Genomic DNA, 56,002 nt, shown 5'->3' on the forward strand with positions numbered 1-56,002 from the left:
ACAGCAAGCGGCCTTCCAGCACATGAATGAGCGCCCATACGCCGGCCTTCGTGCGGTGCTCGCGGCGAAGCCCGGCCGGCAGACTGTCCTGATCGAAGACCGGCGTCCGCTTGTAGGCCACGAGCCCATCCGGCAATTTTCCCGGCACTAGACGGGCTTCCGAATGCCGGTGCGGTCTGCCTGCTTCGATTTGCGATGGCCGGCCAACTCGTCGGCAAAGCCGTGATTGACGTCGCGATGGTTTGCCTCGTCGGCGCGCACGGCGATCACCACATCCCGGAGCCGGGCGTCGTCCGGCAGATGCCAGTAGCGAATTGCGATTGCAGGCGCCGGCACGTCTGCATGCCGTCCGGCTTCGATCTCGGCGAGATACTGGGTGTAGCTGATGATCGCCTCTTCCTCGAAATATCCGACGACCCGGTGAGCGGTTTTCGGCGAAATCAGATAGAGCAGAAAGAAGGCATTGTAGAAAATTCCCTGCACGATCATGACGAGCAGGCGTTCGAAAGCATTGGGTTTTGCGATCTCGATAAAGGTCATCAGATGCATGCGCTCGTTCTCGGCTTCATCGAGCAATGTGCGGATCCAGCCCTCGTCGTCGCACATCCGTCGCAGGCTTCTGAGGTGGATGAGCGTTGCGCCCACCATGCCCGGCACGGCCGCCACCGTCTCGAGAACGATGGCCCGGTGGCCGTAGCGCTTGGCGAAGAATGTATCGGCGAAAAAGCGCAGCAGTTTGACGAAGCCGAGAGCGATGCGGTCCGACGGACCGCGCGCTTCGTGGTGCATATTCAGGTCAACAGTGCCGTGGTCTGACATGGAGCCATCCTTTCTGTCGACGAAGCGAACACAACCACCGCTCCGCCGCAGTTACAGATACGCGGACCTTTCTGCCTGCACATGCCAACTCACCTGCATCAGGCGAGCGACAGGCAACGTCGAAATAGATGTAGGCCGCAATAATATGTATTTCAAATACATATTTTGTGGGGCGACAATGCGCCTCACATCGCTCACGGGACGTGGCTTGCCGGTTCTGAAGCGGTACCGATTGCCGGCCCTGTGCGCGAGATCGTGAAGCGGCCGTGCCGGAGCCGCGCATATGCAGGCGGGGAACAATAGATGGAGAATTCGGGTTGTCTGGCTGGGGCGGGAGGACTCGAACCTCCGAATGGCGGAATCAAAATCCGCTGCCTTACCACTTGGCTACGCCCCAGCAGGCTCGGGAAGCCTACAGGGTTGGCCTCGCGCAATGTGGCGGAACATACCGGCATCGGCGGGGCCCCGCAACCGGCGCGCCGGGGCCCGGTTGCGGCCGGGAATCGCCCTTGCGGGGCCCGGTTTTGGCGGCTATAACGCCGCCTCGAATTGGAAACGGAGTGTGGCGCAGCCTGGTAGCGCACCTCGTTCGGGACGAGGGGGTCGGAGGTTCGAATCCTCTCACTCCGACCAATGCGAAAAGATGACAGCTCCCTGTGGCCTGCGCCGGGCCGGGAGTCGTGTCTTTTTCAGACCTGCCGCGCGCGAAAATGCAGCTGAGACTGTCGGCCGTCACCTTCAGACGAGAGAGCCGACATCGTTTCATGGCGAGACATTCCCTGTTTCAGATGCTTACTATGCGGCTCCGGTTTTCGCTGTCGCGAGCGCGGGGAAGGTTGCCGGCAATAGACAATCCGCACCCGGAGACGCGAAAACCACCGCAACAAGGCTTCTATTGAGGAAACGACATGTCCGTGGTCCTTTACGACTTCACCCTCGCACCGAGCCCGCGCCGCGCGCGCATTCTTCTCGCCGAGAAGGACATCGCGCATGAGACCGTGCAGATCGACCTGATGAAGGCCGAGCAGCTTGGCGACGCCTACAGGGCGATCAATCCATCCTGCACGGTGCCGGCGCTGAAGCTCGAAAGCGGAACCGTGCTGACCGAGAATATCGGCATCGCGGCCTGGGCCGATGCGGTGAAGCCCGAGCCGGCACTGCTCGGCTCGACGCCCGAGGAAAAGGGCCTCGTGCTGTCGTGGAACGCGCGCATCGAATTCGAAGGCTTCATGCCGATCGCCGAGGTGCTGCGCAACACATCGAAGGGCATGGTCGGCCGCGCCCTGCCCGGCCCGCTCGACCTGCCGCAAATCCCCGAACTTGCAGAACGCGGCGCGCTGCGCCTGACGCGCTTCTTCGACATGCTGAACGCGCGTCTCAAGGGCCGCGACTTCATCGCCATCGACCGCTATTCCTTCGCCGACATCACGGCGCTGGTCTGCGTCGATTTCGCCAAATGGGTCAAACACGAACCGAAGCCGGAACATGCCGATCTGTTGCGCTGGCATGCCGCAGCGTCGGCGCGGCCCAGCGCCAAGGCTTGAGCCCATGCTGAAACGGCCGGTTTGACTTCACTCTTTCCCGTCTTATGATGCGCCCGCTCGATGGTTCCGAGCGTTCGTCCTTTGTGGCGGATGCGAGGAGGCAAGAGGGAACAGGGTGAGGCTTCGCCTGAAGCCGATGCCTTGGCTGCCCCCGCAACTGTAAGCGGCGAGGCCGCGTTCCACCTATGTCACTGGCGCAGCGCTCTTTCGGGAGTGACGGCCGGGAAGACGGAACGAGGCCGACGACCCGCGAGCCAGGAGACCTGCCACCGGGTTCGTCATCTGCCGAGGGCCGGGGTGCGCCAGCGGGACGGTTGTGTCCTGCCGCATCCTCGCTTGCGTCCGGACTTTTCCGTTTCCTGTTTCTCCCCTTCTCCCGGCGCCATGCGGCCGGGGTTGGCCGCGCCAGAGACAGGGCACTCATCCAATGAAACTCGCAAGCCGGGCGGCGATAGCCGCTCTCGTTCTACCGGTTTTCGCTGCAAGCGCGGCGCATGCCGACGACACGCCCGTTGCACCCGAAGTGCTGGTGACAGCCGGCGTCGAACCGCTGCCGACCAAGCAGGTTGCAAGTTCCTTCACGATCATCACGGCGGCGGACATCGAGACCTTTCAGTATCGCGACGTCGTCGATGCGTTGAAATCCGTTCCGGGCCTGCATGTCGTGCAGTCCGGTTCGCGCGGTTCACAGACGTCGATCTTCACGCGCGGCGCCAGCTCCAACCAGACGCTGGTGATGGTCAACGGGCTGCCGGTCAACGATCCGGCTTCGCCGGGCGGAGCCGCCAATCTCGCCAATATCCCGCTCGACAATGTCGAGCGCATCGAAGTGGTGCGCGGGCCGCAATCGGCGCTTTACGGCAGCCAGGCGATGGGCGGCGTCGTCAACATCATCACCAGGACGGGCGGCGAAAAGCCGGTCACGACGTTGCGCGTCGAAGGCGGAACGCTCGGGACGCTCAACACACATGCGAGCACCGGCGGCGCTACCGGCAATGTCGACTATTTCCTCTCGCTCTCGCGCGAAGCAACCAACGGTTCGGACGTGACGCCCGCCCGCCTTCGCGACGCGCGCGGCAAGGAGAAGGACGGCAACGAAGTCGTTTCGGCTTCCGGCCGCATCGGCGCAAAGCTCAACGAACATCTCAGCGTCTCTGCCTTCGTCCAGTACACGGATTCCGACACCGATATCGACGATGACGGCGCGACGGCAGGCTTCGTGCCTGTGTTCCAGAATTTCGACAGCACCTACCGATCGAAGCGGCTGCTCGTTTCGGGCGACGTCGCCGGCAGCTTCCTCGACAACAAATGGCGCCCCAAATTCTCGGTCGGTGTGACACAGTACAAGTCGCAACTCGACGACAACCCCGATCCCGGCGGATCGATCTATCTCGCCGATGTCGAATACAAAGGGCAGACGGTCGTCGCGCGCTTCGAGAACGCGCTCGACATTCACCCGCAGCACCTTCTGACATTCGGCGGCAGCTATATGCGGGACGACTATTCGTCGAATGGATTGCGCGACTTCGGCGGTTTCGTCGTCACATCGACGTCGGATGCCGATGCCGACGCCTTTGCAGTCTATGCGGCCGATCACATGAATTTCGGCGAGCGCTTCTTCGCCACGGTCAGCCTGCATCACGACATGCCGGACGATTTGAAGAACCACACCTCGTACACTGTCGCGCCGGGCTACTATCATCCGGAAACGGATACGCGCCTGACTGCGAGCTACGGCACCGGCTTCAAGACGCCGTCTCTCTATCAGCGCTACGGCAACGAGTTCAGCGCCTTTCTCGGCTTCCCTGCCGGGCAGTATACCGGCAACCCGAACCTCAAGCCCGAGACGAGCCGGGGCTGGGAAGTCGGGATCGAACAGGGACTTGCCGGCGGCAAGGCGCGCGCCGGCGCGACCTGGTTTGAAAGCCGGGTCAAGGACGCCATCGAAATCATCTTCGATCCGTTCACGGGCGATTCCACCGCCGCCAATCTCCGGCGTTTCGACGTCAAGGGGTTCGAAAGCTTCATCGAGATAACGCCGATCGAGCGGCTCACCGCGCGCATCGACTACACATGGATGTCGCTCGACACCAACACGGCGGCGGTCGTCGGCGCGCTCACCCGCCGGCCCCGCCACGAGATCGGCTTCACCGCGAGCTGGCAGCCCCGGGATGGCACGGTTTTCGCGACCAATGTGCAATGGGTCGACCCCGACCGCGACATTCCGCGCGACGGCTTCGGCTTCTATGTCTACCCCGCGTCCTACACAATCGTGAACGTCGCGGCCTCGCATCGGTTGACGGAGAGCATCCAGTTGACGGCGCGGATCAACAACCTGCTCGACAAGACCTATGAACCGGCGCACGGCCTCGAAGCACCGGGTATCGAGGCGCTTGCCGGCATCGCGTTCTCGTTCTGAACGGCGCACAAACGGGAAAGGCGCGGGAGATATCCCGCGCCTTTTTCATTCGATAATACGCTTCAGCGCCCGGTGAAATTCGCCGTGCGTTTTTCGACGAAATGCGCGACGCCTTCCTTGAAGTCCTCGCTCGAAAAGCTCTTCTGCATTTCGCTGTCGCCGATGGCGAGCGCATCGTTGAAATTCTGGAACAGCGCCTTCCAGATCTGCGCCTTCATCACCGCCATCGAGCGTGGCGAGACCGTCGCCGCCAGCATCTTCGCGTAGTCCATGACGTTGGCCATGAAGTTTTCCTGCGGGAAAACCTTGTTGACGAGGCCCATCTCGGCGGCATCCGCAGCCGAGACCTTGCGTGCCGACAGCAGCAGGTCAAGCGCATTCGCAGGGCCGACCAGATGCGGCAAGAGCCACGATACGCCGTGCTCGGCGATCAGGCCGCGGCTGGCAAAGGCGGTGGTGAATTTCGCTTCCGAGCCCGCAAAACGCATATCGGCATAGAGCGCGACGACGAGGCCGAGACCAGCGGCCGGACCGTTGATCGCGGCGATGATGGGCTTCTTCACCTGCATCAGATAGCCGAAACGGCCGCCGTAATGGGGGCTGACGTCCGGGCCAAGGCCACTATTGAAGTCGAATGTCTCCTCGCGCGCGGCGGTCGCCAGTTCGCGGTCTTCCCAATTTCCGGGTTTGATCGACTGCAGCAAGTTCATGTCGGCGCCGGCGCAGAAGCCGCGGCCAGCACCCGTGATCACGATAACGCGCACCTCTTCGTCGGCGACCGCAGCGGCCATGGCGCGTTTCAGGCTTTTCTCCATTGCCGCCGTCCAGGCGTTGAGACGGTCCGGACGGTTCAGCGTCATCAACGCGACGCGATCCTTCACTTCATATGTCAGGTCTTCGTAGCCGCTCATTCTTTCCTCCCTCGATTTCGGCGTTTGTCTTTCATGGCGATGCCGTTTGGGCCAGTATAGGCTGAAGCGCGCCGGGTTTTCGAGATGCGCAGCGGGAGGAAACCGGATGGCCGAATTCAGCGAGATTCTCTTCGAAACGCCCGAGCCGCATATCGCGCGGGTGACGCTTAACCGTCCGGCCCAGATGAACGCCTATACGACGCGGCTCTGCGAGGAGCTTGTCGAGGCGATTGAAATCTATCTGCGCGACGACGAATTGCGCTGCCTGATCCTGACCGGTGCGGGCCGCGGCTTCTGTTCGGGCGGCGACATCAGCGGTGCCGACGACCATCATGCCGAGTTGATGGCCTTGCAACTTTCACATGGCCGCGAAATGCGCGACGGTATGCATCGCGTGATCCTGGCGCTTTCCCGCCTCGACAAGCCAACCATCGCGATGGTCAACGGACCGGCCGTCGCTGGCGGCCTGACGCTGGCGCTCGCCTGCGATCTCAGGATCGCCGCCGACACGGCCAAGCTCGGCGATACCTCCGGACGCTTCGGCCTGTTGCCGGACGAAGGCGGCGCCTGGCTCTTCCCGCGCTTCATGGGGCTCGACCTGGCGCTCAAGATGACCATGTTGGCCGAGGTCTACAGCGCGCTCGAGGCGGAAGATCTGGGCCTCGTCACCGAAGTCGTGCCCGCCGCCGGGCTCGAGGCCCGTGTGATGGAGCTTGCCCGCGAGTTTGCGCTCAGGGCGCCGCTCGCCGTCCGGCTCGCCAAGTCGATGATGATGCGCGGCCAGGGCATGACCCTCGAACAATCGCTGGGCGATGCAGCCCTGTCGGTGATGATTGCCAATCCGAGCGCCGATGTACGAGAAGGCGTGAAGGCCTTTTTCGACAAGCGAATGCCCAAATTCAAGGGCAAGTAGGACCAATCCTGCGACAAGATGTACGAAAACCGTCCTTGGCGCGGCCGTGGCGGCGGCGGTAGACTGCGGCTTATGGGGATTTCGGGAACATATATAGAGCGGGGCGCGGGCCGGATTGGCGTTGCGCATATGCTCGCTTTCCTCGCCCTCATCGCCCATATCGCCCTGCCGACGGCGCTGCAGATCGCAGGCCCGACGACGCAGGGCTTGTTCGAGACGGTCATCTGCGCCGGCGGTGAAAACAAGACCGTCTATATGGACGCCGAGGGCAACCCGGTCGAGCCGGCGCCTGCCGGCACATCGCATGATTGCAATTCCTGCCTGCATCATTGCGGCGCGATGATTGCGTCGACATTTGCCTATGCCGCGCCGGGTTGGACACTGCCGACGATCGCCGCACCGATCGCCTATCTTGCCGCAAGCGTCGCTGCGAGATCCGTTCAGCCTCGCGCACCACCTGCCGCCTGATCCCGCGGAATTCTCACTCGATTTTAGATCATGCGCACCCCCTGCCTTCTCGCAGCGGCGCGCATCAGTGCTGGCTGGGTTCACGTCCTTCTCATCCACGCTTTCCCGCGGCGGCGCGGCGCTTGCCGTTCTTGCCGCCGTCCCTCCCGCTCTTGCCGACGGATTTGATCCCGCCACCGGCATTTTCTTCGACGGCGATCCGGTCTATGGCTCCAACAAACTTGCCGGCATGCCGCCCCACGTCTATGCGGCGGCCTTGCGCTACCGCTCGGTTGCCGGCTGGGACATCGCACCGAAGCTCGAATGGGTGCCCGACGGCGGTTACGTCGATTACGCCAACCGATTGAAGGCGCCGGGCTACGCGACGCTCGGTTTGGATGGCGGCGTCGATATCGCGCCGGGTGTCCGTGCGTTCTTCGACGCGCGCAACCTGACCGACAAGCGCTACGTCTCGACCTACAGCACCATCACCGATGCTGCGCTCGTTCCCACCAATGTCTTCTATCCGGGTGAGGGGCGCAGCTTCTTCGCCGGACTGAAGATCTCTTTCTAGGAGAAACGAACATGAGAAGAGCCGCATTGGCATTCGGGCTGGCGGTATCGTTTGCCGCCCCCGCCTCCGCTCACGTCACGCTCGACAAGAGCGAGGCGGCTGCCGGGAGCTACTACAAGGCCAACTTCCGCGTGCCACATGGCTGCGACGGGGCGGCGACGACGCGCATTTCTATCCGCATTCCCGAAGGCGTCATCGCCATCAAGCCGCAGCCGAAGCCCGGCTGGGTCGAGACGACGCGCAAGGCCAAATATGCGCGGGCTTACGAGAACCACGGCAAGGCGGTTACCGAAGGTGTCGTCGAGGTGACATGGGAGGGGGGACCGTTGGCCGACGACCGCTTCGACGAGTTCGCGTTTCTTGCCAAACTGCCCGGCGACCCCGAAATCATGGCGCTGTTTTTCCCGGTCGCGCAGGGTTGCACCGAAGGGACCATTGTCTGGGACCAGTTCCCGGTGCCCGGCGCCGATCCCCACAGCCTTCCTTACCCGGCGCCGTCGCTGAAGCTCAACCACGGCGCAAGTGGCCACGCACATCATTGATGCCGCCGCCGTACGATCTGCTAATCTTCCTCGCTCAACCGAGGGGAGAAGACGGATGGGCACGACGATGCCGGAAAAAGGCACGGACTGGGCGGCGCTGAAAGCCGAGATGACGGACCGCGCGCAGGGCGACGTCAAATGGCGCGACGGCAAGACCGCCGTCTATGTCTTCAATGCCGGGCCCGACGTCGCCGAGGTGCAGAAGGAAGCCTATACGATGTTCATGTCCGAGAACGGGCTTGGACCGCTGGCCTTTCCGAGCCTGAAACGGATGGAAGACGAGGTCGTGGCAATGGGCCTCTCGCTTCTCCATGCGCCCGAAGGCGGCGCCGGCAACATTACCTCGGGCGGCACGGATTCGATCACCATGGCGGTCAAGACCGCGCGCGACTATGCGCGCAAGGAAAAGGGCGTCGCCGGGCCCTGCAACATCGTCGCGCCGTGGTCGGCGCATCCGGCTTTCGACAAGGCGGCGAAGATGATGGAGATCGAAATCCGGCGCGTCCCTTGCGCCGATCTCGTGGCCGATGTCGCGGCGATGGAGCAGGCGGCCGACGCCAACACCATCATGCTGGTCGGCTCGGCGCCCTGCTTTCCCTACGGGTTGATCGATCCGATCGAAGCGCTCGGCACAATGGCGGCGCGCAAGAAGCTCTGGCTTCATGTCGATGCCTGTGTCGGCGGTTATATCGCGCCCTTCGTGCGCATGAACGGCGCCGACATTCCGCCTTTCGACTTCGAGGTGCCGGCCGTGCATTCGATGTCGGCCGATCTGCACAAATACGGCTATTGCGCCAAGGGCGCTTCGACGGTTCTGTTCCGCTCGGAATCGTTGCGTGCCCACATGATCTTCGACTGCGCCGACTGGCCGGGCGGACGGATGGTGACGCCGACGCTGGCCGGCACGCGGCCCGGCGGGGCGATTGCGGCGGCCTGGGCGGTGATGAATTTCCTCGGCGTCGAAGGCTACCGCGCCAAGCACAAGCTGGTCACCGATGCGCGGGCGGCGATCGAGGCCGGCGTCACGAAGCTCGGCTTCCGCATTCTCGGGCGACCGCAGCTTGGCCTGATCGCCTTTACCCATGACGAGGTCGACCCCTTCGCCGTCTGGGGCAAGCTGTTCGAGCGCGGCTGGTTTACGAGCCTGACGACGGAGCCGAAGGGTCTGCATCTGATGTTGTCGCCCTTTCATGCGCAGGTGACGGATACCTATCTCGCCGATCTCGAATGGGCGCTCGGCGAGGTGAAGGCCGGCAATGCCGGCAAGAAGCGCGAGGCGCGGTATAGCTGACGCAACGTCAACCCCGGCGAACCCCATGACAGGGCCGCCAGCGCTGCTACACTCCGGCCAACGAAAAATGTCATCCGGGGAGGCGACGATGAGTGGAGCGGTGGTGCGGTCGGGCGCGCGTGTGGTCGATCATGCGACGCTCGCCTTGCGGGCGGCGCGGGCAGCGGGCGGCTTCAGGAGCCTTGGCATCGGGGCGGGCGATGTTGTCGCCGTCTGTCTCCGCAATGATTTTCCGTTCTTCGAGGCCTCGGTCGCGGCCGGTCTGGTCGGCGCCTATTCGACGCCGGTCAACTGGCACAATTCGCCAGACGAGGCGCGCTACATTTTCGAGAATTCAGGCGCCAAGGCCATTGTCATCCATGCCGATCTCTATCGCGGCATCGCCAATGCGATCCCGAAAGGCGTGCCCGTTTTTGCCGTCGAGACGCCGCCGGAAATCATGTCCGCCTACGGCATATCGGCGGAGGCGGCGGCCTTGCCATCCGGCATCGAGGACTGGAGCCACTGGCTCGAAAAATTCGATCCCATCGACGCCGGCCCCGCCGAAGCGCCCGGCACGATGATCTATACGTCGGGCACGACCGGCCACCCGAAGGGCGTGCGCCGCGCGCCGCCGACCGCCGACCAGGCCGCCGCCACGCTGCAGATCATCAGCAAGGTCATGGGGTTCACGCCCGAACACGGAAACCCGAGCGAGATGGTGACCGTTGTCACCGGGCCGATGTATCACTCGGCGCCCAATGCCTATGGGCTTTTCGGTTTCCGCGTCGGCGCCAACCTCATCCTCGAGCCGCGCTTCGACCCGGAAGAACTGCTCCGGATGATCGAGGAACACAAGGTCACGCATCTCCACATGGTGCCGACGATGTTCGTGCGGCTGCTGAAGCTGCCCGACGACGTGAAGAAGAAGTACGATCTCTCCTCGCTGCGCTTCGTCGTGCATGCGGCGGCGCCCTGCCCGGTCCATATCAAGCAGGCGATGATCGAATGGTGGGGGCCGGTGATCTTCGAATATTACGGCGGCACCGAAACCGGCGCTGTCGTCTTCTGCAACTCGGCTGAATATCTCGCGCATCCGGGCACTGTCGGCAAAGCCGTCGGCGGCGCGAAAATTCTGGTGCTCGGCGAGAATGGCGAGGAATTGTCGAAGGGCGCCACCGGCGAGATCGTCTGCCGCGTGCCGTCGATCGCCGACTTCACCTATCACGGCGACGACGAGAAGCGCCGCCGCGCCGAAAAGGCCGGCCTGATCTCGCTCGGCGATATCGGCTATCTCGACGAAGACGGCTTTCTCTATCTCTGCGACCGCGCCAAGGACATGGTGATCTCGGGCGGCGTCAACATCTACCCGGCCGAGATCGAAGCCGAGCTGCACAAGATGCCGGGCGTCGGCGACTGCGCGGTGTTCGGCATCCCGGACGACGAGTTCGGCGAGGCGCTCTGCGCCGTCGTCCAGCCGCAGCCCGGCGTCGCGCTGAAGGAGGCCGATGTGAAGGCCTTCCTGCGCGAGCGCATCGCCGGCTACAAGGTGCCGCGTCTGGTCGAGTTCCAGAGCGAGTTGCCGCGCGAGGATTCCGGCAAGATCTTCAAGCGCAAGCTGCGCGAACCCTATTGGGAGAAGGCCGGGCGACAGATCTGAGCGCCGCCGGCCGCCGGAAACCGCCAAAGCCCCGCTTTCAGGCGCAATTTGTGTTGCGTCGCAGCAACATATGCCTTGCATCGCAAAAAATTCATATCTGACATCTTGTCAGTTTGTGCAATGCAACATATTGTCTTGGCAACAATAAGGGACGCTGATCAAGACGTCCTCCCCCAAGGAAACGGCCGGGCCGAGCTCTCGTATCATCTTTGTGAGAGGCAAGTCCCATGACCACCGCGCAGCACCCGATCTCCCCCATCGCCACCGAGGCCCGCCCCCTGGGCGCCGGCCTCAGCGCCCGCGCAAGCCGCTTCTGGACGGCCGCCAAGGTCCAGGCGGCGCGCACCTGTGCCGAATTCAATCTCTCGGATGCCACGGCCGCCGCCGGCTACACCCTGCTCTGGGTCTATTCGGCCGGTCTGATCGTCTATATCGCCGGCCTCTACTGATCCGCCCGCCGGGCGTCCGGGGCCATCCCGGATGCCCGGCGGCCCAAAGCGGCCCTTGCGCTGCGTCAGGCCGGCCCGATATGATAAGCCATGCTTATTAGCGGTCAGGCCCTTAGACAGCCGTGCATGGTATCGCAATGCCAGAACTGAAAATCGACCGCGGCGCCGGCCTCCCCACCGATGCCGCCGGACACCAGGCGACAGGCGCCGGTTCCGACCAGAACCCCGAACGCGCCACCGGCTTCCTGATGCGCGACAATTCGCGGCTGATGCGGGTTGCCTTCACCGAGCGCGTCAGCGGCCTGACGCAGGCGCAATGGGGGGCACTCGCCCATCTCTCGCGCCATCAGGGTTTGAACCAGGTCGGGCTTGCCGATCTGCTCGAAGTACAGCCGATCACGGTGGCGCGGTTGGTCGACAAGCTCGCCGCCCTCGGCCTGGTCGAGCGCCGTCCCGATCCGCGCGACCGGCGCGCCCAGCAACTTTTCCTCACCGGCAAGGCGCAGCCGCTGCTCGACCAGATGTGGGACGCGGGCGATGAAATTCTCGATGCAGCCTTTTCGGGCTTCAGCGAAGACGAGCGGCAGGATTTCATCGAGATGATGGTCCGCATGCGGGCCAACCTGTCGCGCTTGGCGCAAGGCGGCGGTGTCGACCGCCGCGCGCTCCGCCATCGCATGGGTTGAAGCGCGCCGCCGGACAGTCCATTCTCCGGCCCGCAACCGGGAGGAGTGTCCCATGTCCGTCCAGATCCCTTACGTCCGCGACATCAGCTTCGATTACGGCGCTTGCGACGAGGTTTCGCCGCTGATCCGCCGCGTCGTCGCCAACAATCCTTCCGCCTTCACCTACAAGGGCACCGGCACCTACATCATCGGCCATGGCGACGTCGCGGTCGTCGATCCGGGTCCGCTGCTGATGCCGCATGTCGAGGCGCTGCTGGCCGCGCTTGAGGGCGAGACGGTCTCCCACATCCTGATCACCCACACCCATTCCGATCACTCGCCGGCCGCAAAGCCGCTGAAATCGCTGACCGGCGCACCGACCTATGCCTTCGGGCCGCATGGCGCGGGCATGGAAGGCGCCGGCGGCGGCGGCGACGATGTGAAAGTCGAGGAAGACGGCGACATGGCGTTCAAGCCGGATGTCGAGGTTCGGCATGGCGATGTCCTCGAGGGCGACGGCTGGAGCGTTGAATGTGTCTACACGCCCGGCCACACCTCGAACCATATGTGTTTTGCGCTGCGCGAGGAGAAGGCGCTCTTCACCGGCGATCATGTGATGGGCTGGTCGACCAGCGTCGTCAGCCCGCCTGATGGCAACATGAAGCGCTACATGGAATCGCTGAAGCTGCTGCTGACCCGCGACGATGAAGTCTACTGGCCGACGCACGGGCCGGCGATCACGGATCCGAAGCCCTTCGTGCGCGCCTTCATTGCCCATCGCGAGGAACGCGAGCAGCAGATCCTCAAGCAGCTCGCCGCCGGCCGGACGCGGATCGCCGACATGGTGCCGGTCGTCTATGCCGCGGTCGACAAGCGGCTCCATCCGGCCGCCGCGCGGTCGATGCTGGCCCATATCGAATATCTGGTCGAGCGCGGCATTGTGGCGGCCGACGGCAAGCCGAATCTCGGCGCGACCTACCGTCTGGTCGCCTAACCCGCCGCCAGTTTCTTTTTCAGCGCGTCGCGGAAGGTTCGGATGCGGTTGGCATTGGCGCCGAGATCGCTGATGCCGACGCGCGACACCGAACGGATGTCGACCGCCGCGCCGCCGTCGCGTTCGGTGACGCGGATTGCGACATCGTCCCGGAAATTCATCACCCGTGTCGTCGCCGTCGCTTCGATCAGGCCCGTTTCGGGGTTCGTCGAGACGATCGCCCAGCCCAGATCGCGGGCGGTTTCAAGCGCCGCCTCGAAAACCCGGCCCGGCTGCGCGTCGATCTCGATCGTCGTCAGGTCGGGATAGGCCTTTGTCTGCAACTCGGCGAGGTCGGCCGGTTCGGCGCGGTCGAGCGGATTGGTGCCCGCGCCGCGCAAGGCGACGACGGCGTCGAAGGCCGGCGGATTGTCGAGATCGGTCGTGATGTCGTGAATGCCGGGCACCTGCGAACCGGCGATGATCGCCTGTACCACCGGCGCGGCGACCAGAAGACCGACGACAATCCCGGCAATGGCGAGGCGGGCGCCGCTGCGGTTCGAGGTCAGCGTGCGGATGATGCCCGCCGCCGAGACGAAGACGGCCACAAGGCCGATCGCGGCCGCCAGCGCCAGGCCGCGCACGGCGATACCGAAATGGATCAGCTCGAAGCGATTGCCGATGACGCAAGCCACCAGCACGAGCAGCGCCAGAATGGCGAGCCTCAGTCCCCACGTCGCCAGGCGCGATTGCTGCCGTTCCATGATGCCGTTCCCCTGATATCGTTCGGGCGGGCCCATCGCGGACCCGCCCGTCTTGTCCGTCTTACTCGGCCGCCGTCGCCGTCGGCAGCTTGTAATCCTTGAACTGTTCGCGCAGCGCCAGCTTCTGGATCTTGCCGGTCGCCGTATGTGGGATTTCCGTCACGAACACCACATCGTCCGGCATCCACCATTTGGCGATCTTGCCATCCATGTAGCGCAGGATTTCTTCCTTGGTCGGCTTCTCGCCTTCCTTCGGAATGACGATCAGCAGCGGACGCTCGTCCCATTTGGGATGAACGATGCCGATGACGGCGGCCTCGGTGACTTTCGGATGGCCGACGGCGAGGTTTTCGATCTCGATCGAGGAAATCCATTCGCCGCCCGACTTGATGACGTCCTTGGCGCGGTCGGTGATCTGCATGTAGCCACCCGGATCGATGGTGGCGACGTCGCCGGTGTCGAACCAGCCGTCCTTGTCGAGAATGTTGCCGCCCTCGCCTTTGAGGTAGGAACCGGAAACCGCCGGACCGCGCACCATCAGATGGCCAAAAGCCTTGCCGTCGGACGGCAACTCGTTGCCGTCATCGTCGGTGATCTTCATTTCGACCGTGTAGATGGCGCGGCCCTGCTTGACCTTGACGTCGATCTGCTTTTCGAGCGGTAGATCTTCCATGCCGGCCTTCAAGGCGCCCAGCGTTCCCATCGGCGACATTTCGGTCATGCCCCAGGCGTGGAACACCTTGACGTCGTAATTCTTCTCGAAGACCTCGATCATCGAGCGCGGCGCCGCCGAGCCGCCAATGACGACGCGGTTCAAGGCCGGCAATTGCGCGCCGGTCTTTTCGAGATATTGCAGCAGCATCAGCCAGACGGTCGGCACGGCCGCCGTCACCGACACTTTTTCGCTGTCGAGCAGTTCATAAATGCTGGCGCCGTCCATATTGGCGCCGGGCATGACGATCTTGGCGCCGACGGCGGGAGCGGCAAAGGCGATGCCCCAGGCATTGGCGTGGAACATCGGCACCACCGGCAGGATCGCATCGGTCGATTTCATGCCGAGCGCGTCGCCCATATTGGCGGCCATCGAATGCAGCACGTTGGAGCGGTGCGAATAGAGCACGCCCTTCGGATTGCCGGTCGTGCCCGAGGTGTAGCAGAGGCCGCAGGCGGCGTTCTCGTCGACTTCGGCCCATTTGAAGTTGCCGTCTTCCGCTTCGACGATTTCCTCGAAGCAAAGCGCATTGGCAAGCTTGGTCGCCGGCATATGCGCCTTGTCGGTCATGATCACATAGGCCTTCACCTTCGGCAGCTGGTCGGCAATGCCTTCCAGGATCGGCACGAAGGTGAGGTCGAGGAAGATGATTTTGTCTTCGGCGTGATTGATGATGTAGACGAGCTGCTCGGCGAAGAGGCGCGGATTGAGCGTGTGGCAGACCGCGCCCATCCCCATGATCCCGTACCAGGCTTCGAGGTGGCGGGCGGTGTTCCAGGCCATGGTGGCGACGATGTCGCCTTCCTTGACGCCGAGCTTCGTCAGCGCCTGCGCCGTCTTGCGGGCGCGCAGATGAATGTCCTTGTAGGTGGTGCGCGTGATCGGTCCCTCGATCGAACGCGTCACGATCTCGCGGTCGCCGTGAAAGCGCGCCGCATGGTCGATGATCGTCGACACGCGCAGCGGCCAGTCCTGCATCAATCCCTTCATGGATCCCGTCCCTCTATCCTGTTTGGCGTCCCCGCCGGGGCAAGCCCGGCATCGGCCCCGTTCGGGGCCTGTTTGGCGGGCAGTCTAGTGGCGTTTCCCTCGGCTCACAACGGTCCGCCGCAGCGTTTGCCTTGCTTTCGGGCCGCCCCGCCCGTTCTAATGGGGCAACAAAACAACAGGATTTCAGGGGGCTTTACCGATGACCGATCTTCATTTCCGCTCGGCAAGCGCGCTTGGCCGCATGATCCGCCGCCGCGAGGTCAGTTCGGCGGAGCTGACCGAACATTTCATCGCCCGGATCGAAAAGCACGATCCGAAGATCAACGCCGTGGTGGCGCGGGATTTCGACGGCGCGCGCAAGGTGGCGAAGGCCGCCGACGACGCCCTGGCGCGCGGCGAATTGCAGGGCCCGCTGCATGGCCTGCCCTTCACGATCAAGGATGCGTACGAGGTCGCGGGCCTTGTTTCGACCGGCGGCAATCCGGTCTGGAAGGATCATGTACCGGCGCAAAGCGCCACCGCCGTCGAGCGCCTGCAAGGCGCCGGCGCCATCGTCTTCGGCAAGACCAATGTGCCCTATCTGTCGGGCGACCTGCAGAGCTTCAACGAGATCTACGGCACCACCAACAACCCCTACGCGCTCGATTGCGGACCCGGCGGCTCGTCGGGTGGGTCGGCCGCCTCGCTCGCGGCCGGTTTCACGGCGGCGGAGTTCGGCTCCGACATCGGCGGCTCCATCCGCACCCCTGCCCATCTCTGCGGCGTCTTCGGCCACAAGCCGACCTTCGACATCGTACCGAAGCGCGGCCATCTCGGCCCCGCCCCCGGCAATCTCCATGAGAGCGACCTGTCGGTTGCCGGGCCGCTCGCCCGCAGCGCCGAAGACCTCAGCCTGCTGCTCGACATCGCCGCCGGGCCCGGCTGGGCCGATGCGGCCGGCTGGAAGCTCGACCTGCCGCAGCCCCGCGCGAAAAGCCCGAAGGAACTCCGCGTTGCGGTCTGGATCGAGGATGAATTCTGCGACATCGACCGCGAAAGCGCCGCGCTGCTGACCAATGCCGCGAAGGCGCTCGAGAATGCGGGCGCCAATCTCGACTGGCAGGCGCGTCCCGATTTCACGCTGGCCGAAATCACCGAGACCTATCTGGTGCTGCTGCATTCGCAGACAGGCGCCGGCATGCCTGACAGCGTGCGCGCGCGCTGGGCCGAGATCCGCAAGAACGCTGCGCCGGGCGACAAGAGCCATCAGGTGCTGCAGGCCATCGGCGGCACGATGACGGTCGCCGAACAATTCGTCTGGAAGGAACGTCAGGCGCAGTTGCGCCGCAAATGGCAGGACTTCTTCAAATCATATGACGTCGTGCTGGCGCCGGTGATGATGCGCCCGGCCTTCGAGCACGACCACCAGTCGAACTGGCACAAGCGCGTGCTCGATGTGAACGGCATCCAGCGGCATTACATGGATGTGCTGATCTGGGCCGGCCCCGCCGTCGTCTCCTATCTCCCGGCCTCGGTCGCGCCGGTCGGCCTCACCAGCGCCGGCAAACCCGTCGGCATCCAGATCATCGGCCCGCATCTTGAGGACAAGACCACCATCGCGGTCGCCGGTATGTTCGAGGAGATACTGGGCGGGTTCAAGCCGCCGAAGGGTTTCTGATCGCCCCGATACGTCATTGCGAGGAGCGTAGCGACGAAGCAACCCAGAAGGCGGCGGAGACTGAGTTTGACGCTTTCTGGGTTGCTTCGCTTCGCTCGCAATGACGAAGAAAAGCAAAGGGCGCCCGTACCCCTTTGACACGTCGCGCCTCTAGATGTCGGCTTCCAGCTTCATCGCCGCAAGGATCGCCGCCTGAACCGACACGTCCTGCGCCCTGACGGCGGCGGTCAGCGACAGCAGTTTCTGCCTTGTATCGTAGAGCTGATCGACCAGCGACATCACGACCGGCAGCATCGCCGCCTCGATATCGAGTTCGTAGCGGAGCGTACAGATCAGGCGGACGCGCGCGCATTCCGTCTCGGAAAAGACCAGCGTCCCGGCTTCTTCCCGCGCCGGCACCACAAGCTCTTCGTCGATCCAAGCATCGAGATCGCTGCGTTGCAGGGCATCGATCATCGCGATCAACTCGTCTGCGCCGGTCATGCCAACATCTCCCTGCGTGGATTCTGTTCGGCCTTCGGCTGCCAGCTTTCCAGAAAGGCAACCAGTTCGGGTTCTTCGGCCGCGGGCAGAACGACGCTCAAGGTGACCAGCTGATGGCCGCGCTGTCCGGTCTTGCGGTCGCGCACGCCCTTTTCGCGCAGCCGTAGTGTGGTGCCGCTGTTGGCCCCCTTCGGCACCGTCATCGCCACCGGTCCGCCGATCGTCGGCACCTCGATCCGCGCGCCCAGCACCGCCTCCTTCAACGTGACGGGCAGGTCCACATGGATGTTGTTGTCCTTGCGGCGAAAGAAGCGATGCGGCTCGACATGCAGTTCGACATAGGCATCCCCGGCCGGGCCGCCGCCGAAACCCGGCATGCCCTGCCCCTTCAGCCGCAGCATCTGCCGGTCCTCGGCCCCTTCGGGGATCGTCACCTGCAGCACCTTGCCGTCAGGCAGCGTGATGGTGCGCGTGGCGCCATTGACCGCCTCGAGGAAACCCACCGGCAGCGCATAACTCACATCCTGGCCGCGCGCCCGGAACGTGCCGCGGGCGCGCTGTCCGCCGCCGCCAAAGGCCTGCGCCAGAAATTCCTCCAGATCCTCGTTGCCGGCAAATCCGTCCTGCGCCGCATGCGAGGCATAGGCGGGCCCGTCGGCGAAATCGCGATAGAACCGCTGCGACGGTCGCTCCGCGCCGCTGGCGTCAATCTCGCCCGCATCGAAGCGCCGCCGCTTTTCCTTGTCCTTGAGCAGGTCGTTGGCGGCCGAGATGTCCTTGAACCTTGCTTCCGCTTCCTTGTCGCCCGGATGGAGATCGGGATGGTGCTTGCGCGCAAGTTTCTTGAACGCCTCCTTGATCTCCTTGTCGGTCGCCGATCGAGCCACGCCGAGGGTTTCGTAAGGGTCCTTCATGCACCTGATCCTGTCTATGCGCCGCCACAGTCAACCGCGCATCGTCACCCGGGGTCAACCGCCAGGGCCGCCCCCTTTGACACCCCGCCTCGCCCCTCCCATTATGCCCGCCAAGCCGCAATAAAATGACCCGAGGAGCTCGCCCATGAGCCTGTCCAACGCCGCCGTTCGCGACATCGAGACGGTGATCCATCCCTACACCAATCTCGACACGTTCCGCACCACGGGGCCGATGATCATCGAGCGCGGCGAAGGCGTCTATGTCTATGACAATGGCGGCAACAAATATATCGAGGGCCTTGCCGGTCTCTGGTGCACGTCGCTCGGCTATAACGAGCAGGAGCTGATCGACGCCGCCACCGAACAGATGCGCCAGATCCCCTTCACGCATGTCTTCGGCGGCAAGAGCCATGAGCGCGCGGCGGAGCTGGCCGAACGCCTGAAGGCGATCGCGCCGCATGCGGCCTCGAAAGTGCTCTTCTGCGGCTCGGGCTCGGAAGCCAACGACCAGCAGATGAAGCTCGTCTGGTATTACAACAATGCGCTGGGGCGGCCGAAAAAGAAGAAATTCATTTCGCGCACACGCGGCTATCACGGCGTCACGGTGGCGTCCGCCTCGCTGACCGGCCTGCCCGGCAATCACCGCGATTTCGACCTGCCGATTTCGGGCGTCCTCCACACCGACTGCCCGCATTACTACCGCTATGCCGAGCCCGGCGAAACGGAAGACGAATTTACGACGCGGCTGGCAAAGAACCTCGAAGAGATGATCATCCGCGAGGACCCGGACACGGTCGCCGCCTTCATTGCCGAACCGATCATGGGGGCGGGCGGCGTCGTCATTCCGCCCGCCGGCTATTTCGAGAAGATCCAGGCGGTGCTGCAGAAATACGACATCTATTTCATCGCCGATGAAGTCATTTGCGGCTTCGGCCGCACCGGCAACATGTTCGGCTCGCAGACCTTCAACATGAAGGTCGATTCCATTTCGGTCGCCAAGGCCCTGTCGTCGGCCTATTTCCCGATCGCCGCCGTCACGGTGGGCGAGGACATGTACCAGGCGATGATCGACGAGAGCAAAAAGATCGGCATGTTCGGCCACGGCTTCACCTATACCGCGCATCCCGTGGGCGCGGCGGTTGCGGCCAAGACGCTGGAGATTTACGAAAAGCGCAACATTGTCGGCCATGTGCGCGACGTCGCACCGCGTTTCGCGGCGCATTTCGCGCGTCTCGCCGATCATCCGCTGGTCGGCCATGCGCGCTCATGCGGTCTCATCGGGGCGCTCGAACTTGTCGCCGACAAGAAGACGAAAAAGAGTTTCGATCCGAGCCTCGGCATCGCCGCCGCCGTCGTCGGTGCGGCGCAGAAGCACGGATTGATCGTCCGGCCGCTTGCCGGCGACATCGTCGCCTTCTGCCCGCCGCTGATCATCAATGCCGAACAGATCGACGCGATTTTCGCCGCCATCGAAAAGGCCCTCGACGATGTGGAGGCGCGGGTGACGAAGGAAGGCCTGCGCGCGGCCTGAACCTCATGCCGGAGCTTCGCTATCAACTGACTTTTGCGGGCAAGGTCGCGCCGGGCGACGACATGGGCACGCAAATGACGATCGAGGCGACGGCGCCGATCCCGGCCGGCGTCGACGATGTGCTGCGCCAGAACGGCTCGTCGGCCTCCATGAGCGCCACGGTCGAAACGGATGAATATGGCGGCTTCACCGAAAGCGGCGAAATCGCCTTCGGCGCCGGCACCATCCTCTATTCGACGCGCGGCGAAGGCTTCATCGAGGAAACGGTCGAGCCCGACATCCAGCAGGGCTGCATCATCCGCCAGATCGACGGCGGCAGCGGCATCTTCGAAGACGCCACCGGTTACATCGTCTCGACATTCACCGTCGACGAAGACGCCAATTTCCGCGACAGCCAGAGCGCGGTGATTTTCACGCTGTGATTGCTCTGCTCGTCCTTCGCTCATTTCCCACCCTCCCCCTGAGGGTGGAAAGGAAACAGACCGTTGGCAAAGGCTAAAAAAGCAGAAGCACCACGTCTCTAAACGTGCTGGCCGCCATTGATCTGGATTTCGGCGCCGTTGACATAGCTCGACTGATCCGTGCACAGAAAATAGATCGTCTTGGCCACTTCCTCGGGCGTCCCCAGACGCCGCATCGGGATTTCGGCGACGATCTTGTCGGTGCCGGGCGAGAGGATCGCGGTGTCGATCTCGCCCGGCGAGATCGCATTGACGCGGATGCCGAGGCGGCCGAACTCGGCTGCCATTTCGCGCGTCAGCGCCGCCAGCGCCGCCTTCGAGGTGCCATAGGCGGTGCCGGCAAAGGGATGCACGCGCTCGCCGGCGATCGAGGTGACGTTGACCACCGAGCCCTGCGCGGCTTTCAATTCCTCCACGAGGCCCCGCGCCAGCATGGCGGAGGCGAAGAAATTGACCTGGAAAACCTGGGTCCAGACATCGAGCCCGGTTTCGAAGACGCCGAGCCGCGAGCCGCCCGGGCCCTTGGGCGAGATCGCCGCATTGTTGACCAGCGCATGGAGCCGGCTGCCCTGATCCTTCAGCCGCTCGCGCATTTCGGCGATGGCGGCTTCGGTGTTTTTCGGGTCGGCGAGATCGACCTGGATATGATCCTCCGGCCCCGCTTCCCACGGGCAGTCTTCCGGGAAGGGATGGCGCGAACAGGTAATGACGCGCCAGCCGGCGCTCGAAAAGCGCTTCACGGTCGCGTGGCCTATCCCCCGGCTTGCACCGGTCAGGATCAGCGTTCGGCGTTCGACGTTCTCAATCTGGGTCATGGGCGCAATCTAGAGGAAGGCGCGCGCCGCCGCCAGCGGCGGAAGCGCCTTCAAACAGCCAACCTGCGGCTGACGCTCGCGGCCTCGAAATGCCGGCGCCGCGCCTCGGCATTGAGACGCGCGGCGGCAAGCGCCGTTTCGATCAAGCCCTCGTCCACCGCCACATTCTTCTGTCCGCGCAGCCATGAAAGAACATCGTGGAGATGCCATATGTCCGGCGCGCCGCTATGGACGGGCGAGGGAAAAGCGGTCTTTCCCGGATTGGCCGCATATTTCTGCATATTCTGCCGCGTATAGCCCAGAATCTCGGCGATCTCGCTGAGGTTGACGAGATCGGGCTTCGCTTCGATCAATTCCGCACCCGGCACCGCCTTGCACACCTGTTCGCGGCCCGAGATCATGGCCCATTCGGCATTCGCCGCCTCACGCGAGAAGCCGAGCGCAATACGGCCGCGCTTGCCAATACCGGCGACGGCGTCATCGCAGCCCGCTTCGAAAAGCGCATTGACGATATCGTCGTCACTCCCGACGGCTTCGGGCAGCGAGAAGATCAGCTCGAATTCGTAGAGCTTCACAGGTTTCTCCATTCACGTGCCAGTGTCGGCCTGCCTGTACTTGCAATGATCGACAAGCCGCCTGATTTGTCTTGCGTGGTTCTCGGGCGAGCGCGGCGTACTCCAGATCGAGAACTGGCAGAATTCACCACAGCGGCATGTCTCATCGTTCCAGGGACAGCGGAGATAACCGAAACAATGTCCCCGGCCCTCGCTGAAACCCCACCCGGCTTCTTCCGCATACCGAACAGCCTGCTCGATCTCCTTGCTGGGATGACGCGGGCGGCCCGCCATGTTGCCTCATCAATCTAGGAGAATGAGATGTGGTTGTCAAGTGACAACCATCTACAAACGGCGACGCAACATCTGCCCAGTCTTCTACGGCCGTTGTTTGCTGTCGATAGAGCTCCATGCCGCGGCCAGCGCCTCCTCCGGCGTCCCCGAGGCATCGAGCTTCGTCCAGCTCATCTCGCCGAGATCGTAGCCAAGCTGCCGCCGCAACACCGCCACGCCCGCATCCGAAGGGTCGCGTCCCTCTTTCTCCCGAGCGGCGACACGCGCCTCAAGCACCGCCGCCGGCGCCTCGAGCCAGAGCCCGTCGAAAGAAACGCCGAGATCGGCGGCAAGCCGGGCGGCCGCCTGACGCTCTTCGGCCCGCGCAAAGACCGCATCGACCACAACGCCCTGCCCCGCCATCAGCGCGATCCGCGCCAGCCGCAGGACCTCGTCATAGACGCGCGTTCCCACACCCGGCGCATAGGCTTCGTCCGGCAATCGCTCCAGGGCGCCGACGCCGAAGAGGCGCTTGCGGATGATGTCGGTGCGCAGATGGACCGCGCCCGTCGCGCCGCCGAGCGACGGCGCCAATGCCTTCGCCAGGGTCGATTTGCCGGTGCCCGACAAGCCGCCCACCGCGACAAGGCGCGGCGGCTTGTCGTCGAGCAGGCGCTGGGCGAAATCCAGATAGGCGCGCGCCAGCTTCCGCTTGCCCTCCGTCGCCTCTCCCTTCGCCTGCACCGCCGTCACTTTGGCGCGCACGACGGCGCGCGTCGCCATGAAGAGCGGCAGCAGCGCGAGGCCCCTGCATGCGGCCTCGATATCCGGCTGCGCCAGGTGATCGAGATAGACATTGAGCGCCCGGTTGGCATGCGCGCGCAGCCCTTCGTCCGTCGCCGCGCGAAAACCGAGGTCCATCAGCAGAAAGGCCAGATCGTAGAGCACGTCGATCCGCGCAATGCGGTCGCTGAATTCGATGCAGTCGAAAATGACCGGATGGCCGTCGATCTCGGTCACATTGCCGAGATGGAGGTCGCCATGGCAATGGCGCACGAAGCCCGCGGCGCGGCGCGCATCGAGCAGGGCCCGGTTGCGCTCGACAAGGGTGCGGCAGGCGCGGTCGACCTCACGCACGGTCTCCCGGTCGAATATGGGTCCGACCTCCGGTTCCATGTCGGCCAGATTGTCTTCGACGATCTTCCGAAAGCTTTCGGCGCCGCCGGCGTCGCGGCAGATTTCGGCCGTGGCGTGAAAGCGCGCGATGGCGGCCGCCAGCTCCTCGATCAACGTCAGCTTCAACCGGCCCTCATCGGCCATGGTCGCCAGCAGTCCCTCGGCCGCGAAGCGTTTCATCTCGACCAGCCAGTCGGCAACCTCTCCTTCGTCGCCGCCGAGCCGCAAGCCGGCGCGCGTCCGGCGCACCGGCACGGTGCCGAGATAGATCTCGGGTGCGGTGCGGCGGTTGAGCGTCACTTCCGTCTCGCAGGCCGCGCGGCGCTTCCCGACATCGGAGAAATCGAGAAAGGTGAAGCGCACCGGCTTTTTCAGTTTGAAGGCGCGATCTCCGGCCAGAAACACATGCGAGATATGGGTTTCGACATGCGCGACCGGCGTCTCCGGCGTGAGGCCGTAGGTCTCGGGCCGCGACAGGAAGGTGATCAGCGCCTTGTCGGTGGTGTCGGCCAAGGTCACATCCGTTCGAGGCGTGTCGGCGTTTCAAGCCCGGCCGGGTCCTGATGCACGATCACCTCCGAGCCCGGAAATTCCGCCATCACCTCGCGCTCGACTTCGTCGGCGATACGATGCGCCTCGACCAGCCGCATCGCGCCGTCCATTTCGAGATGGAACTGGATGAAGGTGTGAACGCCCGAGGCGCGCGTGCGCAAATCGTGCAGGCTGACGACCTCCGGATGCGCGATGGCAATTTCCTTGATCCGTTCGCGCTCTTCTTCGGACAATTCGCGGTCCATCAGCTGGTTGAGCGCCGCCAGGACGATCTTCGCCGCACTCCAGGCGATCAACGCCGCAATGACGATGCCAAAGAGCGGGTCGGCACGGTGGAAGCCGAACATGCCGGAGAGCACCAGCGCGGCGATCACCGACAGGTTCATCAGGAGATCGCCACGGTAGTGGATCGAATCCGCCTCAATGGCGAGAGACTGCGTGCGGGCGACGACGTGGCGCTGATAGGCGACGAGCGCCAGCGTGACGACAATGGCCACAACCGTGACGGCAATACCCACCAGCGAATTTTCGATGGGCGTCGGGTTCAGCAGCCGCATGACCGCCGCGACCGCAATGTAGCCGGCCGATGCAAAAATGAAAAACGACTGCCCGAGCCCGGCCAGCGCCTCCGCCTTGCCGTGTCCGAAGCGATGCTCCTTGTCGGCCGGTGTCAGCGCATGACGCACCGCAAAGAGGTTCAGAAGCGAGGCGGCGCCGTCGAGCAGCGAGTCGAACAGCGTGCCGAGCATCGCGATCGAGCCGGTCATCCAGAAGGCGACTGCCTTGACCGCGACCAGCGTGATGGCGACTGCGACTGCCGCGTAGGTCGCGCGGCGCATCAGCCGTCCATTATGGTCGGCGGAACCGGGGATAAGTTTTTTTGTCGGGCCGTCCGCGTTCATCGAAGAATACCGCTCAATCCGATTTGTGACAGTTTTGTGACAGTTCCGTGACAGAGGGGGGGTAATCAGGGAAAAAGCCGTGCCGTGCGCCATGCTGCGCCGTCGATTTCGCGTTCGAAAACCAGCCGGTCATGCAGGCGAAACGGCCGGTCGCGCCAGAATTCGATCCGTGTCGGGACGATCCTGAATCCCGACCAGTGCGGCGGCCGCGGCACCTTTCCGAGGCCGAATTTCATTGCAAATTTTGCAACTTCGCGTTCGAGCGCGAAACGGGTTTCGAGCGGGCGCGATTGCCGCGACGCCCAGGCGCCGATCTGGCTGTCGCGCGCACGCGTCGCGAAATAGGCATCAGCCTCTTCCTCGCTCACCGCGCTGACCTGCCCGCGTACGCGCACCTGCCGTCGCAAACTCTTCCAGTGAAAACAAAGTGCGGCCTGCGGATTCTCGGCAAGCTCGCGCCCCTTGTCGCTTTCGAGATTGGTGTAGAAAACAAAGCCGCGCGCATCGACATCTTTCAGCAGCACCATGCGCACGTCGGGCAGACCCGATCTGTCGGCGGTTGCGAGCGCAACGGCATTGGCGTCTTCCGGCTCCTTTGCCCACGCAAGCTCCATCCATTCGTCAAACAGCGCGATGGGATCCTCAGACGTAAAGACTTCGGTCTCGTCGGCCGGTGTTGTCGTGTCGCTCATCAAAACGTCCTGTTTCGTCACCAACGATCCGGAATGGCCGATTTCAGCCCAATCCGGCGGTGGCGTTGCTCTAATCTCGCCACAATCGCTGTCCTATATAGCGCAGTTCTTATATGGTTCCGGAAAGGGATTTTTCTGCCCCGCCTGGAAATATTGAGGTGCGTTCGCAAACAACAGGATGGAGCCCATGAAACTCGTCAAAGGAATTGCCATCGGCGCTGTCGCGCTGGCGCTTGCCGCCTGCACCCAAAGCCCCTATGGCGGCAGCGGGATCAACAAGCAAACCATCGGCACTGTCGGTGGCGCCGTCGCCGGTGGCCTTCTCGGTTCGCAGGTTGGCGGCGGCACGGGCCGGCTCTGGGCCACTGGTGCCGGCGTGTTGCTCGGCGGGTTACTCGGCAGCGAGATCGGCAAATCGCTCGACCGCGCCGACCAGGCCTATTTGGGGCAGACCACCTACAATGCCCTCGAGACCGGCCGCACGGGTCAACCTGTTCAGTGGCGCAATCCGGACTCGGGCAACTACGGTACGGTGACACCCCAGGCAGCGCAGCAATATAGCGGCCTGACCTGCCGGGAATATTCGCAAACGATCTATGTCGAAGGCCGGAGCCAGACGGCCTATGGCACGGCGTGCCGCCAGCCCGACGGATCGTGGCAAATCCGGAACTGATTTTTCGGCGGGTGGGTCTGAATAGATGAAACGATTTCGGCTCACCCGCTTCTGTTCTTGCGTCGTCTTGATGGCGGCCCTTGCATGGCCGCAATTCGCGCTGGCGCAAGGTCCGGGCACAACAGTGCGTGACCGGATCGAGCAGAGCGCCGCGATGGCCCACCCCGATGGCGCCCATTTCGATGAGGCTGTCGCCGCCTATGACGCAGGCGACTACAAAAAAGCTTTCGATATCTGGCTGCCTCTGGCGCAGCGCGACGATCTCGCCGCGATGCGCAATGTCGCGTTGATGCTACGGCAAGGCAAAGGCGTCGGACGCGATCCGGACCGTGCCCTTTATTTCTACGAACGTTCCGGCCGTGCCGGTCTGGTCGCCGCGCAAGTCAATTCCGCCTTCATGCATCTCGACGGCGACGGCATCCCGCAGGACTACAAGAAGGCCTCTTTCTGGTTTCACGCGGCCGCCATGGCGGGCGTTCCGGTCGCGCGATACAATCTCGGCGTGATGTATGAGCGCGGGCTTGGTGTCGAGGCGGATCCTGCCCGGGCGCTTGCCTGGTATGCGCTGGCGGCGCGCGCCGGCCATGCGCAGGCGCTTGATCGTCTTACGGTCCTGGTGCCGTACCTGCCGGGCCCGATGCCACCCACCGATGCCGATGCAGCCCTCGTCGTGACAGCGCCAGCGCCGCCCGAGGCGCAGCTCGACCGTCTCGACGTCGGCACCGCGCCTTAACCAATTCGTATCGCGGCGGCGGCTAATCTTCGGGTTTCACTTGGGCGGAGAATCGGGCGCCGTGCGCGATCCTTACGAAATTCTGGGACTTAAGCCGGACGCGGGTAACGCCGAGGTCAAGGCGGCCTATCGCCGGCTTGCCAAGCGTTTGCATCCCGACGCCATGAGCGAAGGCAATGCGGCGCGCCAGCAGGCCCGATTCCAGGAAGTGACGGCCGCCTATAATCAGCTCAAGGACGACGCCGCCCGTCGGCGCTATGAGGCCGAGCGGCGTGCCGCGGCCGGTGTCGCGCGGGCCTCCGCCTTCGAGGAAACCATGCGGGGCGGGGCGACTGAACATCCGGTGTCGGAAGATATTTTCTCGGAACTCTTCGAGGGTATTCGCAGCGCCGGCAAACGTGTCTTTCGCGCCCGCGGCGACGACCAGACCTACCATCTGACCGTGAGCTTTCTCGACGCCGCCAACGGCGCCCGTAAAAGAGTGCGCCTCGCCGCCGGCAAGATGCTTGATGTCAATGTCCCCGCCGGCATCGACGACGGCAATCAGATCAGATTGCGCGGACAGGGCGGCGCCGGGCATGGCGGTGCCGAGGCCGGAGATGCGCTCGTCACCGTCGCCATCGACCCGCATCCCCATTTCCGCCGCGAGGGCCGCGACATTCACCTCACCGTGCCGGTGAGCCTTCCGGAGGCGGTGCTTGGCGCGCGGGTCGACGTACCCACCATTTCGGGGCCGGTATCGCTTTCGGTGCCGGCGGGGTCGAATTCCGGCACCCGGCTGCGCCTGAAGGGCCGCGGAATCGCCGCCGAAGGTGGCACGCCGGGCGACCAGTATGTGACGCTGACGCTGGTTCTTCCCGAGCCCCCCGATGAGGCCTTGCAGGACTTTGCGGCGACCTGGACGGCAGGCGCTAAGCACAATCCGCGCAAGGATTTTTCGGATTCCTGAACCGACATGAACGGACATGATTCGTGAACCGGCCGAACGGCCGGAATCCGGGCCTTTTTTGTTCGACCGCTATAGGCTTTTGTGTAGGATGCGCGACGATTTTCGGCCAGCGAACAAGACAGGGACGCAATGAACAAAGCCACCAGCATCGAGGGCGCGGCCCTTAAGGGCAGCCTGATGGCCGGCAAGCGCGGGCTCATCATGGGCGTCGCGAACAATCGGTCGATCGCCTGGGGAATCGCCAAGGCCTGCGCCGATCAGGGTGCGGAGCTGGCCTTCACCTTCCAGGGTGAAGCGCTGCAGAAGCGCGTCATGCCGCTGGCTGAATCGGTGGGTTCGAACCTTGTCATGCCCTGCGACGTTACCGATGCGGCCAGCATGGACGCCGTGTTCGAACGTCTGTCGAAGGAATGGGGAAAGCTCGATTTCCTCGTTCACGCGATTGCCTATGCCAACAAGGATGAGCTCGACGGCCGCTATGTCGACACCTCGCTCGAAAACTTCACGGCGAGCCTGGCCATTTCCTGCTATTCGTTCACCGCGCTTTGCCGCCGCGCCGAGCCGCTGATGACCGATGGCGGCTCGCTTGTCACGCTCACCTATTACGGCGCCGAAAAGGTCATCCCGCATTACAACGTGATGGGTGTCGCCAAGGCGGCGCTGGAGGCGAGCGTGCGCTATCTGGCGGTCGATCTCGGGCGCAACAATATCCGCGTCAATGCGATTTCGGCCGGGCCGATCAAGACGCTGGCGGCCTCGGGCATCGGCGACTTCCGGTACATCCTGAAGTGGAACGAGCTCAACGCGCCGATGAAGCGGACGGTGACGATCGAGGAAGTGGGCAAGACCGGTCTCTATCTCCTCTCCGATCTGGGTTCGGGCGTAACCGGCGGGGTCCATCACGTCGATGCCGGCTACAATGTCATCGGCATGAAGGCCGAGGACGCGCCGGATATGAGCATCGTCTGAACTTCTCCTGTATGGTTTGCTTCCGAGACCTGCCCGGATTCGCCGGGCGCGCGTCGTAACATTTTTGCAAGGACGGCCTCGCTGGCGGCCGTGTTTCAGGGCCATGTCGCACAACACGTTCGGCCATCTCTTCCGCGTGACGACCTGGGGTGAAAGCCACGGGCCGGCGCTCGGCTGCGTGGTCGACGGCACGCCGCCGCGCCTCGCGCTGAAAGCGGAAGACATCCAGCACTGGCTCGATCGCCGCAGGCCCGGCCAATCGCGCTTCACGACGCAGCGACGCGAGCCGGACGCGGTCAAAATCCTTTCTGGAACTTTCGTCGAGGATGGGCTTGAACTCACGACCGGCACGCCAATTTCGCTGATGATCGAGAATGTCGATCAGCGCTCGAAGGACTATGGCGACATCGCCAGTAAATTCCGGCCGGGCCATGCCGATTTTACCTATCTGTCAAAATACGGCATCCGTGACTATCGCGGCGGCGGCCGCTCCTCGGCGCGCGAAACGGCGGCGCGGGTGGCGGCGGGTGCCGTCGCGCGCGCGGTCTTGCCGGGCGTTTCGATCCGCGGCGCACTGGTTCAGATGGGCCCGCACAAGATCGACCGCGCCAACTGGGATTGGGACGAGACGGAGCGCAATCCGTTCTGGTGTCCGGATGCACGGTCTGCGGCGCAGTGGGAAGACTATCTTGACGGTGTGCGCAAGCAGGGCTCGTCCTGCGGCGCCGTGATCGAAATCGTTGCCACAGGCGTGCCTGTCGGCCTCGGCGCGCCGGTTTACGGCAAGCTCGACGCCGATCTTGCAGCCGCGATGATGAGCATCAATGCGGTCAAAGGCGTCGAGATCGGCGATGGCTTCTCCGCCGCTGCTCTTTCTGGCGAGGAGAACGCCGACGAGATGCGCGCGGGCAATAGCGGCCCATTGTTCACATCCAATCATGCGGGCGGCATTCTTGGCGGCATTTCAACCGGACAGGATGTCGTCGTTCGCTTTGCGGTGAAGCCGACCTCGTCGATCCTCAGCCCGCGCAAAACGGTTACGCCCGGCGGCGAGGAGACAGAGATCGTCACCAAGGGCCGCCACGACCCCTGCGTCGGCATCCGCGCCGTGCCGGTCGGCGAGGCAATGATGGCTTGCATATTGGCGGATCATTGGCTGAGGAACAGGGGGCAGAACGGTGAGTGACGCAGAACGGACGATGGCCGCACCGTCGGCGCCGCTGACGGTCCATTATGCCAAGGAGAAGGGTGAGGGCATCGTCTATGGCGGCATCCTGATTGCCGGGGTGCTGCTGCTTCACGCCATCACGCGGGCACCGACGATTGCGACGTTGGGCGCATTGATTGTGCTTTATGGGGCGCTCTATCACTGGCCCTATGTCAGGCGCGACCGCCGCGCGATCGAGATTTCGCCGTCGGGCCTCACCCTCGATCGGCTCGGACTGCTGCCGTGGAACGCCATCGCAGGCACGGAGATTGTCGACCGCTATCTGCGCACGATCCGCAATTCCGAACTGCGTGTCGAATTGCGCCGCTCCATCGAAACGGCTGTGGAGAACCCGGTGCAGGTGCATCCGCTGCGACGCCTGATGTATCGCTGCTGGCGCATGACCGGTCCGCAGCAGATTACCGTCAAGCTCAACACCCTCGATGCAAAGCCCGAGGTGATCCAGGCGGCAATCGGACAATATACGGGCCGCGTCCACTGATCCGGCTCAGGCCGGTTTCCCGAACCACATGACCTTTGAGAGAAAGGCCGGCGTTTGGCCCAAACGCTCAAGCCCCGCGCGCGCGAAGATCGCGGTCAGATCTTCCTTGAGATAGGAAGAAAAATAGGGCTCGTGAAAACCAATCGGGAAAAACTCCAGAAGGCCGTCGAAGTCAGGTCTGTCGCCGGTCTGCAACGCGTCGACCAGTATCAGGACGCCGCCCGGCTTTAACACCCGCGCCATTTCGGCAGCGATGACCTTGCGTATCTTTGGCGGCAGTTCGTGGAAGAGAAAGATGCAGGTCACAACGTCCTGCGTCGATTCTCCGACCGGCAGAGTCTCGGCATTGGCTTCCACCAGCGTTACGTTGCGCCGGCGCGCGAGCCGTGTCCGGGCTTCGGCGATATAAGGCGGCGACAGGTCGATGCCGGTCATGTTCAGCCGTGGATAATTTCCGGATACCGTTTCCAGAAAGCGGCCGGTCCCGCAGGCAACATCGAGCAAATGCAGCTTGCGCTGGTCGCGCCCTTGCAACGCCTCGGCCAACGGGACCAGCGCCTGACGGCGCATGGCATCGGCTGTGCCGGTGAACAACACTTCGACCTGCGTGTCGTAGAGTCGCGCCGATTTTTCCGAGAGCCAGCCATCGGTCTGGTAGTGGAAATTCTGCAAATAGTATCTGGGAAACCTGCCGCGCAACGCCGGCGTCAGCACTTCGGAGTGGCGCCGCGCCAACCGGCGCTCGTCGACGGCGCGGGCGTCGCGGAAGAACGCCATGCTGCGCTCGACCGCAGCGGCCGGATCGGCTGGCAAATCGGCGGGTAGGCGATAAATCCCGGACTCGATGTTCTTCCAGTCGCGCTCGAAGAGCTCGCGCATGGCGGCAACAAGGCCCTGCCAGCCGGGACGGGCGCCTTTGATTGCCACCGGGGCCTCACCCGGCGGCGTCAATGGACCATGCATCCGGCGCAGCGCCAGATAGTGACCCATGAACCAGGCGACCCGCGCGCCCTGTGCCGCACCATATCCAAGACGTGCCAGCGGTCCTGCCATTGGCGTTCTCAGTCCCTTGTGAAAATACCGACCACTTCAATATGGGGCGACCAGAGAAATTGGTCCACCGGTGTCAGACGCTTCAGGCCGTAGCCACCATCGATCAATGTCCGGGCGTCGCGGGCGAATGTGGCCGGATTGCAGGACACGCCGACGACAACGGGCACGATCGACTTTGCGAGTTCCGCCGCTTGCGCCGCAGCCCCGGCGCGCGGCGGGTCGAACACCACCGCGTCGAAGGGCTTCAATTCACTCGCGAGCATCGGCCGGCGCACCAGATCGCGGGTTTCGGGGGTCACCGGTTTGAAGCGGAGCATCGGCCCCTGCTCGCGCACCGCACGAGAAAGGGCTGCAAGCGATGCTGCTTCGCTCTCGACCACATGAACGGCGGCCTGGGGCGCCAGTGCGGCGGCAAAGGTGCCGCAGCCCGCGAAAAGATCGGCGATCCGACCGGCGCCCCCGACACCGTCGCGCACCAGACGCACCAGAGCCGCTTCGCCATCGATCGTCGGCTGCAGAAAGGCACCGGGTGGCGGGGTCAGGCCGAGTCCGGACAGATCAACAAACGGTGCGCGCCGCTCGGCAACGATCTCGCCGTCCCATGACAGCCGTGCGAGATCGGCAATCTCTGTCTGCTTTGCCAACTCGGCACGCAGCGGCCCATCCAGGGTCTTTCCGCCGCTTACCGCCACGTCGAGACCGCTCGCCGTCGCAGTCACCAGCAACGACGCATGCGCGTTGCGCGCGAGCCCGTGGCCAACCAACACGCCGAGCGCCGGCAGCGCGCGCTCGATCTCCGGCACGACCAGCGGACATTCCACTATGGGAATAATCGTATGGCTTGCCTTCGCGTGATAGCCGAGCGTCAGCGTTTTCCGGCTGCGCGTCGCAGAGAAGGTGGCGCGGCGCCGGCTTCGCGGCTGCGCCGGCTGGAGCGCATCGATGCTGGCGACGATACCGCGCGGGCGCAATGCTGCCTCCACCTGCGCATGCTTCCATGCGGCATAGGCTTGCGGCGCCATATGCTGGAGCGCGCAGCCGCCGCAAACCGTGAAATGCGGGCATGGCGGCTCCACGCGGTCGGGCGATGCCTCGAGAATCGCGACCAGGGCCGCCCGTCCCTCGCCTTCCGGGCGTATGCGCACACGCTCACCCGGCAGGACATAAGGCACGAAAAGCAGGCCCGCCGTCGTTTCGGCAATACCGTCGCCCTGCGCGCCGAGCGAGCCGATCTCGACCTCGATTTCAGCGGTCATGACAAGCGGCCAGCAGGAATTCCCGATTGCCGTCACCGCCTTCGATCGGGCTCGGGACAATACCGATGACGCGCCAGTTCATTTCCTCATCCATCCAGTGCGAAACCTCGTCACAGACCTTCGCATGCAAATCGACGTCGCGGACGATGCCGCCCTTGCCGACATTTTCCGGTCCAACCTCGAATTGCGGCTTGATCAGCGCAACGAAGTGGGCGCCAGGTGCGGCCAATGCCAGCGCGGGCGGCAGCGCTTTTGCAAGACCGATGAAACTCAGATCAGCGACGATGAATTCGATGCGTTCGGGCACGCGCTCGCGCGTCAGGTCTTTCACATTCAATCCTTCAATGGCGCGAACGCGGGCGTCGCCCGCAATTTCCGGCGCAAGTTGGCCGTGGCCGACATCGACCGCAACCACGCCGGCCGCGCCGCGTTCCAGCAGCACCTGGGTAAAGCCGCCGGTTGAGGCGCCAACGTCGAGGCAGATCATACCCGATGGGTCGAGTGCGAAATGATCGAGCGCATGTCGCAGTTTCAATGCACCTCGCGACACATAAGGATGCTCGGGCGCCGTCACTTCGATCTCATCGCCATCGTCAACCAGGTCGGCAGGCTTCGCCGCCGGCCGGCCGCCGACACGTACATGGCCGGATCGGATCGCCCCTTGTGCGCGCGCCCGCGTCCGAACCAGCCCACGCTCGACCAGTGCAAGATCGAGGCGGCGCTTTTTGCCCGACATCGGCGCTCTCAGACGAGTTTGGGTAGAGACTGCGGCGCGATTGCGGCGATGTCGGTGATTTGCCGCTCAAGTCCGAGCGCCATCAACGCAGTTTCGACGATCTGCGCCGCATTGAGATGCGCGAGATCGTACATCTTTTCGGGCTTGTCATGGTCGATGAAGAAATCCGGCAGCGTCATCGGCCGGACCTTGAGGCCGTGATCGAGCGCGCCGGAACGGGCCAGAAAATCAAGTACATGGCTGCCAAAACCGCCGACAGATCCTTCTTCGACGGTAATCAACACTTCATGTTCGCGCGCAAGACGCGCCACCAGTTCCTCATCGAGCGGCTTGGCGAAGCGCGCGTCGGCGACCGTTGACGAGAGCCCCAGCGCTGCAAGCTGGTCGGCGGCCTTCAGCGCCTCCTGAAGCCGCGTCCCGAAAGACAGGATCGCCACTTTTGTGCCTTCGCGCAGAATACGGCCCCGACCGATCTCGAGCGGCGTGCCGATTTCCGGCAGATCAAGACCAATGCCCTCGCCGCGCGGGTAGCGGAAGGCCGAGGGCCGGTCGTCTATGGCGGCCGCCGTTGCCACCATATGCATCAGTTCCAGTTCGTCGGCCGCCGCCATGACGACAAAGCCCGGCAGGCAGGCCAGATAGGCGACGTCGAAGGCGCCGGCATGGGTCGGGCCGTCGGCACCGACCAATCCGGCGCGGTCGATGGCGAAACGTACCGGCAGGCGCTGGATCGCCACGTCGTGCACGACCTGGTCATAGCCGCGCTGCAGAAATGTCGAATAAATGGCCGCAAACGGCTTGAGGCCTTCGGTCGCGAGGCCTGCGGCAAAGGTAACCGCGTGCTGCTCTGCGATGCCGACATCGAAAGTCCGTGTCGGAAAGCGGTCGCCGAAGAGATCGAGACCTGTGCCGGATGGCATGGCCGCCGTGATCGCAACGATCTTGTCGTCGCGTTCGGCATGCGCGATCAGGCTTTGGGCGAAAATCTTGGTGTAGCTCGGCGCATTGGCCGGCGCTTTTGCCTGTGCACCGGTGATGACGTCGAATTTCGAAACGCCGTGATATTTGTCGTCGGCGGCCTCGGCCGGTGCGTAGCCTTTGCCCTTCTGCGTCACGACATGGACGAGGATCGGGCCTTCGCCGGCGTCGCGTACATTCTTCAGTACTGGCAGCAGGTGGTCGAAATTGTGTCCGTCGATCGGGCCGACATAATAGCAGCCGAGTTCCTCGAAAAGCGTCCCGCCCATGGCCATGCCGCGCGCATATTCCTCGGCGCGGCGGGCGCTTTCCTCCAGCCGTTTCGGCAGAAGTTGCGCCAGTTGCTTGGCCAGATGCCGCATCGAACGATAGGCCCCGCCCGACAGAAGGCGTGCCAGATAAGCGCTCATGGCGCCGACCGGCGGGGCGATCGACATGTCGTTGTCGTTGAGAATGATGATCAGGCGGCTGTCCATCGAGCCGGCATTGTTCATCGCTTCATAGGCCATGCCGGCCGACATCGCGCCGTCGCCGATGACGGCAACAACATTGTTGGTGCCGCCCTTGAGATCGCGCGCGACCGCCATGCCGAGACCGGCCGAAATCGATGTCGACGAATGCGCCGCGCCGAAGGGATCGAATTCGCTTTCGGCGCGCTTCGTGAAACCCGACAGGCCGCCGCCCTGGCGCAGCGTGCGGATGCGGTCGCGGCGGCCGGTCAGAATCTTGTGCGGATAGGCCTGATGGCCGACATCCCAGACAATGCGGTCTTCCGGCGTGTTGAACACGTGATGAAGCGCGACGGTGAGTTCGACCACGCCGAGACCCGCACCCAGATGGCCGCCGGTTACCGAGACGGCGTCGATCATTTCGGCGCGCAATTCATCGGCAATCTGGCGCAGATCGCTTTCGGGAAAGGCGCGCAAATCCGCCGGGCTATTCACCCGGTCAAGCAATGGGGTCGCAGGTTTGCTGCTCAAACACTCACCTCGGCCGGCGCGGTGACCGGATAGGGGCCCGACAAGGGCCCGGGGCCAACCGAAAACCGGCGGACCTCAGTTGCGGCGCGTTATAACGAAATGCGCGGCCTGACGCAAAAGGTCGGCTCTTTCGTCAAACAAATCAAGATGTTGGACAGCCTGTTCGGCCAGCATCCGGGCCTGGGCGCGGGCACGGTCCGTCCCCAGAATCGAGACGAAAGTGGCTTTTCCGGCGGCGGCGTCCTTGCCGGCTCTCTTGCCCATGAGGTCCGTATCCCCCTCGGCATCAAGCAGGTCGTCGGCAATCTGGTAGGCAAGCCCCATGTCATGGGCATAGGCATGGAGCGCATGCTCGGCCTCAACCGAGGCGCGGCCGAGCACCGCGCCGGCCTCGCAGGAAAACGCAATCAGCGCGCCCGTTTTCAGGAGCTGGAGGCGCGTAATGCCGCCAATATCGAGCGGCGCGCCTTCGCTCTTCAGGTCGATCATCTGGCCGCCGACCATGCCGCGCGCGCCGGCTGCGGCGGCCAGGCGGCGCACCAGTTCGATCCGGACGCGGGCGCGCTCATGGGTCGCAGGATCGGCGATGATCTCGAAGGCCAGCGTCAACAAGGCATCGCCGGCCAGCATCGCCGTTGCCTCGTCGAAAGCCTTGTGGACGGCCGGTTTTCCATGGCGCAGATCGTCGTCGTCCATGCAGGGCATGTCGTCATGCACCAGCGAATAGATATGAACGCATTCGGCCGCAGCGGCGGCGCGCAGTGCCGATTCGGAATTCACCGCGAAGAGCCGGGCGCTTTGTGCCACCAGAAAGGGGCGGAAACGCTTGCCGCCACCCAGCGCCGCATAGCGCATGGCTTCCGCAAGACGGCTTTCCGGCCCCTCAACGCGCGGCAGCAGCCGGTCGAGCGCTTTTTCGATGTCGCTCGCATGTTCGGACAATGCAGCTTCGAAGAGGGAACCGGCCATCGGCGCGACGTTCAGTCGATGTCGAGCGGCGAGGTGCCGGCCGGCTCGCCACTCGCCGAAAGCGTGATTTTTTCGACTTTTGCCTCTGCGGCCTTCAGTCGCGCCTCGCAATGGGCCTTCAGCGCGGTACCGCGCTCATAAAGTTCGATCGATGTTTCAAGCGGCGCCTCACCCGATTCGAGCTGGCCGACGATCTTTTCGAGCTGGGCAAGCGCCTCCTCGAAGCTCAGCTTCTCGATGTCCTTGTTTGCGTCGACCTTGGCAGCGGACATGGGCTTGTTCCTTCCGGATTTTCAGGCGGCCAGCATCAGGGCCCGGACATGCGCGCGGGTGCTCGCGGCCAGCGCCTCCAAGTCATAACCGCCCTCAAGCGCCGAGACAACGCGACCGCCGCAGAGCTTGCCGGCAAGCTTGACCAGTTCGCCGGTCACCCAGCCGAAGTCTTCGTCGGTCAGGCGCAGATTTGCGAGCGGGTCTGCCATATGCGCATCGAAACCGGCCGAAATGAAGATGAAATCGGGGCGAAAATTCGCCAGCGAGGGCAGGATGGCGCCGCCGACCGCGTCGCGGAATTCGGCCGAACCGGCACCCGGCTGAAGCGTGCGATTGTAGATGTTGCCAAGACCATGCTCACCGGCCCGCCCCGTTCCCGGATAGAGCGGCCATTGATGCGTCGAGGCATAGAAAAGCGACGGGTCCGTCTCGAAGGCCGCCTGCGTGCCGTTTCCGTGATGGACATCGAAATCGACCACCGCCACGCGGGCGCAGCCATGCACGGCGCGGGCATGCTGGGCGCCGATGGCAATGTTGTTGAAGAGGCAGAAGCCCATCGCGGTTTCGGGCTCGGCATGGTGGCCGGGCGGGCGAACGGCGCAGAAGGCGTTGCGGACACGGCCCGCCATCACCTCGTCAACCGCATGGACGACGGCGCCGGCGGCGCGGAAGGCCGCTTCGGCCGATCCCGGCGACATGGCCGTGTCGGCATCGATGCGGCGAAAACCCTCGGCCGGGGCACCATTTTCGATGCGTTCGATATGGGCAGCCGGGTGGACGCGGGCGATCTGTTCATGCGCGGCACGCGGCGCCTCGTCGCGCGCCAGCAGCGCGAATTCCTCGGCTTCCAGCGCGCCCAGCACCGCACGTAGGCGGTCGGCGCATTCGGGATGGCCCGGCGGCGTTTCATGTTCGAGACAGGCGGAATGGGTGACGAGAAGCGTGGTCATTGGCGGCAACTATAGCATGCAGGCGCGTCAGGCCCGACGGTACCAATTGACGCCCCTGTCGTCGCGGGCGACGGTCGCAAGGCCGCGGCCGAGCAGGCAGTTCAGATGGGCGAGGCTTTCGCCGGTCGCCATGAAGAAGACTTCCGCGCCGATCTTGCGCTTGAAGAGCGCCGAAAATACATCGATGGCGCGCTTCGGTTCGGCAAGCATGTCGAGAAGCTTCGCCAAACCTTCCTCATGACCGTCGATCAGCTGCGTCAGGCGCGTGTGCAGCCCGTAAAACGGTTCGTTATGAGCCGGCAGCACCAGCAGGTCGTCGGGGAGGTTTCGGCGCAGGCGCTTGCAGCTTTCGATCCAGTCTTCCAGCGGGTTTTCATAGGCCTCGGTCGGATGGACGCTGACATTCGATGAGATGCGCGGCAGCACCTGATCTCCGGAAATCAGGATCTTCGCTTCCTCGCAATAGAGACAGACATGCTCCGGCGCATGGCCCGAACCGATGACGACGCGCCATGTGCGGCCGCCGATCGTCAATTCATCGTCCTCGCGCAGGCGGCGGAAAATATCGGGCATGCGCGAGACGTGCCTGCCGAAACCGCCGAAACGCGACGCATAGCTGTCGATGCCGCGCTGGCTGAAGCCGGCCGCGCGGTAGAAATCCAGCGCCTCCTTCGGCGCTTCACGGCCGGTGTCGAGGACCAGCGTCTTGCACATCAGGAAATCGGTGCGCGACATCTGCAGTTCGACGCTCCATTTGCGCGTGAACCAGCCGGCGAGGCCGACATGATCGGGATGGAGATGGGTGACGATGAGACCGGTCACGGGCTTGCCCTTGAGACCGGTCTGAAAGACCTGACGCCACAAGGCTTTGACCTCATCGGTCGCAACGCCGGTGTCGACCACGGTCCAGCCGTCGTCGCCCTCGATCAGCCAGAGATTGATGTGATCGAGCTGGAAGGGCAGCGGCATGCGCACCCATGAGATTCCCGGCGCGACCTCGATCACTTCGGCGGGCTGCGGCACCCGTCGCTCGAAGGGATAGCGAAGATCGGTGCTTTCAATGGTCGCCTGGGAGATATCGGACATTCAGGACTCTCGTACTGCGCCGCCGCCGAGGGGCCGGCGCGACCCTTCCCGTGATAGGCGCAGGGGCGCATGAGGTCAAACCATGGGCCCGCCCGGCACGGCCGACGCTGCGGCAGGGTCAGCCGAGTTCGTCGGCGGTCAGCGCATAGAGGGTTTCGGCGCCGGCCGTGGCCGGCCCGAGCAGACCGTGAACACCGGGCAGGATGTTGAGGGCGTAGAAACCGGCCAGCGCCAGACGCGCGCTTTCCGCGGTTTTCAGCGCCGCTTGCGCGAGAAAGTGGCCGCCGGCGACGGTGCCGAAGAGGCGCAGATAAGGCGAGGCACCGGCGAGGCTGTCATTGGGTGCGGATTTGAGGCTTGCCAGCATGTAGGCCGTGGCCTTGTCGAGCGTGTCGAGGGCGTCATCGAGGGCGGCGCCGACGGCGCTGAGCGTCTTCGCGTTCGAGCGGCGCGCGGCTTCGGCGGTTTCGCGCATTTCAGCGATAAAGCCTTGCGCCACCGAACCGTTTCCGAGGGATAACTTGCGGGATACGAGGTCGATTGCCTGGATGCCGTTGGTGCCTTCGTAGATCGGCAGGATGCGCGCGTCGCGCAGAAATTGCGCGGCGCCGGTTTCCTCGATGAAGCCCATGCCGCCATGGATCTGCACACCGAGCGAGGCGACCTCGCAGCCGATGTCGGTGGAGAAGCTCTTGGCAATCGGCGTCAGCAGATCGGCGCGGGCCTGCGCGGCGGCGCGGATTTCCGCCGTTTCACCGGCATGGGCGGTGTCGATGGCAACGCCGGTTGCGTAGCAGATGGCGCGGGCGGCGGCGGTCGAGGATTTCATCGTCAGCAACATGCGGCGGATGTCGGGATGTTCGATGATCGGCGCCATGTCGCCGGGCGCCAGCGTCGAGCCTAAAGGCCTGCCCTGCCTACGTTCTTTCGCATAGGCCAGTGCATGCTGGTAGGCCGCTTCGGCAATTGCCACGCCTTGCGTGCCGACCAGCAGGCGGGCGTTGTTCATCATCGTGAACATGCAGGCGAGGCCGCGATTTTCCTCGCCGATCAGCGTGCCGATGGCGCCGGTATTTTCGCCGAAGGACATGACGCAGGTGGGGCTGCCATGAATGCCGAGCTTTTCTTCGAGGCCGATGCAGTGCGCGTCATTGCGCGCGCCCAGCGAACCATCGGGTTTCACAAGGAATTTCGGCACGAGGAAGAGAGAGATGCCCTTCGTTCCCGCCGGTGCATCGGGCAGGCGCGCGAGCACGAGATGGACGATGTTGTCCGTCATGTCGTGATCGCCATAGGTGATGTAGATCTTGGTGCCGGTGATCCTGTAGGTGCCGTCGCCTTGCGGAACGGCTTTTGTTTTCAAGGCGTTGAGATCGGAACCTGCCTGCGGCTCGGTGAGGTTCATGGTGCCGGTCCACTCACCCGAAACGAGCTTGGCGAGATAGAGCTTCTTCTGTTCTTCAGTACCATGCGCGGTCAGCGCTTCGATGGCGCCTTGGCTGAGGATCGGACAGAGGCCGAAAGACATGCAGGCAGCGTTCCACATCTCCTGCATGGCGACGGCGAGCGACACCGGCAGGCCCTGACCGCCGTAGTCCGGCGTCGCGGCGAGGCTGCCCCAGCCGCCTTCGACCCATTGGCGATAGGCGGCGGCGAAGCCGGAAGGCACTGTGGCGCCTGACTTTTCGAGCTTCGCGCCCTCGGCGTCACCCGAACGATTGAGCGGCGCCAGCACCTCGGCGGCGAGCTTCGCGCCCTCTTCCATCACCGCGTCGACCAGTTCCGGCGAGAGATCGGCAAAGGGGCCCTTGCCCGCCAGCGCCGACAGACCGGCAATCTCGTTGAGGGCGAATGCCATGTCGCGGACGGGCGGGCGGTATGTCATGGGGATCCTTCAGACGCGGAAAGGGACGGAATGGCGTGGCTTTGCGGGTTTTTACTGTATTCTCTGCCGCCACGGTAGCATTCAGACAGGTAGTTCCATGGCCGACTGCGTCGAGGCGAACGCAGCGAATATTGCGCTTGCGGGCGAAGCGATCCGGGACGGGCGGCTGGTCGCCTTTCCGACCGAGACGGTCTACGGGCTCGGAGCGGATGCAACCGACGACAAGGCGGTGGCGCGCATCTTCGAAGCCAAGGGTCGGCCGCGCTTCAACCCCCTGATTGTGCATGTGGCGAGCCTGCAAGTTGCTGAAAAACATGCGGTTTTCACCGACGAGGCGCGGAAGCTCGCAGCCGGTTTCTGGCCGGGCGGGCTGACGCTGGTGCTGCCTCGGCGGCCGGAGACGCCGCTGTCGCTGCTGGTGAGCGCGGGGCTCGACACGGTGGCGCTGAGGGTGCCGGCGCATGAGATCGCACAGGCGCTGCTGAGAGCGGCGGAGAGGCCCGTTGCGGCGCCTTCGGCCAACCGTTCGGGGCGGGTCAGCCCGACGCGGGCCGAGCATGTGATGAGCGAGCTGGGCGCGGCCGAAACGCTCGCCATGGTGCTTGATGGCGGGCCCTGCCGGCTGGGGCTCGAGTCGACAGTGATCGGATTTCCTCAAGGAATTCCGACACTTCTGCGGCCGGGCGCGGTGGCGCGGGAGGCGATCGAGAAGGTGTTGGGACACAGGCTGGCGGAGGCCGATGCAGGCTCGGGCGAGGAAGGACGCGCCTCGCCGGGGCAGCTTGAGAGCCATTACGCGCCGGGGTCGCCGCTGCGGCTCAACGCCCGCGATGTGGGCGCCGACGAGGTGCTGCTGGCTTTCGGGCCGGACGCGCCGAAGGCGAAAACATCAATGAATCTATCGACTTCGGGCGACCTCACCGAGGCGGCGGCCAACCTTTTTGCGATGCTCCGGGCGCTCGACGCGGAGGCGCGCGGGCGGGTCATCGCGGTGATGCCGATCCCCGATGAGGGGCTTGGCGAGGCGATCAACGACCGGCTGAAAAGAGCTGCCGCGCCAAGGGGTTAGCGTTCGGATATCAGCAGCGTCGGGACGCCGTTGGTCGGCTTGCGGATGGTCGCGACCTCGGTGCCGGGCTTGCGGCCCTTGCGGACTTCGGAGACGTCGAGACCGGCGGCGGCGAGCCGCGCGACGGCCGCGGCGATGTCCGGCACCTTCCAGGCAACACCCCAGAATCGTTCGGTTTTCGGCGCCTTTTCCTTGTCGAGCGGCTCGACCACTTCGACGGTCATGCTCCCTGTACGGAAGAATAGCTGGCGCACGCCCCATTCGGGTTTCGACTGATCAAGGGCGAGACGGATGCCGAGTTGCGTGCCGAAAAGCGCTTTGCAGGCCTCCGCATCGGGCGTCATCACCACGACATGATCGCAGGCGGCGACCGCGCCGGCTTCCGCCACGCCGGTACCGAGCGGCGCGGGCGGCAGCGCGTCGGGCTCGCTAAGATGTTGAATTCCCAACAGGAAAAGGCCGCGCGTTTCGCTGGCCGGCATGGCGATGGTGCGCCATTTGCGGGTCGCGCCGGTGATGCCGTCACGGCCCGAACCGTCGACCGGGGCGCCCGATTTCAGCCCGCGCGCGTTGAAGGCTTCGGTGGCGGCGGCGGCGTCGGCGACGCCGAAGACGACGCCGTAAAGGCCCTCGCCAACCTCGTCGAGGCGCTTTTTCAAGGCGTCGGCATTGGCGCCTTCGGCCACCGGCGCGTAGAGCTCCACATAGGTATTTGCGAGGCGGTACAAGACGTTACCGGTACCGACGCCGGGATGGGTGCCGCGCCAGGAGGGCCCGCGGCCGAAGATGGCGGTGTAGGTTTTCTCGGCTTCCACAAGATCGCGGACCGCGATGATCAGGTGGTCGACGCCGGTTACTTCGCTCGTATGCGCGCTCATTTGTGACAGTCCTCTGGCCGCTAAATCGCCGCGCACTCTAGTGGTTCCCGAAAAGCGCCGCCAGCGGCGCAAAACGCATCGCGTTTTGCAGCAATCGACAGCAGCGGAAGGCAGCGCTACCCCCCCTCTGTCACAAATCTGTCAAAAAACTGTCACAAACCGAGTTATCCCCGGGGGAAATTTTTGTTCGTGTACGGAATATCAAGAAAGTTATCCCCGGTTTCGGATGGCGGCGGATTTGCGGTGGCGATTCGGGGTCTGGTTGCAACGGCGTGAAAAAACTTATCCCCGGTTTTGGGGAACGCCGGAAGGGGACTCACGCGGAGACGCGGAGAAAGGAAGGAAGAAGGGATTCACGCAGAGGCGCAGAGACGCAGAGAAGTGGAAGCAATCAGCATTCATTTATGTGCGGCGATGCCGGGTGTTGTTGGCGGCTTCGCCGCCGGAAGTGCCTTTCGCGCGAAGGCGCAATCAAACCTTCTCTGCGTCTCTGCGTCTCTGCGCCTCTGCGTGAACAAGCCCTTCCCTCACACCACCTTGCCAGGATTGAGGATGCCTTTGGGGTCGAGGGATTTTTTCAGGGTGCGCATCAGTTCGATTTCGACCGGCGATTTGGTTGCGGCGATTTCGTCGCGCTTCAACCGGCCGACGCCGTGTTCGGCGCTGATCGAACCGCCCATTTCGCGCACGAGCCCATGGACCAGCGCGTTCATTTCGTTCCAGCGGGCGAGGAAGGCCGGTTTGTCCGCGCCAAGGGGCTGGCTCAGATTGAAATGCACATTGCCGTCGCCGATGTGACCGAAGGCGACGGTGCGGACGCCCGGCATCGCCGCTTCGACGGCCGCCGTCGCCGTGGCGATGAAATCGCCCATGCGCGAGACCGGCACCGAGACATCGTGCTTGATGCTGCCGCCTTCGAGGCGCTGCACGTCGGAGAGCGTTTCGCGCAGGCGCCAGAAATCGGCGCGCTGTTTTTCGGAGCGCGCCAGCGCCGCGTCGGTGACGAGGCGCTGCTCGAGGCCTTCGGCCAGCACCGCCTCGAGCGTCGCATCAAGGCCGGCCGTGGCGCTGCCGGCGCTCAGTTCGATCAGCACGTACCAGGGTGAGGCGTCGGGCAGCGGATCGGCCGCGCCTTCGATATGCCGCGTCACGAATTCGAGGCCGATGCGCGGTACCAGCTCGAAGGCAGTGACCATGCCGCCCGACACATTGTCGGCGACGCGCAGCAGTTTCACCGCCGATGCGACATCGGGCACGGCGGCGAAAGCGGTGGCGATCGATTGCGGACGCGGGAAGAGTTTCAGTACCGCGCCGGTGACGATGCCGAGCGTGCCTTCGGAGCCGAGGAAGAGCTGCTTCAGGTCGTAGCCGGTGTTGTCCTTCCTGAGTCCGCGCATGCCGTCCCATATGTCGCCATTGGCCAGCACCACTTCGAGGCCGAGCACGAGATCGCGCGCATTGCCGTAGCGCAGCACCGCTGTGCCGCCGGCATTGGTCGAAAGATTGCCGCCGATCTGGCAGCTTCCTTCGGAGGCAAGGCTCAGCGGGAAGAGGCGGCCGGCTTCTTCGGCCGCGGCTTGCGCGGCGGCCAGCGTGACGCCGGCATCGAGGGCGAGCGTGTTGTTTTCGGCGTCGAGGGCGCGGATGCGGTTCATGCGCGACAGCGACAGCACCACTTCGTCGCCCGTCTCATGCGGGATCTGGCCGCCGACAAGGCCGGTATTTCCGCCCTGGGGGACGATGGCCGTTCCCGTCTCATGGGCGATTTTCAGGATTGCCGAAACTTCCTGCGTGGTGGCCGGCCGGAGCACCGCCGCCGCGCGGCCGACATACAACTCGCGGCGCTCGGCGAGATAGGGCGCCGCGTCGCCGTCCGCGACAACGCCCTTCGCGCCGACGACAGCTTGCATGCGGGCGAGTGTTTGGGGCGTGGGTTTCATTACGACGCTGCTTCAGATTGCCTGCATGCCCACCCCCTTACTTCAACGGAGGGCGGGCCGGTCCCGTCTTTTATCACCGTCAATGCCTGTGAGGCGAAGCAATCCGTTCTCTCAAGGTAGGAAAATATGCACGCAGAGGCGCAGAGACGCAGAGAAGTGGAAGCAATCAGCATTCATTTATGTGCGGCGATGCCGGGTATTGTTGGCGGCTTCGCCGCCGGAAGTGTCTTTCGCGCCGAAGGCGCCATCAAATCTTCTCTGCGTCTCTGCGCCTCTGCGTGAACAACTCCTACTTCACTCCGCCCGCCGATGCGCCCGGGCGCCTTGATGCAGCCAGCGGGCGCGGCCTTGGGCGTCGCTGCCGAGGAAGTGCCAGGTCTGCGGCAGCGTCATGCCGGGGGCGGTGCCGAGGAAGAGTTCGGCGTCGACCGCTTCGAGCGGCACGCGCTTCGGCCCGCCGGCGATTACCGCATAGTCGGGCGCGGGATGGCTCGTCGCGACCAGCCTGCCCTCCTCCACCGTCACTTCGATCGTTTCCATCGTGTTCGCATAGCGGCCTTCATAGCGTGCGGGATCGGCGCGGAAGGCCGGATCGACGGCGGGCAATTCGGGCGGCGCGATGCCGGCGGCTTCGGAAAACACCGCGCGGATCAGACTGTCGGCCATCGCCTTGCCGTTGCCGCCATTGGTCAGCAGGCAAAAGGCCGTGCCGCTGGCCGGGTGATAGCGCAGCCACGCCGCCTGGCCGATGGTCGATCCGTCATGGCCGAAGACTTCGTATGCGCCGTCGCCGTCCCAGTCCCACATGAAGGTCGCGAGGCCGATGGCGTCGATGTTCAGGTGGCGCGGGCAGACGGTGTTGACGGTTTGCATCGCGGCGACGCTTTCGGGCGCAAGCAGGCGCGTGCCGTCCGGTGCGGTGCCGCCGGCCATCAGCATGCGGGCGAAAGCGACGACGTCGCGCGCCTTGGCCATCGGCGTCGAGCCGACCGGCGCGTTCGACTGCGCCAGATAGGCGATCGGCGTCACGAAGAGTTTGCCGGGCTGGCCGAGATGACCGATCGCCGTTTGATAGCGCATCGCCTGTTCAGGCAGGGTCGAGAAAGCGGGCGTGCCCAGCGGCTTGGCGATGCGGGCGCGCACCGCCTTGTCCCAGATGCGGCCATCGGCCACCTCGATCATGCGACCGGCGGCGACAAAGCCGGTGTTGCAGTAGGAAAACATTTCGCCGGGCGCATGGACCTGGCCCAGCGCCGACATCATCGCCACGAATTTCTCGATGCGGTCCTCGCCGCGCCCGGCGTCGCGGAAATAATCGCCTTCGATGCCGCTGCGGTGCGAGAGCAGATCGCGAAGGGTCACTTCGGCCGTGACTGTCTCATCGGCGACGCGGAAACCCGGCAGCGTGGCGCGCACGGGCGCGTCGAGCGCGAGCTTGCCTTGCTCGACAAGCTGCAGGCAGAGCGTGGATGTGTAGAGCTTGGTGATCGAGCCGATCTGGAAGAGCGTTTCGGACGTGACCGGCACCTGCGTTTCGAGATTGCAGACACCGGTGGCGGCTTCGGCGAGCGCGCCGCCCGCCCACACCGCCAGCGACGCGCCGGGCACGCCGCATTGGCGCGTCAGCGTGTCGAGCGTTTCCTTCAGATGCGCGGGAGAGAGGGTCATGGGTGGTCTGGCTTTGCGTCTGCGGGGCGAATGGCGGGCCATCATATACATCTGTGCGGCGGCGGCGAAAGAGAGGGAAGGATTTTCACGCGGAGGCGCGGAGAAGAGAAGAATTGGTCACGCGAAGACGCGAAGGCGCGAAGGAAGAATTGTTCACGCAGAGGCGCAGAGACGCAGAGGTGCTGCGGGTGGCGCGGGCGTCGATTTCCCACCCGCCCCTGGGGGGCGGGTCGAAAAATTCGAAGAATTTTTCGGGGCGGGGGCGCTGAAGCGCGTCAGCGCATCCTCTATCGTTTTTTTATGCCGCCACTGCCGTGACCCCGCCCCGAAATTTGTTCGCTCACGCTCACAAATTGTCGACCCTCCCCCAAGGGGAGGGTGGAAGGAAAGGATCTGGCCGCCTGCTTGCAAGATGTGTGAATCTCGCGAGGCTTTCGCCGGGGTGACACTGAATTTGTGTCGACTCCCCAAGCCAGCGGCAGGGCTGAAGAAATCAATCCGCGCTTCTGGCCAGCGCGTTGCCGATGGGGAGGTTTTGCGCCGGGACGATCAGGACCTTGTCGATGCGGGGGCCGTCCATGTCGACGACTTCGAAGCGGTAGCCGTTCCAGCCGAAATAATCGCCTTCGCGCGGCAGGCGGCCGAACCAGTTGAACATCACGCCGGCCAGCGTGTTGACCTCGCCGCTTTCATCGCCGGGGAGCTTGGCGAGTTTCAGCAGGCGGCGCACTTCCTCGACCGAGACGACGCCGTCGATGATGTAGGAGCCGTCGTCGCGGATGGTGACGGCGGGGTTGCGGTCGACGGCGTGGTCGGAGAGGTCGCCGATCATGGCAAAGAAGACTTCCGACATGGTGAGTGTGCCGACGACATCGGCATATTCGTCGATGACGAAAGCCATGAACATGTTTTCGGACTGCAGAATGCTCAAGGCCTTCAAGACCGACGCGGTGCGCGGGATATAGAGCGGCGGCGACATGCGGGCCAGCAATTCATCGTTCGATTTCGGATCGAGGAAGAGTTCCTCGAGCCGGACCATGCCGATGAAGGGGCCGTTGGCGCCGCGGCGGACCGGATAGCGCATCTTCTGTTCGCGGCGGACCATGGCGAGGTTCGCTTCGACCGATTGTTCGGTGTCGAGCCAGACAAGCTGCAGGCGCGGCGTCATGATTTCGCTGATGCGGGTGTCGCCGAGGCGGAAGACGCGGTTGACGATGTCGCGCTCGACGCTTTCGATGGCGCCGGCGGCGGCGCCCTCCTCGATCAGATGCTTGATCTCGTCTTCGGTGACCTGCGGCACCTCAAGGCCGGTGATGCCGTAGAGCTTCAGCACCCATTCGGTCGAGTGGGAGAGAAAGGTGACGGCGGGCGCCAGCAGGCGGGCAAAGCCGCGCATCGGCCGGGCGACGGCCGAAGCGATGCCTTCGGGGTTCGATAGCGCGATGCGCTTGGGCACCAGCTCGCCGAGGATCAGCGTCAGATAGGTCAGCACGATGACGACGAAGCCGAAGGCGACGGGCTGGGCGTAGGGGCCGATCCACGGCCAATCGACCATGAAGGCCGAAACGGGCCCGGCCAGCACCGCGCCGCCAAAGGCGCCGGTGAAGACGCCGACCATGGTGATGCCGATCTGCACCGAGGAAAGGAAGCGGCCGGGCTCGGCCTGGAGCTTGAGCGCCGATTCAACCGGGGCGGTGGCGGCGCCCGTGCGCTTGCGCGCGGTCAGCAGCGCCTGCAGACGCTGACGCCGCGCCGAGACCAATGCCATTTCGGACATCGAGAAAAACCCGTTCACGAGGATCAGAACGAGCAGGATGACGATGTTCGAAAGCATGGGCTCCCCGGGGGCTGGAGGGAAAGTATAGAGGAGAGCGGGGGCGCGCGCGACGGGGTAGCGCGGAGGGCCGGAACGCGGCAGGATTGGCCGCTTTCTCAGGGGGACACGGAGAAGGCACATGCCTCACAGGGACAACGAATCAACGGCGGCGCGGGCGGCGCGGGACGGCGAGGCGCCGGCGCTGGCGGCGCTGTGGGAAGCTTGCGGGCTGACCCGGCCCTGGAACGACCCGGCCAGGGACTTTGCCTTTGCGCTGGCGGGGCCGGCATCGGAGGTGCTGGTGATCGAGCGGGAGGGGCGGATCGCGGCCAGCGTGATGGTCGGCCATGACGGGCACCGGGGCGCGGTCTATTACGTCGCGGTCGATCCGGCGCTCAGGGGACAGGGTCTGGGACGCGCGATCATGGCGGCGGCGGAGCACTGGCTTCGCGAACGCGGCGTCTGGAAACTCAACCTGATGGTGCGGACGGGGAACGAGGGCGCGACGGGGTTCTATGCGGCGCTTGGCTACGGGACGGATGCGGTCAGCGTGATGTCGAAGCGGCTGACGCCGGCGCCGCATGCAGTGGCGGATTGAAGGAAGGAAGGGATTCACGCGGAGGCGCGGAGAAGAGGAGAAGGCAGGAAGACGGGTTCACGCGAAGACGCGAAGGCGCTCCGGGGTGTCGTTGGAAAGCGTCTGACCTATCGAACAGTTGGTCAAAATGCCTGAGGCGAAAGCGCAAAAAAGAAGCCGCCCAAGAACCGCAGCCATTCTCAAAAGGAGCGGTTCATTGAGGCTGCGCGGGCTGCTGACGCCGATGAGACGGGCAAAACATTGGAATCTGCATTCAAAAAAATAGTCCCGCCCCAATAATCCGACCGCGAAAATTAATGGCCGTTTCCCCCCTAGAGAAAAGACGATTAACCGAAGTGCATGTTACCCGTGTGAATTTCATATGGTCGAATGCGTACCGTTATCACAAGGCGCACATCGTTCACATCTGGCTTGGCCGACACGAACTCTAGAAGTTGATCTGTTTCAACGGAAACTTTCGTGATTAGCCTGTCGTTCTCCAACAATACGAAAAACGGCGTTTCGTTCCTTTCAGCCGTGCGCGTTTCGTAGTCCTGATTGGCATCTGGGATCGTGAGGGCGTCCAGGAGCGTCTTGAGTCGCCCGTCAATATCGCCTTGGTGAACAATTCCGCCGGGCTTGTGTGGCCTCAAAAACAGCACGTCTACCGCACAAATTAGATCCAGTTCGCTCGTCACCAACGGCACAAACTGCCATCCAAAATGAGTATGTCGTTTGGCCAACATTTCCTTTTTGGTTAACGGCGGTGTGTACCCATCTTCTGCCCTGACGGTTATAACCGACGGACCACCGCCACCCCCCTTTTTCAAGGCCGGAACGACATCCCATAAGCGTTTCAATTGGGGGTGAAACGCACTTCGCAAATTGTGTTTGTGTTCCGAGCGCCTATCCTTGCCCACACGAGAATCATTGCCGGTAGAAAGCAGACAGCCCTGATAAGTCAGCCGGAATTCCATGTACGGCGCGTCCTCCACACGGTGATACGGATTATCATCAAAAACAGTCCGCCTTTCGCAAATATTTAACATACTAGCGCCCTCCCGCTCGGGTGGGTACGGGAAGTGTAATATTGGGAAAAAATTCTCACGCGAAGGCGCGAAGAAGGTTTGATGGCGCTTCCGCCTCCGCCAAGAGCTTCCGCCTTCGCCAAAGGCTTCGGCGGACAGGCCTGCGGACAAGACGGCGGACATGTCGCGCCGGGAAAATGTGGTTGTCCAATCCCTTTTTCCACACTCGTCATTGCGAGCGAAGCGAAGCAACCCAGAAGCCGCGAGCACTGAATTTGCCGCTTCTGGGTTGCTTCGCGTTCGGCGCTCGAAAAGGTCCACCGGACCTTTTCGTTTGCTGACGCAAAACGCGCCTCACCCTCGCAATGACGCGTCAGGGGTTGTGCTGCAACCCTCCCTCAGAACAAGCCTAGCTGTTTCGTGTCGGGCTGCTTTTTCGGGCGGGCGGGTTTTTCGGGGTCGGGTTCGATCGTGGCCGGCTCGAGCAACGAGGGATCGTCGTTGGCGACGCGGTTGATCCGTGTGCTGACGGGGGTGGCGTCGAGGAGGTCGTCGGGTGCGGGGCGCAGCAGGGCCTGGGCTTCCTTCAGCGGCGTCGCCGGGTCGAGCCAGGCGTCCCAATCCTTCTCGTCGAGGATCACCGGCATGCGGTGATGGATGGGGGCGAGCGTTGCATTGGCTTCGCAGGTGACGACGGCGCAACTATCGATTTCGCTGCCTTCGGCGGTTGCCCAGGTTTCCCAGAGGGCGGCCATGGCGAAGGGGGCGCGGTCCCTGCGGCGGATGACATAGGGCTGTTTGACGCCCTTCCCCTCCGCCTTCCATTCATAGAAGCCGTCGGCCGGCATCAGGGCGCGGCGGTGGCGGAAGGCGGCGCGGAAAGAGGGTTTCTCCGCGATGGTTTCGGCGCGGGCGTTGATCAGCAGCGACGCCGGCACTTCCTTCGCCCATGAAGGGATCAGGCCCCAGCGGACCAGCAGGAAATGCCGCTGCGCGCCGTCGCGGAAGACGATGGGCACCGGCTGGGTCGGCGCGATGTTGTGGCGCGGCGGGAAATTCGGCTGCTCGCCGAAGCCGAAAAGCTCGCGCATCACGTCGGGGGGCGCGGTGATGGTGTAGCGTCCGCACATGTCCCCTGTTTAATCCGAGTCGGGCGGGCGACAGATTTTTTTCTGGAGCGCGTTCGGACGCAAAACCGGCGTCCACTTTTGCTGAACGCGCTCTTGTTGTTATGTTGTACCATCCGCATCAACCAGTGGAGACGGCATGACAGCGCGCGCGGCGGCTCACGCCCATACATCGCATAATCACCGGGCCTGCATCGACGATGCGCTGGCGACGGCGCGGGAGCTGTGCGCCACGCGGGGCGTGCAGCTGACGCCGTTGCGCGAAAAGGTGCTGCATATCGTCTGGCGCAGCCACAAGCCGATGGGGGCTTACGAGGTGCTGGACGAGCTGGCGCGCAGCCACAAGGCGGCGCGGCCGCCGACCGTCTACCGGGCGCTCGACTTCCTGATGGCCGAGGGGCTGATCCACAAGATCGAATCGCTGAACGCCTATCTCGGCTGCATCGAGGCCGGCGCGCCCCATTCGGGGCAATTCCTGATCTGCCAGAAATGCGGGGCGACTGAGGAAATCGTCGATCCGAAGCTCGAAACGGCGCTGGAAGCGGCGGCGCGCCGCGCCCATTTCCAGCCCGTGCGCAAGGTGGTCGAGATCAGCGGCCTATGCGCCCGCTGCGGAAAATGAGCCCGCGTTGAAGCTTTGCCGCCTTCGTCTAAACTCGCGGCCTCATCTGCCCCTCGTTCCAGGAGCTCGTCTGCCATCATGACCCGCCGGACCCTTTCGACCGCTGCGCTTGCCGCCCTCCTTGCGGCGCTGGCGGCACCGCCGGCGCTGGCGCAATCGGCCAAGTTTGAGCCCGGTACGCGTTCGGGGCCCTTCGTCGCCACCGACAAGTCGCTGACCGACCTGCTGGCCGACGAATACGAGATCCGCGGCAATCTCGGCACGGCGCTGATCCTGCAGAAGGGCGCCTCGGTTTATTCCTGCCAGATTCCGCCCGATCCCGAGCAACTCGATTTCAAGCCCTATTTCGTCTGCGCCGAACTCGACGAGGAACCGCGCGCGGCCAAACCCAAAGAGCCGGCGCTCAAACCCCGATCGGGTAATTGACCGGCGCGGCTCCTGCCATTGCCATCCGCATCGTCAAAACCAGAAACCAGATCAGGGAGAAACCCCATGGCCTACAAACCCTTCGACCTCTCGGGCAAGGTCGCGCTCATCACCGGCGGCAATGGCGGCATCGGCCTCGGCATGGCCGATGCGCTGGCGCAATCGGGCGCCGATATCGCGATCTGGGGCACCAATGAGGACAAGAACAAGCGCGCCGCCGAGCAGCTGCGCGCGCATGGCGTGAAGGTCTATGCGCGGAAAGTCGACGTGTCGGACGAGAAACAGGTGGTCGACGGGATCGGCGCGACGGTGAAGGATCTCGGCCGGATCGATGCGGTGTTTGCCAATGCCGGTGTCGGCTTCGGCGCGCCGTCCTTTATCGGCATGACGACCGAGACCTATCGCAAGACGCTGGCGGTCAATCTCGACGGCGTGTTCTTCACGCTGCGCGAGAGCGCGCGGCACATGGTCGACCGCGCCAAGTCGGGCGATGCCGGCGGCTCGCTGGTCGGAATCGCGAGCCTTGCGGCCATCGAAGGCGCGGCGCGCAACGAGGCCTATGCGGCGACCAAGGGCGGCGTCATTTCGATGATCAAGAGCATCGCGGTCGAACATGCGCGTTACGGGATGCGGGCGAACGCCATTCTGCCGGGCTGGATCGCCACCGACATGACCGCGCAGGCGCAAGCCGCGCCCGCCTTTGCCGAAAAGGTCATTCCGCGCGTGCCGGCACGGCGCTGGGGCGAGCCGGAAGATTTCGGCGGCGTGGCGGTTTACCTGACCTCGGATGCGTCGTCCTATCATTCGGGTGATACTTTCGTTGTGGACGGCGGCTACGCGATTTTCTGAGGACAGATGACGAACAAGCGGAACGGCACCACGGAAGAGATCGACCGGCGGCTTATTCTTATGGCGCGCACGGTGGTGGTGCTGTTCCGCCAGTTCGAACAGATCGCGCGGGAAATGGAGATCACCATCCCGCAATACCGTTTCCTGCTGTTCCTGAAGCGCGGGCCGAAGCGGGCCGGCGAGCTGGCGGTGGAAGCGGCGATCCGCAAGCCGACCGCGTCGGGCCTGATCGCCGATATGGAGAAGCGCGGGCTGATCGCGCGGGCGCCCGACAAGGATGACGGGCGCAGCGTGCGGCTGACGCTGACCAAGAAGGGCCTCACCAAGCATCGCGAATTCGAAGAGGCGCTGGCGCGCTATCTGCCGTCGCTGCTGGATGAGGGCGACGCCGACGCCATGCTCGATGCGTTTTCGGAGCTTGCCTATATCATCGACAGCAAACGTGAAGGCGCGGGGCCGCTGGAGGTGGAGGATTGAGATGTGCCTGTGGCACCCCCTCACCCTTCCCAACGCAGCGTTGCTGCGTTGGGCCCCTTCCCTCTCCCCGATGGGGAGAGGGAGATTAAGGTGTCGACACTTCTATCCCTCTCCCCATCGGGGAGAGGGAGGGAGCCGTCGTCAGACGGCGGAAGGGTGAGGGGGCGCGCGGAAATGCAGAGGGGGAGATGAACCAATGAGCCTCGATCTCAATCCGGTTTCGGTGTCGGACTACCGGGAACTGGCAAGGCGGCGGCTGCCGACGCAGCTCTTCGACTATATCGATGGCGGCTCCTATGCCGAGGCGACGCTTGGCGACAATGTGGCGGCGTTTCAGCGGCTGAAGCTGCGGCAGCGGGTGCTGCGCGACGTTTCGAGCATCGACACCGGCACCGAGATTTTCGGCACGCGCTGGAAAATTCCGGCGGCGCTGGGGCCGGTCGGTTTTGCCGGCATGTATGCACGGCGCGGCGAAGTGCAGGCGGCGAAGGCGGCCGAAAGTTTCGGTGTGCCGTTCACGCTGTCGACGGTGGGCATCTGTTCGATCGAGGAAGTGGCCGCGGCGACGACGCAGCCTTTCTGGTTTCAATTGTATGTGATCAAGGATCGCGGCTATGCGCGGTCGCTGATGCAACGCGCGCATGAAGCGGGCTGTCCGGTGCTGGTGTTCACGGTCGATCTGGCGGTGCTGGGGGCGCGCTACCGCGACACGCGCAACGGCATGAACACCGCGATGTCGCTCGGCAAGCGGCTGAAGGTTGCCGCCGATTTCGCGCGGCGGCCGGGCTGGATCCGCGATGTGGCGCTGGGCGGAAAGCCGCTCGATTTCGGCAATTTGCGCGAAGCGGTGCCGGATGCGAAGGGCTTCGGCGAATTCGGCATGTGGGTCGCCCAGAACCTCGATCCGGCGATGACCTGGAAAGACCTCGAATGGGTGCGCGCCAACTGGCCGGGCAAGATCGTCATCAAGGGGGTGATGGACCCGGAGGATGCGCGGATCGCGATGAAGGAAGTGGCGCCGGAGGGGATCGTCGTTTCCAATCATGGCGGGCGGCAGCTCGACGGCACGCCGGCGACGCTCGACGCGCTGCCGGCGATCCGCGAAGCGGTGGGCGATGCCACGACGCTGTTCGTCGATGGCGGCATCCGCAGCGGGCTCGACGTGGTGAAGGCGGTGGCGCAGGGGGCCGATGCCTGCCTGCTGGGCCGCGCCTGGGCCTTTGCGCTGGCGGCGCGCGGCGAGGCCGGCGTCAAGGCGATGCTCGGGACGATGCGCAGCGAAATGAATGTCGCGATGGCGCTGACCGGGCACACGAAAGTTTCGGAGATCGGGCGGGCGACGATTGCGTGAGGGGCCCTACTCCGCCCTGGTGATGCGGATCAGTTCGCCGTTGGCGGCATCGGTGAGGAGGTAGAGGGCACCGTCGGGGCCGGCGCGGACGTCGCGGATGCGCTTGCCCATGGCGGCCAGCAGCACTTCCTCGCCCGCGACCTTGTCGCCGTCGAGCGTCAGGCGGTAGAGGCCGGGGCGGGCCAGGCCGCCGACGAAGAGATTGCCTTGCCATCCGGGAATCTCATCCGATGTATAGAAGGCCATGCCGGAGACGCCGATCGAGGGCGTCCAGTGATGGATCGGGTCTTCGATGCCGGGCGCCGATTTCTCACCCGCGCCGACGGGCGAGAAGTCGTAGTTGACGCCGTGAGAGACCAGCGGCCAGCCGTAATTCTTGCCGGCTTCGGCGATGTTCAGTTCGTCGCCACCGCGCGGCCCGTGTTCGTTGGTCCAGAGCATGCCGGTTTCGGGATGAAGTGCGGCGCCCTGCTGGTTGCGGTGGCCGTATGACCAGATTTCGGGCTGTGCGCCGTCCTGGTTGACGAAGGGATTGTCCTCCGGCACCGAACCGTCGGGCATGATGCGCACCACCTTGCCGAGATGCGAGGCGAGGTCCTGCGCCTCCTCGCGCATGCCGACGCGCGAGCGCTCGCCCAGCGCGATGAAGAGATGACCGTCCTTGTCGAAGACCAGGCGCGAACCGAAATGGAGATGGCTGTCCTTTTTCGGCTGCTGGCGGAAGATCACCTCGACATCCTTCAGCTGGAAGGTGCTGTCGCCTTCGAGGCGGCCGCGGGCGACCGCGGTGCCGTTGAGGCGTCCTTCGCCGGCTTCGGCATAGCTCAGATAGACGAGGCGGTTTGCTTCGAAGTCCGGATCGAGTGCGACATCGAGCAGACCGCCCTGCCCGCGCGCCACGACTTCGGGCACGCCATAGATGGCGTCGGAAATGTTGCCGTCGGGCGTCACCACACGCAGCAGGCCCCGGCGCTCGCTGACCAGCATGCGGCCGTCGGGCAGGAAGGCGAGGCCCCAGGGATGGTGGAGGCCCGCGGCGAGTGTTTCGACATGGATTGTCGCCTTTTCGGTTTCCCAGCTCTTGCCGGCGGCCAGGGCGGGGCTCGCCAGAAGGGCGGCGGCGAGCATTGCGGGGAGGCGTGTGGCGGCGCGGCGGTCGGTCATGGGTCACCCGGGATATGGAAAGGTCAGCGCCGAGCCTCGCCGCCGGAGGGGACGAAAATGTGGCAGGGCGCCAATTGGCGGATTGACAGCGGCGGAGGCGCGGGTTTTAGTTAGGTATCCGAACTAAATAACCGGGCCGCCGACGCACC

The 56,002-nt window shown here is 64.2% G+C and carries 55 protein-coding genes, 2 tRNA genes and 1 riboswitch (1 of these 58 cut by a window edge); of the genes, 28 read left to right on the top strand and 29 right to left on the bottom strand.

The window, feature by feature from the left end; genetic code table 11:
* The 3 genes from Q7V31_RS06785 to Q7V31_RS06795 form a co-directional block, all read right to left on the bottom strand.
* A protein-coding gene (locus tag Q7V31_RS06785) for a DUF1971 domain-containing protein (RefSeq protein ID WP_304733270.1) crosses the window boundary here: on the bottom strand, positions 1-121 show its beginning. Its footprint begins 176 nt before the window's first position; the window shows 121 of its 297 coding nt (coding positions 1-121); its start codon is at positions 119-121; its stop codon lies off the left edge, out of view.
* A 26-nt stretch (positions 122-147) separates the two neighbouring features.
* Entirely contained in the window at positions 148-819 is a 672-nt protein-coding gene (locus Q7V31_RS06790) for an alternative oxidase (RefSeq protein ID WP_304733271.1), read from the bottom strand.
* A 322-nt stretch (positions 820-1,141) separates the two neighbouring features.
* A tRNA-Gln gene (locus Q7V31_RS06795) sits at positions 1,142-1,216 on the bottom strand.
* Positions 1,217-1,375: 159 nt separating this feature from the next.
* On the opposite strand from Q7V31_RS06795, the gene Q7V31_RS06800 reads away from it, so the two are divergent.
* The 3 genes from Q7V31_RS06800 to Q7V31_RS06810 all read left to right on the top strand — a co-directional run bounded on the left by Q7V31_RS06800 (position 1,376) and on the right by Q7V31_RS06810 (position 4,782).
* Positions 1,376-1,452, top strand: a tRNA-Pro gene (locus Q7V31_RS06800).
* Positions 1,453-1,727: 275 nt separating this feature from the next.
* Positions 1,728-2,363, top strand: coding sequence for a glutathione S-transferase family protein (locus tag Q7V31_RS06805; protein ID WP_304733272.1), 636 nt, complete (start codon positions 1,728-1,730; stop codon positions 2,361-2,363).
* A 44-nt stretch (positions 2,364-2,407) separates the two neighbouring features.
* Positions 2,408-2,649: riboswitch (cobalamin riboswitch) on the top strand.
* A gap of 141 nt (positions 2,650-2,790) precedes the next feature.
* The gene (locus Q7V31_RS06810; RefSeq protein WP_304733273.1) at positions 2,791-4,782 is read left to right on the top strand and encodes a TonB-dependent siderophore receptor; all 1,992 of its coding nucleotides are present in this window, start codon (positions 2,791-2,793) and stop codon (positions 4,780-4,782) included.
* Between the two features lie 62 nt (positions 4,783-4,844).
* Here the strand turns inward: Q7V31_RS06810 and Q7V31_RS06815 are convergent, their stop codons facing one another.
* Entirely contained in the window at positions 4,845-5,693 is an 849-nt protein-coding gene (locus tag Q7V31_RS06815; protein ID WP_304733274.1) for an enoyl-CoA hydratase, read from the bottom strand.
* 106 nt (positions 5,694-5,799) lie between these two features.
* Between Q7V31_RS06815 and Q7V31_RS06820 the strand changes: the two genes are divergently transcribed.
* The 9 genes from Q7V31_RS06820 (at position 5,800) to Q7V31_RS06860 (ending at position 13,207) form a co-directional block, all read left to right on the top strand.
* On the top strand, positions 5,800-6,606 hold the full coding sequence (locus tag Q7V31_RS06820; RefSeq protein WP_304733275.1) for an enoyl-CoA hydratase/isomerase family protein: 807 nt from the start codon (positions 5,800-5,802) through the stop codon (positions 6,604-6,606).
* Between the two features lie 129 nt (positions 6,607-6,735).
* Complete coding sequence (locus Q7V31_RS06825) at positions 6,736-7,074, top strand: hypothetical protein (RefSeq protein ID WP_304733276.1); 339 nt, start codon at positions 6,736-6,738, stop codon at positions 7,072-7,074.
* A 67-nt stretch (positions 7,075-7,141) separates the two neighbouring features.
* Positions 7,142-7,627, top strand: a complete 486-nt coding sequence (locus tag Q7V31_RS06830) for a TonB-dependent receptor domain-containing protein (RefSeq protein WP_304733277.1) — start codon at positions 7,142-7,144, stop codon at positions 7,625-7,627.
* 11 nt (positions 7,628-7,638) lie between these two features.
* Positions 7,639-8,169, top strand: a complete 531-nt coding sequence (locus tag Q7V31_RS06835; protein ID WP_304733278.1) for a YcnI family protein — start codon at positions 7,639-7,641, stop codon at positions 8,167-8,169.
* A gap of 55 nt (positions 8,170-8,224) precedes the next feature.
* Positions 8,225-9,460 carry an aspartate aminotransferase family protein gene (locus Q7V31_RS06840; RefSeq protein ID WP_304733279.1) on the top strand — a complete coding sequence of 412 codons (1,236 nt, stop codon included), beginning with the start codon at positions 8,225-8,227 and terminating at the stop codon, positions 9,458-9,460.
* An 88-nt stretch (positions 9,461-9,548) separates the two neighbouring features.
* Positions 9,549-11,099, top strand: coding sequence for an acyl-CoA synthetase (locus Q7V31_RS06845; RefSeq protein WP_304733280.1), 1,551 nt, complete (start codon positions 9,549-9,551; stop codon positions 11,097-11,099).
* A gap of 227 nt (positions 11,100-11,326) precedes the next feature.
* A complete protein-coding gene (locus Q7V31_RS06850) occupies positions 11,327-11,548 on the top strand; it encodes a hypothetical protein (protein WP_304733281.1) in 222 nt (73 codons plus the stop codon).
* 137 nt (positions 11,549-11,685) lie between these two features.
* The gene (locus tag Q7V31_RS06855) at positions 11,686-12,234 is read left to right on the top strand and encodes a MarR family winged helix-turn-helix transcriptional regulator (RefSeq protein ID WP_304733282.1); all 549 of its coding nucleotides are present in this window, start codon (positions 11,686-11,688) and stop codon (positions 12,232-12,234) included.
* A gap of 52 nt (positions 12,235-12,286) precedes the next feature.
* Complete coding sequence (locus Q7V31_RS06860; RefSeq protein WP_304733283.1) at positions 12,287-13,207, top strand: MBL fold metallo-hydrolase; 921 nt, start codon at positions 12,287-12,289, stop codon at positions 13,205-13,207.
* Here Q7V31_RS06860 and Q7V31_RS06865 read toward each other — a convergent pair.
* On the bottom strand, positions 13,204-13,950 hold the full coding sequence (locus Q7V31_RS06865) for a DUF1499 domain-containing protein (protein WP_304733284.1): 747 nt from the start codon (positions 13,948-13,950) through the stop codon (positions 13,204-13,206). The genes Q7V31_RS06860 and Q7V31_RS06865 overlap by 4 nt on opposite strands.
* Positions 13,951-14,011: 61 nt before the next feature.
* Positions 14,012-15,652, bottom strand: a complete 1,641-nt coding sequence (locus Q7V31_RS06870) for a 3-(methylthio)propionyl-CoA ligase (RefSeq protein WP_304733285.1) — start codon at positions 15,650-15,652, stop codon at positions 14,012-14,014.
* A 199-nt stretch (positions 15,653-15,851) separates the two neighbouring features.
* On the opposite strand from Q7V31_RS06870, the gene Q7V31_RS06875 reads away from it, so the two are divergent.
* Positions 15,852-17,309: an amidase gene (locus Q7V31_RS06875; RefSeq protein WP_304733286.1), complete on the top strand. Its 1,458-nt coding sequence runs from the start codon at positions 15,852-15,854 to the stop codon at positions 17,307-17,309.
* A gap of 150 nt (positions 17,310-17,459) precedes the next feature.
* Here the strand turns inward: Q7V31_RS06875 and Q7V31_RS06880 are convergent, their stop codons facing one another.
* Together Q7V31_RS06880 and Q7V31_RS06885 are read right to left on the bottom strand one after the other, a co-directional pair.
* Complete coding sequence (locus Q7V31_RS06880) at positions 17,460-17,792, bottom strand: MerR family transcriptional regulator (RefSeq protein WP_304733287.1); 333 nt, start codon at positions 17,790-17,792, stop codon at positions 17,460-17,462.
* Positions 17,789-18,706 (bottom strand): J domain-containing protein, encoded by a 918-nt coding sequence (locus Q7V31_RS06885; protein ID WP_304733288.1) that lies wholly within the window; start codon positions 18,704-18,706, stop codon positions 17,789-17,791. Before Q7V31_RS06885 ends, Q7V31_RS06880 begins: the two co-directional genes overlap by 4 nt.
* 145 nt (positions 18,707-18,851) lie before the next feature.
* Here Q7V31_RS06885 and Q7V31_RS06890 point away from each other — a divergent pair, with 145 nt between their 5' ends.
* Together Q7V31_RS06890 and Q7V31_RS06895 are read left to right on the top strand one after the other, a co-directional pair.
* Positions 18,852-20,237, top strand: coding sequence for an aminotransferase (locus Q7V31_RS06890; protein WP_304733289.1), 1,386 nt, complete (start codon positions 18,852-18,854; stop codon positions 20,235-20,237).
* A gap of 5 nt (positions 20,238-20,242) precedes the next feature.
* Positions 20,243-20,659, top strand: a complete 417-nt coding sequence (locus Q7V31_RS06895) for a hypothetical protein (protein ID WP_304733290.1) — start codon at positions 20,243-20,245, stop codon at positions 20,657-20,659.
* Positions 20,660-20,757: 98 nt separating this feature from the next.
* Here the strand turns inward: Q7V31_RS06895 and Q7V31_RS06900 are convergent, their stop codons facing one another.
* From Q7V31_RS06900 to pdxH, 5 genes are all read right to left on the bottom strand, one after another.
* On the bottom strand, positions 20,758-21,513 hold the full coding sequence (locus Q7V31_RS06900) for an SDR family NAD(P)-dependent oxidoreductase (protein WP_304733291.1): 756 nt from the start codon (positions 21,511-21,513) through the stop codon (positions 20,758-20,760).
* A 50-nt stretch (positions 21,514-21,563) separates the two neighbouring features.
* Positions 21,564-22,088, bottom strand: a complete 525-nt coding sequence (locus Q7V31_RS06905) for an AlpA family transcriptional regulator (RefSeq protein WP_304733292.1) — start codon at positions 22,086-22,088, stop codon at positions 21,564-21,566.
* A gap of 357 nt (positions 22,089-22,445) precedes the next feature.
* Positions 22,446-24,029: a bifunctional aminoglycoside phosphotransferase/ATP-binding protein gene (locus Q7V31_RS06910; RefSeq protein WP_304733293.1), complete on the bottom strand. Its 1,584-nt coding sequence runs from the start codon at positions 24,027-24,029 to the stop codon at positions 22,446-22,448.
* Between the two features lie 2 nt (positions 24,030-24,031).
* Positions 24,032-24,907 (bottom strand): cation diffusion facilitator family transporter, encoded by an 876-nt coding sequence (locus Q7V31_RS06915; protein ID WP_304733294.1) that lies wholly within the window; start codon positions 24,905-24,907, stop codon positions 24,032-24,034.
* A 128-nt stretch (positions 24,908-25,035) separates the two neighbouring features.
* Positions 25,036-25,662, bottom strand: coding sequence for a pyridoxamine 5'-phosphate oxidase (gene pdxH, locus Q7V31_RS06920; RefSeq protein ID WP_304733295.1), 627 nt, complete (start codon positions 25,660-25,662; stop codon positions 25,036-25,038).
* Between the two features lie 187 nt (positions 25,663-25,849).
* Between pdxH and Q7V31_RS06925 the strand changes: the two genes are divergently transcribed.
* From Q7V31_RS06925 to Q7V31_RS06950, 6 genes are all read left to right on the top strand, one after another.
* On the top strand, positions 25,850-26,335 hold the full coding sequence (locus tag Q7V31_RS06925; protein WP_304733296.1) for an RT0821/Lpp0805 family surface protein: 486 nt from the start codon (positions 25,850-25,852) through the stop codon (positions 26,333-26,335).
* A gap of 25 nt (positions 26,336-26,360) precedes the next feature.
* Positions 26,361-27,068 carry a tetratricopeptide repeat protein gene (locus tag Q7V31_RS06930; protein ID WP_304733297.1) on the top strand — a complete coding sequence of 236 codons (708 nt, stop codon included), beginning with the start codon at positions 26,361-26,363 and terminating at the stop codon, positions 27,066-27,068.
* Positions 27,069-27,108: 40 nt separating this feature from the next.
* Positions 27,109-28,017, top strand: coding sequence for a DnaJ C-terminal domain-containing protein (locus Q7V31_RS06935; protein ID WP_304733298.1), 909 nt, complete (start codon positions 27,109-27,111; stop codon positions 28,015-28,017).
* Between the two features lie 129 nt (positions 28,018-28,146).
* Positions 28,147-28,986, top strand: coding sequence for an enoyl-ACP reductase FabI (gene fabI / locus Q7V31_RS06940; protein ID WP_304733299.1), 840 nt, complete (start codon positions 28,147-28,149; stop codon positions 28,984-28,986).
* Positions 28,987-29,089: 103 nt separating this feature from the next.
* A complete protein-coding gene (gene aroC / locus Q7V31_RS06945; RefSeq protein ID WP_304733300.1) occupies positions 29,090-30,172 on the top strand; it encodes a chorismate synthase in 1,083 nt (360 codons plus the stop codon).
* A complete protein-coding gene (locus Q7V31_RS06950) occupies positions 30,165-30,695 on the top strand; it encodes a hypothetical protein (RefSeq protein ID WP_304733301.1) in 531 nt (176 codons plus the stop codon). The genes aroC and Q7V31_RS06950 overlap by 8 nt, the downstream gene beginning before the upstream one ends.
* A gap of 6 nt (positions 30,696-30,701) precedes the next feature.
* Here the strand turns inward: Q7V31_RS06950 and Q7V31_RS06955 are convergent, their stop codons facing one another.
* The 9 genes from Q7V31_RS06955 to Q7V31_RS06995 all read right to left on the bottom strand — a co-directional run bounded on the left by Q7V31_RS06955 (position 30,702) and on the right by Q7V31_RS06995 (position 40,861).
* Complete coding sequence (locus Q7V31_RS06955) at positions 30,702-31,748, bottom strand: class I SAM-dependent methyltransferase (protein WP_304733302.1); 1,047 nt, start codon at positions 31,746-31,748, stop codon at positions 30,702-30,704.
* Positions 31,749-31,756: 8 nt separating this feature from the next.
* Positions 31,757-33,004 (bottom strand): class I SAM-dependent RNA methyltransferase, encoded by a 1,248-nt coding sequence (locus tag Q7V31_RS06960; protein ID WP_304733303.1) that lies wholly within the window; start codon positions 33,002-33,004, stop codon positions 31,757-31,759.
* Positions 32,994-33,740: a TlyA family RNA methyltransferase gene (locus Q7V31_RS06965; RefSeq protein ID WP_304733304.1), complete on the bottom strand. Its 747-nt coding sequence runs from the start codon at positions 33,738-33,740 to the stop codon at positions 32,994-32,996. The genes Q7V31_RS06960 and Q7V31_RS06965 overlap by 11 nt, the downstream gene beginning before the upstream one ends.
* A gap of 8 nt (positions 33,741-33,748) precedes the next feature.
* On the bottom strand, positions 33,749-35,698 hold the full coding sequence (dxs, locus tag Q7V31_RS06970) for a 1-deoxy-D-xylulose-5-phosphate synthase (RefSeq protein ID WP_304733305.1): 1,950 nt from the start codon (positions 35,696-35,698) through the stop codon (positions 33,749-33,751).
* A 75-nt stretch (positions 35,699-35,773) separates the two neighbouring features.
* Positions 35,774-36,667, bottom strand: a complete 894-nt coding sequence (locus tag Q7V31_RS06975; RefSeq protein ID WP_304733306.1) for a polyprenyl synthetase family protein — start codon at positions 36,665-36,667, stop codon at positions 35,774-35,776.
* Positions 36,668-36,678: 11 nt separating this feature from the next.
* On the bottom strand, positions 36,679-36,939 hold the full coding sequence (locus Q7V31_RS06980; RefSeq protein WP_304733307.1) for an exodeoxyribonuclease VII small subunit: 261 nt from the start codon (positions 36,937-36,939) through the stop codon (positions 36,679-36,681).
* A gap of 21 nt (positions 36,940-36,960) precedes the next feature.
* Positions 36,961-37,890, bottom strand: a complete 930-nt coding sequence (locus Q7V31_RS06985; protein WP_304733308.1) for a histone deacetylase family protein — start codon at positions 37,888-37,890, stop codon at positions 36,961-36,963.
* A 27-nt stretch (positions 37,891-37,917) separates the two neighbouring features.
* Positions 37,918-38,976: an MBL fold metallo-hydrolase gene (locus tag Q7V31_RS06990; RefSeq protein WP_304733309.1), complete on the bottom strand. Its 1,059-nt coding sequence runs from the start codon at positions 38,974-38,976 to the stop codon at positions 37,918-37,920.
* Between the two features lie 118 nt (positions 38,977-39,094).
* On the bottom strand, positions 39,095-40,861 hold the full coding sequence (locus Q7V31_RS06995) for an acyl-CoA dehydrogenase family protein (protein WP_304733310.1): 1,767 nt from the start codon (positions 40,859-40,861) through the stop codon (positions 39,095-39,097).
* A 97-nt stretch (positions 40,862-40,958) separates the two neighbouring features.
* On the opposite strand from Q7V31_RS06995, the gene Q7V31_RS07000 reads away from it, so the two are divergent.
* Entirely contained in the window at positions 40,959-41,930 is a 972-nt protein-coding gene (locus Q7V31_RS07000) for an L-threonylcarbamoyladenylate synthase (protein WP_304733311.1), read from the top strand.
* Here Q7V31_RS07000 and Q7V31_RS07005 read toward each other — a convergent pair.
* The 4 genes from Q7V31_RS07005 to Q7V31_RS07020 all read right to left on the bottom strand — a co-directional run bounded on the left by Q7V31_RS07005 (position 41,927) and on the right by Q7V31_RS07020 (position 48,250).
* Complete coding sequence (locus Q7V31_RS07005) at positions 41,927-42,808, bottom strand: VOC family protein (RefSeq protein WP_304733312.1); 882 nt, start codon at positions 42,806-42,808, stop codon at positions 41,927-41,929. The genes Q7V31_RS07000 and Q7V31_RS07005 overlap by 4 nt on opposite strands.
* Before the next feature lie 527 nt (positions 42,809-43,335).
* Positions 43,336-44,748, bottom strand: coding sequence for an FAD-binding oxidoreductase (locus Q7V31_RS07010; RefSeq protein ID WP_304733313.1), 1,413 nt, complete (start codon positions 44,746-44,748; stop codon positions 43,336-43,338).
* Between the two features lie 294 nt (positions 44,749-45,042).
* On the bottom strand, positions 45,043-46,416 hold the full coding sequence (locus Q7V31_RS07015) for a serine hydrolase (RefSeq protein WP_304733314.1): 1,374 nt from the start codon (positions 46,414-46,416) through the stop codon (positions 45,043-45,045).
* 493 nt (positions 46,417-46,909) lie between these two features.
* Complete coding sequence (locus Q7V31_RS07020) at positions 46,910-48,250, bottom strand: hemolysin family protein (RefSeq protein WP_304733315.1); 1,341 nt, start codon at positions 48,248-48,250, stop codon at positions 46,910-46,912.
* A gap of 121 nt (positions 48,251-48,371) precedes the next feature.
* Between Q7V31_RS07020 and Q7V31_RS07025 the strand changes: the two genes are divergently transcribed.
* Positions 48,372-48,830 (top strand): GNAT family acetyltransferase, encoded by a 459-nt coding sequence (locus Q7V31_RS07025; RefSeq protein ID WP_304733316.1) that lies wholly within the window; start codon positions 48,372-48,374, stop codon positions 48,828-48,830.
* Between the two features lie 326 nt (positions 48,831-49,156).
* On the opposite strand, the gene Q7V31_RS07030 is transcribed toward Q7V31_RS07025, so the two are convergent.
* Both Q7V31_RS07030 and Q7V31_RS07035 read right to left on the bottom strand, forming a co-directional pair.
* Entirely contained in the window at positions 49,157-49,786 is a 630-nt protein-coding gene (locus Q7V31_RS07030) for a hypothetical protein (protein WP_304733317.1), read from the bottom strand.
* A 449-nt stretch (positions 49,787-50,235) separates the two neighbouring features.
* Entirely contained in the window at positions 50,236-50,967 is a 732-nt protein-coding gene (locus Q7V31_RS07035) for an SOS response-associated peptidase (protein ID WP_304733318.1), read from the bottom strand.
* 136 nt (positions 50,968-51,103) lie between these two features.
* Here Q7V31_RS07035 and Q7V31_RS07040 point away from each other — a divergent pair, with 136 nt between their 5' ends.
* The 5 genes from Q7V31_RS07040 to Q7V31_RS07060 all read left to right on the top strand — a co-directional run bounded on the left by Q7V31_RS07040 (position 51,104) and on the right by Q7V31_RS07060 (position 54,689).
* Positions 51,104-51,586 (top strand): Fur family transcriptional regulator, encoded by a 483-nt coding sequence (locus Q7V31_RS07040; protein ID WP_304733319.1) that lies wholly within the window; start codon positions 51,104-51,106, stop codon positions 51,584-51,586.
* A 78-nt stretch (positions 51,587-51,664) separates the two neighbouring features.
* A complete protein-coding gene (locus tag Q7V31_RS07045) occupies positions 51,665-52,012 on the top strand; it encodes a hypothetical protein (RefSeq protein ID WP_304733320.1) in 348 nt (115 codons plus the stop codon).
* A gap of 66 nt (positions 52,013-52,078) precedes the next feature.
* Positions 52,079-52,861, top strand: a complete 783-nt coding sequence (locus Q7V31_RS07050; RefSeq protein ID WP_304733321.1) for an SDR family NAD(P)-dependent oxidoreductase — start codon at positions 52,079-52,081, stop codon at positions 52,859-52,861.
* A gap of 6 nt (positions 52,862-52,867) precedes the next feature.
* Complete coding sequence (locus Q7V31_RS07055; RefSeq protein WP_304733322.1) at positions 52,868-53,338, top strand: MarR family winged helix-turn-helix transcriptional regulator; 471 nt, start codon at positions 52,868-52,870, stop codon at positions 53,336-53,338.
* Between the two features lie 196 nt (positions 53,339-53,534).
* Positions 53,535-54,689: an L-lactate dehydrogenase gene (locus Q7V31_RS07060; protein WP_304733323.1), complete on the top strand. Its 1,155-nt coding sequence runs from the start codon at positions 53,535-53,537 to the stop codon at positions 54,687-54,689.
* 6 nt (positions 54,690-54,695) lie between these two features.
* On the opposite strand, the gene Q7V31_RS07065 is transcribed toward Q7V31_RS07060, so the two are convergent.
* Positions 54,696-55,853, bottom strand: coding sequence for a PQQ-dependent sugar dehydrogenase (locus tag Q7V31_RS07065; protein ID WP_304733324.1), 1,158 nt, complete (start codon positions 55,851-55,853; stop codon positions 54,696-54,698).
* Positions 55,854-56,002 lie beyond the last annotated feature (149 nt).

Origin of the sequence: Parvibaculum sp. (assembly GCF_030651915.1) — a bacterium.
Classification (GTDB): Bacteria; Pseudomonadota; Alphaproteobacteria; order Parvibaculales; family Parvibaculaceae; genus Parvibaculum.

Coding starts and splice junctions, on each gene's coding strand:
- Q7V31_RS06790 (WP_304733271.1), bottom strand. CDS start 819: ATGTCAGACCACGGCACTGTTGACCTGAATATGCACCACGAAGCGCGC.
- Q7V31_RS06805 (WP_304733272.1), top strand. CDS start 1,728: ATGTCCGTGGTCCTTTACGACTTCACCCTCGCACCGAGCCCGCGCCGC.
- Q7V31_RS06810 (WP_304733273.1), top strand. CDS start 2,791: ATGAAACTCGCAAGCCGGGCGGCGATAGCCGCTCTCGTTCTACCGGTT.
- Q7V31_RS06815 (WP_304733274.1), bottom strand. CDS start 5,693: ATGAGCGGCTACGAAGACCTGACATATGAAGTGAAGGATCGCGTCGCG.
- Q7V31_RS06820 (WP_304733275.1), top strand. CDS start 5,800: ATGGCCGAATTCAGCGAGATTCTCTTCGAAACGCCCGAGCCGCATATC.
- Q7V31_RS06825 (WP_304733276.1), top strand. CDS start 6,736: ATGCTCGCTTTCCTCGCCCTCATCGCCCATATCGCCCTGCCGACGGCG.
- Q7V31_RS06835 (WP_304733278.1), top strand. CDS start 7,639: ATGAGAAGAGCCGCATTGGCATTCGGGCTGGCGGTATCGTTTGCCGCC.
- Q7V31_RS06840 (WP_304733279.1), top strand. CDS start 8,225: ATGGGCACGACGATGCCGGAAAAAGGCACGGACTGGGCGGCGCTGAAA.
- Q7V31_RS06845 (WP_304733280.1), top strand. CDS start 9,549: ATGAGTGGAGCGGTGGTGCGGTCGGGCGCGCGTGTGGTCGATCATGCG.
- Q7V31_RS06850 (WP_304733281.1), top strand. CDS start 11,327: ATGACCACCGCGCAGCACCCGATCTCCCCCATCGCCACCGAGGCCCGC.
- Q7V31_RS06855 (WP_304733282.1), top strand. CDS start 11,686: ATGCCAGAACTGAAAATCGACCGCGGCGCCGGCCTCCCCACCGATGCC.
- Q7V31_RS06860 (WP_304733283.1), top strand. CDS start 12,287: ATGTCCGTCCAGATCCCTTACGTCCGCGACATCAGCTTCGATTACGGC.
- Q7V31_RS06865 (WP_304733284.1), bottom strand. CDS start 13,950: ATGGAACGGCAGCAATCGCGCCTGGCGACGTGGGGACTGAGGCTCGCC.
- Q7V31_RS06870 (WP_304733285.1), bottom strand. CDS start 15,652: ATGAAGGGATTGATGCAGGACTGGCCGCTGCGCGTGTCGACGATCATC.
- Q7V31_RS06875 (WP_304733286.1), top strand. CDS start 15,852: ATGACCGATCTTCATTTCCGCTCGGCAAGCGCGCTTGGCCGCATGATC.
- Q7V31_RS06880 (WP_304733287.1), bottom strand. CDS start 17,792: ATGACCGGCGCAGACGAGTTGATCGCGATGATCGATGCCCTGCAACGC.
- Q7V31_RS06885 (WP_304733288.1), bottom strand. CDS start 18,706: ATGAAGGACCCTTACGAAACCCTCGGCGTGGCTCGATCGGCGACCGAC.
- Q7V31_RS06890 (WP_304733289.1), top strand. CDS start 18,852: ATGAGCCTGTCCAACGCCGCCGTTCGCGACATCGAGACGGTGATCCAT.
- Q7V31_RS06895 (WP_304733290.1), top strand. CDS start 20,243: ATGCCGGAGCTTCGCTATCAACTGACTTTTGCGGGCAAGGTCGCGCCG.
- Q7V31_RS06900 (WP_304733291.1), bottom strand. CDS start 21,513: ATGACCCAGATTGAGAACGTCGAACGCCGAACGCTGATCCTGACCGGT.
- Q7V31_RS06915 (WP_304733294.1), bottom strand. CDS start 24,907: ATGCGCCGCGCGACCTACGCGGCAGTCGCAGTCGCCATCACGCTGGTC.
- pdxH (WP_304733295.1), bottom strand. CDS start 25,662: ATGAGCGACACGACAACACCGGCCGACGAGACCGAAGTCTTTACGTCT.
- Q7V31_RS06925 (WP_304733296.1), top strand. CDS start 25,850: ATGAAACTCGTCAAAGGAATTGCCATCGGCGCTGTCGCGCTGGCGCTT.
- Q7V31_RS06930 (WP_304733297.1), top strand. CDS start 26,361: ATGAAACGATTTCGGCTCACCCGCTTCTGTTCTTGCGTCGTCTTGATG.
- fabI (WP_304733299.1), top strand. CDS start 28,147: ATGAACAAAGCCACCAGCATCGAGGGCGCGGCCCTTAAGGGCAGCCTG.
- aroC (WP_304733300.1), top strand. CDS start 29,090: ATGTCGCACAACACGTTCGGCCATCTCTTCCGCGTGACGACCTGGGGT.
- Q7V31_RS06955 (WP_304733302.1), bottom strand. CDS start 31,748: ATGGCAGGACCGCTGGCACGTCTTGGATATGGTGCGGCACAGGGCGCG.
- Q7V31_RS06960 (WP_304733303.1), bottom strand. CDS start 33,004: ATGACCGCTGAAATCGAGGTCGAGATCGGCTCGCTCGGCGCGCAGGGC.
- Q7V31_RS06965 (WP_304733304.1), bottom strand. CDS start 33,740: ATGTCGGGCAAAAAGCGCCGCCTCGATCTTGCACTGGTCGAGCGTGGG.
- Q7V31_RS06975 (WP_304733306.1), bottom strand. CDS start 36,667: ATGGCCGGTTCCCTCTTCGAAGCTGCATTGTCCGAACATGCGAGCGAC.
- Q7V31_RS06980 (WP_304733307.1), bottom strand. CDS start 36,939: ATGTCCGCTGCCAAGGTCGACGCAAACAAGGACATCGAGAAGCTGAGC.
- Q7V31_RS06985 (WP_304733308.1), bottom strand. CDS start 37,890: ATGACCACGCTTCTCGTCACCCATTCCGCCTGTCTCGAACATGAAACG.
- Q7V31_RS06990 (WP_304733309.1), bottom strand. CDS start 38,976: ATGTCCGATATCTCCCAGGCGACCATTGAAAGCACCGATCTTCGCTAT.
- Q7V31_RS06995 (WP_304733310.1), bottom strand. CDS start 40,861: ATGACATACCGCCCGCCCGTCCGCGACATGGCATTCGCCCTCAACGAG.
- Q7V31_RS07000 (WP_304733311.1), top strand. CDS start 40,959: ATGGCCGACTGCGTCGAGGCGAACGCAGCGAATATTGCGCTTGCGGGC.
- Q7V31_RS07005 (WP_304733312.1), bottom strand. CDS start 42,808: ATGAGCGCGCATACGAGCGAAGTAACCGGCGTCGACCACCTGATCATC.
- Q7V31_RS07010 (WP_304733313.1), bottom strand. CDS start 44,748: ATGAAACCCACGCCCCAAACACTCGCCCGCATGCAAGCTGTCGTCGGC.
- Q7V31_RS07015 (WP_304733314.1), bottom strand. CDS start 46,416: ATGACCCTCTCTCCCGCGCATCTGAAGGAAACGCTCGACACGCTGACG.
- Q7V31_RS07020 (WP_304733315.1), bottom strand. CDS start 48,250: ATGCTTTCGAACATCGTCATCCTGCTCGTTCTGATCCTCGTGAACGGG.
- Q7V31_RS07025 (WP_304733316.1), top strand. CDS start 48,372: ATGCCTCACAGGGACAACGAATCAACGGCGGCGCGGGCGGCGCGGGAC.
- Q7V31_RS07030 (WP_304733317.1), bottom strand. CDS start 49,786: ATGGAATTCCGGCTGACTTATCAGGGCTGTCTGCTTTCTACCGGCAAT.
- Q7V31_RS07035 (WP_304733318.1), bottom strand. CDS start 50,967: ATGTGCGGACGCTACACCATCACCGCGCCCCCCGACGTGATGCGCGAG.
- Q7V31_RS07040 (WP_304733319.1), top strand. CDS start 51,104: ATGACAGCGCGCGCGGCGGCTCACGCCCATACATCGCATAATCACCGG.
- Q7V31_RS07045 (WP_304733320.1), top strand. CDS start 51,665: ATGACCCGCCGGACCCTTTCGACCGCTGCGCTTGCCGCCCTCCTTGCG.
- Q7V31_RS07050 (WP_304733321.1), top strand. CDS start 52,079: ATGGCCTACAAACCCTTCGACCTCTCGGGCAAGGTCGCGCTCATCACC.
- Q7V31_RS07055 (WP_304733322.1), top strand. CDS start 52,868: ATGACGAACAAGCGGAACGGCACCACGGAAGAGATCGACCGGCGGCTT.
- Q7V31_RS07060 (WP_304733323.1), top strand. CDS start 53,535: ATGAGCCTCGATCTCAATCCGGTTTCGGTGTCGGACTACCGGGAACTG.
- Q7V31_RS07065 (WP_304733324.1), bottom strand. CDS start 55,853: ATGACCGACCGCCGCGCCGCCACACGCCTCCCCGCAATGCTCGCCGCC.